This is a genomic window from Yersinia sp. IP36721 (genome assembly GCF_003634395.1).
Classification (GTDB): domain Bacteria; phylum Pseudomonadota; class Gammaproteobacteria; order Enterobacterales; family Enterobacteriaceae; genus Yersinia; species Yersinia entomophaga.
The window spans coordinates 57,672-115,152 of sequence record NZ_QCZL01000011.1 but is presented as its reverse complement, the minus strand read 5'-3'; the positions used below and the strand labels follow the sequence as shown (position 1 = coordinate 115,152).

Here is a 57,481-nt window from a genome sequence, read left to right as displayed (position 1 = left end):
CGGTCATTAATGCTGGTTAATGCGGTATGAAGGAATTCTTCTCTGGCTGAAAGCACGTAAGCGAACTGATTCAACGCATTATCGTGAAGCTTTTTAGCCAGTTCGCTCAACATTAATTCGCGGAACGGCGCGAGCGTCGTTTCAGTTAGCAAGTAATCCTCCAGAACCGTTGCTTCATCGGCTCCCAGCGCAAACAATACCAACCCGGAACCAACGCCAGTGCGGTCTTTTCCTACGGCACAGTGCTGCACTACGCCAGTACCTTCAGAATTACGCAATAAATGAACTAACTGTCGGTAAGCCGAGTTGTTAAAAGGCAAGCGGCGATAAAGCTCCAGCATAAATGAACGAGCATCAAACTCGGCTAGCGTTTCGTTACTGAGCTTATCCAGATTGGCGTTGACGTCGGTACTGAGAGGGTTCGCGGGGAAATGATGGTATGTGGCTCCTTGCCAAAGGATATCGGGTTTAGCCTGAACTTCATCGGCATCACGGTAATCCAGTATATGGCCAACGGCACGCTTATGCAGAAAAGTACGGTCTTTTTCACTCAACCGATCTAATGAACCGGAGCGAAACAGTAATCCTCGCTTAACTCTGCGGCCATCGGCTGCCAGGTAACCGCCAAAATCACGGAAGTTAATACCGCCATCAAGCGGAACCAGTGAGGGATGCTGTGTAAAAGGGGTAGTCATAATATCCTCTTATTATATCGTCCATTATAAGAGGTAAAACCTTACCAGATTATCAGTGGAAGGAAAGAACGGGCCACCAGAGGCAGCCCGACACGCGATTACAACAAGCGACGAGCTGCTTCAACCACGATTTTTACCGCATGACTTTCGGTTTTTTGCATAGTCTCTGCGTTAGGAATTTCTTGCTGGGTACGGTTTACGATAACACCGGCAACCATACCGGCGCGCAGGCCTTGGCTGGCGCACATAGTCAACAGCGTAGCGGATTCCATCTCATAGTTCATCACGCCCATAGCCTGCCATTCTTCCATCGAGCCACGGAAACGGCTCACTACGCGACCAGAGAAAGTATCGTAACGTTCCTGACCCGGATAGAAAGTATCGGACGAGGCGGTGACACCAATATGCGTGGTCGCGCCAATGGATTTAGCCGCTTCAACCAAGGCGGTAGTACAAGCGAAATCAGCAACCGCAGGGAACTCCATCGGTGCGAAATGCAGACTGGCACCGTCCAAACGCACTGCGCCTGTGGTTACCAGAACGTCACCGACGTTGATGTTAGGCTGAATAGCACCGGTAGTGCCGATGCGCAGGAAGGTACGTACGCCCAACTGAGCCAATTCTTCCACGGCGATAGAGGTTGACGGGCCGCCGATACCGGTTGAACAAACGATAACTGCCTTACCGTCCAATTCTGCACGCCATGAGGTAAATTCACGATGAGAAGCCAGATGTACTGGGTTATCCATTAATTTTGCAATTTTCTCAACACGTTGTGGATCACCCGGAACGATGGCCAAAGTAGCCCCTTTCAGATCGTCCTTCGTGAGGCCAAGGTGGAAAACATCGGATTTAGACATGTGAGACTCCTCTTTCATGAGAAATATTGTAGGGAGGAACAAAGAACTACTTTACTCAATATCACCGAATTATTTCGTGATAGCAGTCACTTTGATAGAAGAAATAGAATGTATAAGAACAAGTAAAGTGTGACAAAAATCACAAAATAACACCGTTCAGGTTATTTTTTGTGCTTTAAAAGCCCTAAATAAGAGTAACAGCATCCAGATTCACTCAACGGCCGAAAACAGAGTGTGTGTCAGCTCACCTTTTCACCGTTCGAGCACACATTTAATCCGTTACGACATCGCCTTTCCGCCATTAATTGCAAATATTACCTATAGTTAAATCCGGAAAACTCATTCGCTAACTTCAGGGAGACCATTATGAAGACTGACCCACTCATTACTCTCAGGCAAACAGCCGGAAAGTTCACGCCGGCCGTTAATCCGTTGGCCTCCTCCGTTATTCATACCGATAAAAAAGGCATTCAGGCCGGTGATACTACAATCCCGTCGCAGGGTGATTTGCTGCCAGCTTATCTCGCTAAACCGGCACAACATAATGGCCCTTGCCCGGTGGTGATTGTAGTGCATGAAATCTTCGGCGTGCATGAACACATTCGGGATATTTGCCGCCGCTTAGCGAAACAGGGCTATTTGGCCATCGCTCCCGAGCTGTATTTCCGCCAAGGTGATGCCAGCGAATACAATGATATGAGGCCGTTAGTCAGCCAGTTGGTCAATAAGATCCCCGACCGACAAGTATTAGTGGATTTGGATCATACGGTTAACTGGGCCTCCCGCCACGGTGGGGATATCAGTAAGTTAGCGATAACCGGTTTTTGCTGGGGAGGGCGTATCGCCTGGCTTTATGCGGCGCATAATCCTCAGTTGAAAACGGCAGTAGCCTGGTATGGGAAACTTATTGGGGATAAAAGCCTTAATAGCCCGAAACATCCCGTTGATATTGCGATCAACCTTTCCGCTCCAGTACTGGGCCTGTACGGCGGGCAGGATTCAGGAATTTCACAAGATCAGATAGAAACCATGCGTCATGCACTACGTGCCGCCAATGCCGACGCTGAAATTATTGTTTACCCGGAAGCGGGCCACGCCTTTAACGCCGATTATCGGCCTAACTACAATGCGGAAGCCGCTCAGGATGCCTGGCAGCGAATGTTGGACTGGTTTGCTCGCCACGGCGTCAATGCCCATAAACCGGTCGATGATGCCTCTTAAACGTTTCAATCCATATCTTTCACCAACATTCCCACTTCGGCATAAACCTCCCCCAGCAGCAAGGTAGGGGGAGGTTTTTATCTATCAGTCGCACAAAATTCTGCACGCATCAATTTGATACTTCCATTCTCCAATAGCGGTTTCACCGTCAGTACCTATCAGCTATAAAAAAGGGCGCTAACAAAGTTGAGAAGCGGAGATATGTGCCGAATGGGTCGGAACAGCGTGAGCCGTCGGCCCCCCTCTCGGTGCAGTCGCCCCACCAGCTTCGGGGTAACTGCATAGGCTTGCCATCAACAGCAAGGCCGCCACTGCGCCTTTGATTCAGTGATAAATAATCAGGCTTGCTCTTCACGCAGCCGCTGGGCCGCCAAGACCATGTTGGCCAGTGACTGACGGGTTTCTGGCCAACCACGAGTTTTCAGGCCACAATCCGGGTTAACCCACAGGCGTTCAGCCGGGATTCGCTGGGCCGCTTTACGTAGCAAGGCTTCAATCCATTCCACGCTAGGCACGTTCGGCGAGTGAATATCATAAACGCCGGGTCCAATCTCATTTGGATAGTCAAAGTCTTCAAATGACTCAAGCAGTTCCATATCTGAGCGGGAGGTTTCGATGGTAATCACATCCGCATCCAACGCAGCGATAGAATCCATGATGTCGTTGAACTCGCAGTAACACATATGGGTATGGATTTGAGTATCATCCTGCGCCACGGCGGCATTCAGCTTGAATGCATCCACTGCCCAGTCCAGATAGGCCTGCCATTCAGCCCGACGCAGGGGTAAACCTTCACGCAGCGCGGGTTCATCAATCTGGATAATACCGATACCGGCTTTTTCCAAATCTTCCACTTCATCACGCAGCGCCAACGCAATTTGCTTGGCGATGGTTTCACGGCTCACATCCTCCCGCGGGAATGACCAGCATAGGATAGTGACCGGCCCGGTTAACATGCCTTTCACCGGCTTGTCAGTCAGGGATTGCGCATATTGGGCCCATTCAACGGTAATCGCTTCTGGGCGGCTGATATCACCGATAATGACCGGTGGTTTTACACAGCGGGAACCGTAGCTCTGTACCCAACCGTTTTGCGTAAAGACGAAACCATCCAAATGTTCACCAAAGTATTCAACCATGTCGTTGCGTTCAGCTTCACCGTGAACCAACACATCCAGCCCCAGCCGCTCCTGCTCGGCAATCGCCTGTTTGATATGCTCGCTGATACCGGTGCGATAATTTTTGCCATCCAGGCGACCTTGTTTGAAGTCCAGACGCAAGCCACGAATTTCAGTGGTTTGCGGGAAAGACCCTATGGTGGTGGTCGGCCAGGCCGGTAAATTAAAGCGTTTACGCTGCGCTTCGGCACGCTGTGGGTACGGGTTTTGGCGCTCGCTGTCTTTCGGCGTTATAGCCGCCAGACGTTGTTCCACGTGTGGATTATGAACCCGACGAGAAGACTGACGAGCGCGAATTGGAGCGCTGTAATTCGCTAATTTTACTAGTTTTTCTTCGTCTGGCGCATTCAGCGCTTTGGTTAACAGAGACAATTCTGCACATTTTTGCAGCGCAAAAGCAAACCAGTTTTTCACTTCTGCATCCAAACGGGTTTCTTCACTGAGATCGATTGGGCTATGTAATAACGAACAAGAAGTCCCCAGCCATAGTTGACGACTGCCGACCAACGGCTGCAAACGTTCGAACCATGTGCTCAGATCGGCACGCCACACATTACGACCATTAATCACACCGAGCGACAGCAGCCAATCTTTGGGTAGTTTCTCATTCAGCGTAGCGATATCGTCTTTACCAGCCACTACGTCTACATGCAGCCCCTGAACCGGCAGAGCGCGAATAGTATCCAGATTGTGGCCGATGCTATCGAAATAGGTGGTTAGTAATAGTTTAACCTGCCCTTGTAGCGACTGGTAAGCCGGTTGGTAAGCATCCCGCCATTCTTTAGGCAGCTCCAGTACCAGCGCCGGCTCGTCGATTTGTACCCACTCGATGCCACGTTTAGCCAGCTCGGCCAAAACTTGCTGATACACCGGTAAGATATCTTTCAGTAAGGTTAAACGGTCAAATTGCTCACCTTTGACTTTACCCAGCCACAGATAGGTTATCGGGCCAAGCAGTACCGGCTTGATTTTGTGTCCGAGCGCCAGCGCTTCGTCGACTTCATCCAGCAATTGCGTCCAACCAAGCTTGAATTCCTGCCCTTGCTGGAACTCGGGCACCATGTAGTGGTAGTTGGTATTGAACCATTTGGTCATTTCTGCCGCCGCTGCCGGTTTACCGGTTGGCGCACGACCACGACCAATGCGGAATAATGTATCCAGATCGATACTCCCATCAGCATTCTGGTGGCGTGCCGGAACGTTACCCAGCAACAAACTCGTGGTTAACACATGGTCGTACCAGGCGAAATCGCCCACCGGAACCAGATCCACGCCGGCTTGCTGCTGTTGCTGCCAATGACGAGCCCGCAATTCGCGCCCCACATTGAGCAATTCTTCCTGCGTGATGTTGCCTGCCCAGTAACTTTCTTGTGCTTTTTTTAGTTCACGTTTCAGACCAACGCGTGGAAAACCCAGTGTGTGATTTAAAATTGCCATCGTCATACTCTCCATTTAGCCATCCAGATGTTTACACATCCATAATCAGCAGGTACTGTATTAACCACAAGCGCAATTTTTTCACTGTCACTGTGAAGGACTCTCATGATCGAACTGAAACACTTACGCACACTGCAAGCCCTGCGTAATACCGGATCGCTGGCTGCGGCAGCTACACAACTTCATCAAACCCAATCTGCCCTGTCACATCAGTTCAGTGATTTGGAGCAGCGTCTGGGGTTCCGTTTGTTTGTACGTAAAAGCCAGCCTCTGCGTTTCACTACTCAGGGAGAAATTCTCTTGCAGTTGGCCGAGCAAGTCTTGCCGCAAATCAAACAGGCACTGCAAACCTGCAAAGAACCCCATCAAACGGCCCTGCGGATCGCTATTGAATGCCATAGTTGTATTCAGTGGCTAACTCCAGCTTTGGACAATTTTCACCAGAACTGGCCGCAGGTCGCGATGGATTTCAAATCAGGGGTCACTTTTGATCCGCAGCCCGCGCTACAACAAGGTGAACTTGATCTGGTACTGACGTCTGACATTCTGCCCCGCAGCGGTTTGCATTACTCGCCAATGTTTGATTTTGAAGTCCGTCTGGTGCTGTCGCCGGATCATCCGCTGGCAGCGAAAGCGCGCATTGAACCAGAAGATTTAACCGATGAAACTCTGATGATTTATCCGGTTCAGCGCCAACGCCTGGATATTTGGCGTCATTTCCTACAGCCAGCAGGCGTTAGCCCCGCGCTAAAAAATGTCGATAACACCTTGTTATTGATCCAAATGGTGTCCGCACGTATGGGTATTGCCGCTTTGCCGCATTGGGTGGTGGAGAGTTTTGAACGTCAGGGTTTAGTCGTAACGAAAACACTGGGGGAAGGTCTATGGAGCCGACTGTACGCCGCTGTCCGTGACGGAGAGCAGCGCCAGCCGGTAACGGAAGCATTTATTCGTTCGGCGCGTCAGCACGCTTGCGCTCATCTACCTTTTGTAAAGAATGCGGAGCGACCCAACGCCGGTGTACCCACAGAGAGGCCATTATCACCGTCCCACCAATAATAAAGCTCGGCCAATGCGGTTTTTCCTGCCAGATAGCCAGGTTGACCAATAGGCCAGCAGGAACATGGACATTATTCATAATGCCGAGGGTGCCCGCATCAACCTGCGTGGCACCGTAGTTCCACATAAAATAACCCAGTGCGGAAGCTCCAACGCCCAGCCAAATCAAAACGCCCCACTGCAACTCGGTGGTTGGGAGTTTATTTGCGTTACCAAAGGCGAACCAAGCGACGACTGCGACCAACAAGGCTCCCAGATAAAACCAGGAAAAAGCGGTGTGCTGCGGAATCGGATGCACTTCCATCAGGCGTTTGTAGCCAACCTGTCCAATAGCAAAACAAACATTCGCCGCCTGAACTAAAGCCAATCCCAGCCAGAAATGCTCGCTCAGATGGTCATAACGAATGATAGCCGCGCCCACTACCGCTAATAAAGCACTGAGTGCATAACCCCAGCGTAGCCGCTGACCGCGGAGAAGATCATAAATCAGAGTGACATACAGCGGCGTCATCACGGTAAACAGCAGGAACTCCGGCACGCTGAGATACAAATAAGCACGGAAGCTGAACAGGTACATAATACCTAACTGAATAGCGCCAACGGCCATATACAGCGCAATCACTCTGCCCTGAATATTCTTCCAGCGAATAAACGGCAGGAAAACCACGGCGGCTAAACCAACGCGCATCAGCACGGAGAACCAGCTATCGACCTGACCCGCCAGATATTCGCCGATTAAGCTGAAAGAAAATGCCCACAAGATAGTGGTAATAACCAATAACAACACGATAGGTTAAGCTCATCGAAGAAATAAAAACCAATTGTATCGGAAGCGAGAGCTGAATTTTGCACCAACATGGTTGACGTATGCATAATTATTGTTCGATTGATTGTCTTTCGCAGATTCTGGCAACCAGAAATAAGGAATTTAAGATGAGACAAATACATTTTCTGCTGGGCGCTCTACTTCTGCCCACCGTAGTATTGGCACAAAACAGCCTGACGCCAACGCCTTTGGAGCAGCAACAGCGCGTATTAAATCAACAAAGTGAACTGCACCAACAGCAGCGAACTTTGATAAATCAACAGCAAGAACAGCGCCGCTTGCAGCAGCAATATCAATATTCGCAGGATCAGCGCCGTTTGTTACAGCCAACACCGGTGGCTCCGATTGCTCCCCCCGCCGATCCTTTCAAGCGAACGACGCCAACGGTACCGAGTATTCAGCCGGTAAAACCTGCCCAATAACGCTCAGATTCTCACGCCCATTAGTGTTAAAATCAGCGGCGTAGTTATTGCAGCCAACGCGGTAGACATCACTAAACTGGCAGCGGCCGGGCCGGTCAATGCGTTAAATTGTCGCGACATCAGATACACGTTGACTCCGGTCGCCATCGAGCCAAGCAATACCACCACCTGAGTTTCCAGCGGTGGTAAGCCCATGGCCCATGCTAGAACCCACACCGCCAATGGCTGAACGATCAGCTTCAGAAAACACATCGCACTGCTGATACGCCAGCCATCGCTGACACGGTATTCCGCCAATCCCATACCCAGTACCACCAATGACAGCGGCGGCGCAACCTGCCCCAACATACTGACCGGCTGATCGATCATCGGCGGCAATTTCCATCCTGTCAGACTGAATAAAGTGCCGGAGATAATGCCAATAATCAGCGGGTTGGTTAAAACACTGCGCGCGGTCTTGGCAAAGCCTTGCACCGTCAGCGAACCGTTACGCGCCCATTCCACCGACACCGTGACTAACGTCCATAAAATCAGACCGTTAAACACTAAAACCAACGCCACCGCTGGAATAGATTCTTCCCCCAGCATCAAAGTGGCTATGGGTAAACCCAGCATCACGTTATTGGAAAATATGCCGCCCAAAGCGAATACCGAGCCGGAAACACCGTCCAACTTGAATACCCGCCGGCCAATGATTCGCCCAAGAATAAACACCAACAGACAACTGCCGAAAAAGGCGATTAGCAGGCGCGCGTCTACCGCAGGCCGATCGGCAAAATTACTCATCATCCGGAATAGCATGGCCGGTAAAGCGAGGGAAAAAACGAAGCGCGTCAGGCCATCGGTAATGTTTGACGTCCATTTTCCGATTCTGACCAACCCATATCCCAGAACCAACAATACAAATAACGGCATAGACAACAAGATCTGATGCCAGAGGGAAAAGATAAAGGCGGGCATGAATAATATTCCTGTCGCGGGTTAGGGTCAGCCCGCCTGATAACGGAGGCTGACCTAATACCAACAGGAGTCTGACGGGTCAGCGTTCGGCAAAATCCACTGCGATCAAATCTATACGGTCGGTGCAGATACAGTCAACGCCCCAATCTAACAATACCCGCGCCCGCTCCGGCTTATTCACCGTATACACCAAAATATGCAATCCGGCGGCTTTCAATAGCGCCACGCGCTCCGCCGTCAGCTGTTTATGATTAATATGCAAAGATACGCAGTTCAGACGCCGCGTCAGCTCAAACCAGTTTTCATCCCATTCGTCCAGTAACAGCCCGCGCGGCAGTTCTGGGGCCGCTTCCTGCGCCGCTTCCAGCGCGGTAACAGAAAAAGAGGAAAGCAACGGAGGAATAGCCTGACCTTCCCACAACAACCGAGCCGCCAGCGCAACGACGCGGCCAGTGTAAGCTTCTACGCCGGTGGTGGGTTTTATTTCGATATTCGCCGCCATACCGTGCTCAGCGCAGCGCGCCGCCACTTCAGACAGCAAAGGCAGCCGCTCATCCTTAAACGCTGAGCTAAACCAATTACCGGCATCGAGTTGAACCAATTTATCCCAGGGCAAATCCCCCGCAACGCCCCAGCCGTTGCTGGTGCGCTCCAGCGTATCGTCATGGAGTAAAAATATCTGGCCGTCCTGAGAAAGTTTGGCGTCAAACTCAATCATTTTGTGGCCATGGCGCGCGCCGACGTCAATGGCCGCCAGCGTATTCTCTGGAGCCAGTGAACCACCGCCGCGATGAGCAACAATGGGAGGATAAGGCCAGTTTATATTCATCATTCCATCCGTAATCCGCTTTCGGTATCAAAAAAATGCAGCGCTTGCGCGGGCAGCGTGACATATAAGGTACTGCCCACATCTGGCATATTCTCATGGGAAAGACGAGCAATCACACCCTGTCCATCCCAGCGTCCATGAGCCAGATTATCCGCCCCTAGCAATTCCAGCGTTAGCAAGTTTAGCGCTACTCCGCCCTGCTCTAACGTACTGAGTTGAATATGCTCTGGTCGGATACCCAAGGTCAACCGCCGATCCGCCCATTCCGGTTTAGCATGCTCAAGCGGGATACAAGTTCCGTCGTTCAGTAAAAACTGCTCGCCGTTGGCGCTAACGCTGCCCGCTAACAAATTCATCGCCGGAGAACCAATAAAACTGGCGACAAACAGGCTGGCCGGCCGCTTATACACTTCGCTCGGCGTACCGATTTGTTCCGCTACGCCTTTATTCATCACAATGACCCGCTCGGCCAACGTCATAGCCTCTACCTGATCGTGAGTGACATATAAACTGGTGGTTTTTAATCGACGATGCAATTGCTGTAGCTCCAGACGCATTTGTACCCGCAGCTTGGCATCCAGATTCGACAATGGCTCATCGAAAAGAAAAACCGCAGGTTCCCGCACGATAGCTCGCCCCATCGCCACGCGCTGGCGCTGTCCGCCGGATAATTCGCGGGGTTTGCGTTGCAACAGCGGTTCCAACTCCAGGATTCGCGCCGCTTCGTCTACCCGCTGGCGTATTTGCTCTTTGCCAAATCCGCGGATTTTCAGGCCGTAAGCCATATTGTCGTAGACGCTCATATGGGGATAAAGAGCATAGTTTTGGAATACCATAGCGATACCGCGATCTTTGGGTTCCAGATTAGTCACCCGACGATTATCAATATAAATATCGCCGCTGGTGGTCGCTTCCAGCCCGGCAACCATTCGTAGCAAAGTGGATTTTCCGCAGCCGGAAGGGCCAACCATCACGATAAATTCGCCGTCGGCGACGTCTAGATCGATGGTTTTGATCACCGGCGTCACACCGTCATAGGATTTACTTACTGCCTGAAGCTTTAAACATGCCATATCAGATCACTTCTCACTGTCTACCAGACCGCGCACAAACCAGCGCTGCATCAGAAGAACCACCGCAACCGGTGGAATTAACGTCAGAATCATGGCCGCCATCACCTGATTCCATTGGGTCGGCGCGCCCGAACTGGAGATCATGCTGCGGATACCGGCTACGGCAGTGCCCATCGAGGCATCGCTGGTAATCAATATCGGCCACAGGTACTGATTCCAGCCGTAGATAAAGGTAATAACGAACAGCGCCGCCAGATTGGTTTTTGACAGCGGCAATACGATGTCCCAGAAAAATCGCATCGCACCGGCGCCATCAATGCGCGCCGCTTCCAGCAGTTCATCCGGCAAAGTCATAAAGAATTGGCGAAACAGGAAGGTGGCCGTCGCGGAAGCCATTAGCGGCAGCGTTAATCCGGTGTAACTGTCCAACATATTCAGGTTGGCGATCACCTGAATAGTCGGAAAGATTCGCACTTCCACCGGCAGCATTAGGGTGAGAAAAATCAGCCAGAAAAACAGATTGCGCAGCGGGAAACGGAAATAAACGATGGCGTAGGCGGAGAGAATCGACACCGTAATTTTCCCAACGGTAATGGCAAATGCCATCACAAAACTGTTAAACAGCATCAGCCCAAAGGGAGTGCCGTTGCTGCCCACGCCCCCGTGCCAGATATTGCTGATGTTTTGCCACAAATGAGAGCCAGGAACCAGCGTTATCGGCACCTGAAACACCTGTTGGTCATCCAGAGAAGCGGCAACAAAAGCGACATACAGCGGGAATAAAATCAGCAGCACGCCAATAATCAGCATCACATGGCAGAAAATATCCAGCCCTCGGCGGTTCTCAATCATTGGTAACGCACCTTACGTTCAACAAAGCGGAACTGAATCACCGTTAAACCTATCACCAATAGCATTAACACTACGGATTGAGCGGCGGAGCTGGAGAGATCCAACCCGGCGAAACCTTCGCGATAGATTTTATAAATCAATGTAGTCGTGGACTGCACTGGGCCACCGCCGGTAGCGGCATCAATAACGGGGAATGTATCGAAAAAGGCATATACCAGATTGACCACCAGCAGGAAAAAACTCACAGGGGAAATCAACGGCAGCACAATATTAAAGAAGCGCCTAACCGGCCCTGCGCCATCAATCGCCGCGGCCTCAACCAGTGAACGAGGAATGGACTGTAATGCCGCAAGGAAAAACAAAAAGTTATAGCTGATTTGCTTCCAAACTGAGGCCAGTACCACTAAAAACATCGCCTGACCGCTATTTTGGGCATGATTCCAGCTGTAGCCCAACAGCCCAAGAAAGTGAGTAATCAACCCAAGTCCGGGGCTAAACAGGAAAATCCACAGCACCGCAGCGACCGCAGGAGCAACCGCGTAAGGCAAAATAAGCAGCGTTTGATAAATACGGCTGCCGCGCAGGACGTAATCCACCAAAGCGGCAAAAAACAGCGAAACGGCCAGACCGATTCCAGCCACTAATCCACTGAAAATCAGAGTGGTATAGAAAGAGGCCAGATAGTATTCGTCCTGAAATAGCTGGCTAAAATTGCTTAGCCCGACAAACTCACTGGAAAGTCCGAAAGGATCGAGAGACTGAACCGAATACCACAGCGCTTCTACCGCGGGCCACAGGAAGAAAATGGCGGTAATCAATAACTGCGGCAGTACCAACAAATAAGGTAGCCAACTACAGGAAAAACCGGGGCGGGACGTACTCATAACCGATTAACTCTTTGCAATGTTGAACTCTTCACACCACGCTCGCGGATAACCCTATGCAGCTATCCGCGAGGCGGTGTTCTCCGGTTTATCACCGAAGAATTAAATTACTTATTGGCTTGTTCGAAGCGGCGTAGCAGCACGTCACCGCGTTTTACCGCGTTGTCTAACGCTTCCTGCGGCGTCTTCTTACCTGTCCATACGCTTTCCAGTTCCTCATCAACCAGGGTACGGATTTGCGGCATGTTGCCCAGACGCAGACCTTTGGTATAAGGCAACGGCGGCTTGTTCAACATTTGGCGTGTGGCAACGTCTGCCCCCGAATTCTTATCGTAGAAGCCCTGTTGTCTGGTCAGTTCGTAGGCGGCGGTGGTAATCGGCAGATAGCCGGTTTTCTGATGCCATTCTGCGGCAATTTCCGGCTGTACCAGGAATTGCAGGAATTCGGCTACGCCTTTGTAAGTTTCTGGATTTTTGCCATTCATGACCCACAAACTGGCTCCGCCGATAATGGCGTTCTGCGGCGCATTTTTAGCATCGGCGTCGTAAGGCATCATGCCCACACCGTAATTGAATTTTGCGTAGTGACGAATATCCGCCAGCGAACCGGAGGAGGCAGTAGTCATAGCGCAGTCGCCGTTATAGAACTTGGCGGTAGATTCATCTTTACGGCCAAAATAGGTGAAATCACCTTTCTTATTCATATCAGACAGCAGCTGGATATGTTTGACCTGTAGGGATTTGTTGAACTCAAGAACCGCATCCATGCCGTCAAAACCGTTATTTTTGCTGGCGATCGGCTGACCGTGCCAAGCGCTGAAGTTTTCAATCTGGATCCAGCCTTGCCAGCCGCTGGCGTAACCGCAGGTCATACCGGCTGCGCGTAATTTCTCAGTATCTGCCGCCAGTTCCTGCCAGGTTTTTGGCGGCTGATCCGGGTTCAGACCGGCTTTTTTAAACGCATCTTTGTTGTAATACAGCACCGGCGTTGAGCTGTTAAACGGCTGGGATAATAAGTGGCCGGTTTTAGCGTCAGTGTAATAACCCGCGACCGTAGGAACGAACACCGACTCATCAAAATTCACACCGGACTCTTTAAATACTTCAAAGACCGGTTTTATCGCTTTACTGGCCATCATGGTAGCGGTGCCGACTTCATAAACCTGCAAAATTGCTGGCGCCTTACCCGAACGGTATGCGGCAATCCCCGCGGCAAGATTCTGCTCGTAATTACCTTTATACACAGGGACAATTTTATAGTCGGGATGAGCCTGATTAAAACGCTGGGCTAGAGAATCAACCTCTTTACCTAGCTCCCCTTCCATAGAGTGCCAAAAAGGTATTTCTGTCGCTGCGAGCGCATTGGCACTCAATGCCAAAGTGAGCGCAGCGCCAATAGCGGTTTTACGGAGAGTCTGATAGAACATGTCTAGCCCCTGAATCAATAAGTATGGCCCGCGCGTATAATGAATAAAGGGTCACGCGTGAGCGAAATAAATCAGTTTTTGTTCGAAAGCAAACATGACATCGATTAGTGACAGAAAAATAATATTTTTATGACAATGAAGCGACAAAGAAATGACAAAATAAAAACAATTATCGACAAATAAACAAATTAGCCAGCAGTAATATATTTAAATGAAAGTAACGGCACGTCATTAATTGAAAATAATTAAATAATAAAAATCTATGTATAATAAATTCGAAATCAAACCAAAAAATGAAAATAAAAAATAAGATAAAGAAACAATATGTCGCCTTGAGGAAAAGATATTAATCATGCTAGTGTTTGTCCCGCACAGAGTTAACGGCTTTCATTTAAATCATCAATAAAACACCGTTATAAACTCTGCATAAGGAAATTCAATGTTATATTATAATACAAGGAATTAATAATGAAAAAATTAACCCTATCCGCCTTAATGTTTGCTGCTTTAACCAGTTTCACTGCCTATGCCGATTACACTCAACAGAATATAGATATAGATGCAGAAATCACCGATTTCGTGTCTTTAGTTGATTCACGCAATGCAAAGCTGAGTAGCATAACGTTAACTCGCAATCTAAACGACTATAACAACCCCGTTTATTCATCAACTCAAACTGTTCAGCTTAGAAGTGCAAACCCAGCCGATACCGGGGTTAGCATTTATCTGGAAAGCGAGCCAACGTTAATAGCTAACGAGGGTGCCCAAGATGAAAAAAGATTTACAGATCTCAGGGTAAACCTCGATGGTCTTGAATTAGAAGTAGGTGTGGGGCAGGCAACTATATTTAAAAAGGATGTCGATCTTGACCTGATCGTTAACGCAACGGTTCCTCAGAATGCTGCAACAGGTGAAAGATATACCGGCGTTATCCCGCTAATGCTGGAATCTGCTGCTTAACCGACGGTTAATTAGTCTCTAGTGTTAATATTAAATAGCGGAGATTTCTTCTCCGCTATTTAAAAATGAAATGGAAATTATCACCATGAATAATGGAATGGAATCCAATGGTATTAATCGCCAGTCGGATATTCAGTGGGATTATTTTATTTAATCTTATGACGATGCCTTTTTATGCTTGTAGCAAAGTGCTGATCGAACATTTACCGCCGCCGGGATTTACAGCTATAGATGAAGATTCATCGAAAAGTTTATTGGGCTTGGTGAATGGGAAACATCTACCTGCGCCGCTTCATTACTCATCTCAATCAAAAGAGATTTCTTTCGATAAAGAAATTTTCTTAAATAACGGTATCAGCCATGAAACCATTTCAGTATTAGATAAATTGCTCCCACAGATTGCCTATAATGAATGTAAATCAGGGTGCGATTATTTATTATCCGGTTATCGGGTTACATTGGATAAAGTAAACAATCTATTAATAATTAGAGATAAATCCCTTGATTATTTGATGCCCTCAACCACTTGGGGAATGGTTCATAACCAATCACTGAATTTACGTGTGGCAGACAATCATTATCGCGCCATATCGGCCAATGGTCAGGGTTATATCGGCCTTCCCTTTCAATCCTTTGGATACCTGAGCTGGTTTTATAATAAAACCGCCAATGTACAACAAATGTGGCATCAGGGTGAAACACACAAAGGGATCGGGCAAAGCTGGTATTTGCAAAAAAATTTCTCTTCGCTGTATTTACGCGCTGGCCGAAAGAATCATCTGGATAACGGTGCGGCCAGAGTCCAAACCCTGATCTCGCCTGGACTCGATCGGTTTGTCACTTTCGGAAGCCAAAGTTATATGGCGGAGAAAACCACTTCCGCAGGAACATTGATTTTGTACGCCGCTCAGCCGGGAGATTTCGATATTTACCGTGACGATCAGTTTATCCGCCGCTTCCCCGCTCAGTTAGGGCGTAATGAAATCAGCTACAACCAATTACCGTCAGGCTATTACAACGCCGATATTCGTTTAATCGATCGTTCTGGCCGCGAAATTAGCCGGGAAACTATGCCGATCGCCAATATCAGTTTTGGTGGTAATAGCGGTTGGTTTGCCACTTTCGGTCAATCTCAACCCACAAAATTTAAAGAAAAAAATCCCCCAACGGCTTATCTGTTACAGCTGGGGCGCAGCTTTCTCACTCCGTGGTTTAATTCTAATCTCAGCTTGTTGATGGATAACGATAAACACTGGGCTGTAGACGGCAATATCTCGCGGCCAATGTTTCTGTGGAGTATGGATATCGCTCCGACGCTAGGCCTGATGAGCGGCGAGCAGGGTTTTGGTGGCTACCTACGGCTGAGCGGTGGTAATAAAACGCTGGGACGCTGGTCAATTTCCCGCTATCAAACACCGGATGTTTCCCGCTATACCTCAATGGGAAGCAGCAGCGCATTTTCTTATGGTCGCCATTTTGGCCCAACGGCTCTGAGCTACAATTTTAATCAATCGGCGAATCGCTCTCAGCATCGCCTGCAAAGTGATTGGCACTGGCAACGACCTCAGTATCGTATTAATTTTTCGATAGGCGCCAAGAAAGAGTGGCGAAATAACCGCGCCAATGACTACGGCCTGTTTTTCAACGCCAGATTAATGCTCCAGCAACATAATATTCGCCTGACCAGTATTTATGCCAATAAGCAGTTAACCAACGGTATTGATTATGATCATTACCGCCAAAATGATGACGGCGGCTCCGGTTTAAGCCTCAATAGTACCCTGAGTGGCAAAAACCATAGTATGAGCAGCACAGTATCCCGGCAGGGCTCCCGAGGTAATTTGTCCATCGATGTGGGAGCGAACAATCAAACCATGTTCGGCGGCCTTCGTTACAGCGGTATGTTCGCGGCCAATACTCAGGGGATTGCTTTGGGGCCAGCCGGCTCCGGTGGCGGAGCCATGCTGGTCACCACGCCGGAAATTGGCGCGCCTTATAGCTTTAGAGTTCAAGGTCAACCGGTCACCGGCGGCAGTACGACCGCTATACCCGTGCCGCTTTATAACCACCAGAGCTTTGCCGACATTCAAACCAGCCGCAGTGATATGGATATGCATATTAATCTGCCGGTCAACATAATGCATGCTCATCCGGGGCAGGTTTTCTCGGCCAAAGCCGATATTCAACTCACTCTGCTATACAACGGTTTCTTTAGAACCCAGGAAAACCAGCCGGTCTCCGGCACCATTGTCGAAACCGGCGATGAGGTTCATCCCAACGGCCTGTTCTCTATTTCTTCTGGAAAAGTATTGAAATACATCAAGGTGAAAAATGAAACCGGCAGTTTTCTGTGTGATTTAAGCCAACAACGTAACCATTACTATCTTTGCCACCCAAACTAGCCATTGGTTTCATAATTATGGCCGGCTTCATGAATAAGGAAATAACGATGCCTCGATATTTATCACTCTCCCTACTCTTGCTTTTATCTGCTAGCAATAATCTGGCCTTTGCTAATCTCATCGCAGACCCAACGCGCGTGACTGTTGAAGGAATACAGAAATCACAGAAGATCCGGGTCTTTAACAGTGGTGATAATCCACTGTTCTTGGAGGTTTCTTTGGTCAAAGTGGAGAACCCCGGCGAGGCTAAAGAAATAAAAACGCCGATTGGGGAAATTAAACATCCAGAGATGATTTTTAATCCAACCCGCGTCACCCTGGCTCCCAATCAGGAACGCGAGGTTTCCATTATCCCGCTCAAGAGCCCTCAGCAGGAAACGCTTTATCGGCTGTATCTCAAACCGGTACACAACCTGAAAGCTGCCAGCCATTCGACAGAGCCAGCAAAAGATATCAGTGCTCCAATGGTTATCAGCGTGGGTTATGGCGTATTGATACACCACGTACCGGAAAAAGCGGCACAGTTGAAGGGGGAGGAGCCTTACATATGCGTTAAGGGTAACGTCCAACTCATAGCAAAAGGCAATATTCACCGCAAATTCACCGACCTAAACGATGCGTCGGCACCAAATGACAGGGGGGCTAAAAAAGAAATCATAAGCAGTAAGAATATCTATCCTGGTGTTCCTTATCTTACTCCAGTGAGAAAACTATCAGGAAAGGTGGATGGCGAGACAATTAACTATGACTGCGAATGACAGCATTCTGACCTTACTATTATCGTCAATATTAATAGCCTTACCGTTCGAAACGATCAGCGCCATTGATTTACGCCCGCACATTGTAAAAGTAGAGGCTGAGGAGACTCACATTGAGGTAATCAATACCGGGGAAAGCACCCAATACGTAGCCATTGAATTATATCGCCTGAATAACCCCGGTGTTCCGCCAGAGCAAGAGTCTTTAACTCCGCTAGGCATGGTCGCCCAACCATTATTATTCGCCGCACCAATGAAATTAACGCTGGGAGCCAATCAGAGTGGAAAAATTACGCTAAAAGCGCTCGGAAAACCGAATAAAGAGCAGGTTTATCGATTGAGCGTCATACCTAAGCAGAATCTGAAAACGCAGGGTGAATCTGGCTCAGTGATTGGCGTGCAAATCGCGTATATGGGGCTGATTCGACACCTGCCCCAAAAACCAGAATCACGCTGGCATCACCGCTGCGACGCAGAAGGCGTGACATTGTATAACCGGGGAAATATCCGCCAGCACTGGCAAAATTTATCGCCCAATACCGATTTTAATCTCTATCCCAACCAACAGCGGCAGCTCAAGGGACGTGAAGTAACGGCAACAGTCGATGGGCAATCCGTTACGCTTCCCTGCAAACGTAGCGGAGAATAGGAGGTTTTATGAAGATTCACCCTGTTCAATTCGCATTATTATTTTTTACGATGTCATTTCCGGCGATAGCTGCCAATCCTATTCCCATTGGGGATATTGATGTCAGCGTGGAAATAACCGAACAACCAAAAATCATTATTGAGAAATGCAACGGGGAGCGGCTCAACAATATAAGTTTAAAGCGCTCTCTGAAGCCGGAAAAAAGAATCTATCACGCGCAAACCTGTGTTGCTGTAAAAGTCCGGCGTGTGAAAGGAGGGGGAGGATTCAGAGTCTGGCAACAGCAGCCACTTATTTTACAGAAATCCCAAAATAAGGACGGTGCAAATAAAGCATTCTCACCGGCAGAAGTTCGCTGGGGCGATTACTCAGCATCCTTACAAATCATTCCCGATGAAAAATCCCCCCCACTTATCTTTTACCCGACCAATAGGTTCGGGGGATGGAATACCGATACTTATACCTTAGATATTTCGGCCAAACCGCCCGTCGGAAGTCATACCGCAGGATTATATCAAGGGGTTTTAAGTTTGATTTTTGAGACGGAATCATAATATTCCTACTAAATATGCATACATCAGACAGGGAAGAATGATGAAAAAAACTGCGAATTATCGAAAATTTTGCTGCTGCGTAGGCGCGCTGGCTTTTACTTCGACAGCGGCTGTGGCTCAAATTGCCACAACAGTAACGCCGCTTTCCCATAGTTATACCAATTGTCGGATGGCGCTCAGTCTAAATAACAGATTTATTAAGATCAGTTTTCACGCCTTTGTTCATGACGTTAAATTAAAAGAAATTCTACGCGACAGGTTTAATCTAAACGAGGACATACCCATCCCAGACCAACCGGAAGCTACGGTACTAAATTTATTTTTTTTCGACGAGGAAGGTCATAAAGACTTAGTGCAATACAACATTTCAGAAAGTAGCTTAAACGGCGAACAACCCACCAGATTTGAAGACCACAACAAACTTGTCTTTACGCACGATGTGCCGTTCCAGCAACAAATGAAGATTACGCTCGAAACCCCCACCAAAGATCTAAAGTATTTGGCCGTTAATGCAACTTTGGGTTACCAGTATTCCGTCGGTGATAAAATCTATCGGTTAATTGATGAGAATGCCGTTACCTTTGGGCGCGATGGAAATACCTGCGACACAGTTAATATCCAAACGGTACAAGCTCCAGCGGCATTATATGTCGATCCTCAGTTCAAGCTGAATTCCGCCGTCTGGCAACTCAAGCCTATTGATTTATATCGGCTCAACTCACATAAAAAAAATGGGCTAACGGCTCAAATGATTTATCCCATAAGAAGTATTCTTTGCCTGAATTATCCGCCATTAGGAATAGATAATCCGAGCTATACCATAACGGCTACCGGCAAAAATCCCACGCAGTCGAATAACCATTTTAGCCTGATGAAAGACTCCGATAAGCAGATCCACTATGCGGTTGAGCTAGAGGATAACACTGGCTCCAGCTTTACACTGCCCGGTTCCTACACCATAAATCTCAAACAACAAACTCCAACGGGAGGCGGCTGGAGGAAAAAAATCTGCTGGTCACCAAGAATCACGCTATTCCCGACTGACAGTACCGAACAGGGCCTTTATTCCGATACATTGTCTTTTACTATTACGCCGCACTCTTGACCGACGAGCGTCTAAACTGAGCGAAAAAGGCTCGATAAAACCGAGCCTTCGAAGGAATTATCCCCCCAGATAAGCCGAACGTACCGCTTCATTGGCTAATAAAGCTGCACCGGTATCTTCCAGTACGATGCGCCCGTTTTCCAACACATAGCCTCTATCCGCCAGCTTTAAAGCCTGATTCGCGTTCTGCTCTACCAGGAAGATAGTCATGCCTTCCTCACGAAGTTGCTGAATAGTATCGAAGATCTGCAAAATAATAATCGGCGCCAATCCCAGAGAAGGTTCATCCAGCAATAACAACTTAGGCTGACTCATTAAGGCGCGCCCGATAGCCAGCATTTGCTGCTCGCCACCGGACATCGTTCCGGAGCGCTGGATTCGCCTTTCGTGCAAGCGCGGAAATAAATCATAAACACGCTCAATACGTTGCTGATACTGCTCGCGGTTGGCAAAGAAGCCGCCCATCGCCAAATTTTCCTCCACCGTCATGCGAGAAAATACCCGCCGTCCTTCAGGTACGATAGCGATAGCCTCACGCATTATTCGTGCGGTTTGCCAATCGGTAATCTCCCGGTCGAGGAAATGAATAGTGCCTTCCGTGGCGCGAGGTTCGCCGCACAGCGTGCCCAACAGAGTGGTTTTCCCTGCCCCATTTGCGCCAATCAGCGTGACAATCTCACCCTGTTGAATATGCAGACTTACCTGATGCAAAGCCTGAATTTTGCCGTAGTGGGCTGAAACCTGATTCAATGACAACATATTAAGCCTCACCCACTTTATTCACCCAAATAGGCCCGGATGACATCCGGATTATTGCGAATTTCCGCCGGAGTACCCTGCGCCAACGGCGTTCCCTGATTCACCACGTAAATGCGATCGGAAATGCCCATCACCAGCTTCATATCATGTTCAATCAACAGCACCGAAACCTGATGATGATCCCGCAGTTCCATAATCAGTTGATTGAGCTCGTCAGTTTCTTTTGGATTCAAGCCAGCCGCTGGCTCATCCAGCATTAGCAGTTCCGGCCGCGTGACCATACAGCGAGCAATTTCGAGACGCCGCTGCTGACCATAAGCCAGATTTCCTGCCTGCCGATTAGCGAACGCCAGTAAACCAACTCGTTCCAGCCATGTCGCGGCACGAGACAGCGCGTCTGCTTCCGCCCGACGAAACGCCGGTGTTTTCAGCAATCCGGCAAATACGCCACTTTTTAGGTGCTGATGTTGTGCCACCAGCAGGTTTTCAATCACCGTCATTTCACGGAACAAACGCACGTGCTGGAAGGTACGAATCACCCCCATTCGGGCGATAGCCTGACCCGGTAAACCTTCGAGATGACGATCACGTAGTTGGATGCTGCCACCGGTTGGACGATAAAAACCAGTCAAGCAGTTGAAAATTGTAGTTTTTCCGGCGCCGTTTGGTCCAATCAGCGAAACAATTTCACCTTCATTTAGCGTTAGCCTAACGTTATTGACCGCCAGCAGCCCGCCAAAACGCATCGACAGCCCTTCTACCCTTAACAAAGGTTGCGCATTCATGCCTGCTCCCCCTGTTTTTCTTTCGCATCAGCTACTTTTAATTTCAGCTCTGGGCGTTTCATTGGTAACAATCCCTGTGGACGCCAAATCATCATTAACACCATCAACGCCCCCAGTAACAACATGCTGTAGGCATTCAAATCACGCATTAACTCTCGCGATACCACCAGCAGAATCGCCGCCAGAATGACTGCAAATTGCGAGCCCATACCGCCTAATACCACGATGGCGAGTACAAAAGCCGATTCGACAAAGGTAAAGGACTCTGGACTGACAAAGCCCTGACGAGCGGCAAACAGCGTTCCCGCAAAACCGGCGAAGGCTGCACTGATGGTAAAGGCGGTCAGCTTGATTTTGGTTGGGCTTAAACCCAATGAGCGACAGGCAATTTCATCTTCACGTAGCGCTTCCCACGCCCGCCCTAACGGCATACGTAACAAGCGGTTGATGATAAATAGCGTCAGTATTACCAGCAGCAGCGCTACCAGATACAGGAAAATAATACGGTCACCGGGGTCGTAAGCCAGACCGAAGAAATTATGGAAGGTATCCCAACCGCCATCTTTGGTCGTACGACTGAATTCCAGACCAAACAGAGTCGGTTTAGGGATCTGGCCGATGCCGTTAGGGCCGCCAGTGATTTCAGTATTATTCAACAGCAAAATACGAACGATTTCGCCGAAACCCAACGTGACTATGGCCAGATAATCACCCCGCAGCCGTAATACTGGGAAACCGAGCAAAAAGCCGAACGCGGCCGCCACCAGTCCTGCCAGCGGCAGACTTTCCCAAAATCCCAGACCGTAATAATGATTTAGTAGCGCGTAGGTATATGCGCCAATCGCGTAGAACCCGCCGTACCCCAGCACCAGTAAGCCAGACAAACCAACCACCACGTTCAAACCCAGGCCCAACATGATGTAAATCAGCGTTAGAGTGGCGATATCAACCGTTCCGCGCGATACCAGAAATGGCCAGACCACCGCCGCTACGATAATCAGCGCAGCCAACAGCTTTTGTCTGGTGGTTGTCGCATCAAAGCTCGGTAAAACCCAGCTTGGGCCAGAGATCTTCTTCATGCCTTGTTGCATTAACGGCCGAAATAACTGGAAGAAAAACACCACGGCACAACCAATGGCGATCCACATCCAGCGCACTTCACCCGCGCCGTGCACCACCAAACGCGTGCCGTCCAGCGCCAATTGTAGCCCCATCAGAAACGAGGCCAGCACCAGCATCACGAAAGTAGAGATAATCGCGTTGACGAAGTTAAGTTGCTTCATACTTTCTCAACCTCCGGACGGCCCAGAATTCCTGTCGGCATTACCAGCAATACGGCAATCAGCAGCGCAAATGAAACTGCGTCTTTATATTCTGTACTCAAATAAGCTGAGGTGAGCGCTTCAGCTACGCCGAGGATTAACCCGCCAATCATCGCTCCGGGGATACTCCCAATCCCCCCCAATACCGCCGCAGTAAAGGCCTTCATTCCCGCCATAAAACCGATGTAGGGGTTAATTACGCCGTAGAATTGTCCTAATAACACGCCAGCCACCGCCGCCATCACCGCGCCGATGACAAAGGTCAGGGAGATAACCCTATCGGTATTAATACCCAGCAGGCTGGCCATTTTCAGATCTTCCGCACAGGCTCGACAGGCCCGCCCCATACGGGAATAACGAATAAAAAGCGTCAGCGCCAGCATGGCGAGGAAAGTCACAATCCAGATGGTAAGCTGCATCGTGCTTATCGTTGCAGCAAAACCGTTGCTTTCAGCCAGCGTCCACTGACCAGTGACCAGACTAGGCAGAGCCAAATCTCGCGATCCTTGAGTCAGGCTGACATAGTTTTGCAAAAAGATAGACATCCCGATTGCCGAGATCAGAGCGATCAAGCGCTTAGAGCTGCGTACCGGCTTGTAGGCTACCCGTTCAATGCTCCAGCCATAGGCGCTGGCGATCACAATGGCCACAACAAAAGCCGAACCGATCAACAGCCAACTGGCGTCAATCCCAACCATCATTAGGGCGGCTATAACGATAAAAGAGACGTAACTACCGATCATATACACTTCGCCGTGGGCAAAGTTGATCATGCCGATAATGCCGTACACCATGGTGTAACCAATCGCGATCAGCGCATAAGTGCTGCCCAAGGTGACACCGTTAAACATCTGCTGCAAAAAGTAGAGAAACTGTTCTGACATAGCCTAACCCTTAATTCTCTTGCCTGGCCGCCCTTCCCACCCGCTCCATACCAATGATGGCAGGAAACATCCCCCGGAGACGGGGGATACATTGCGGGTAAAGGGGCCTGATTGCCATCACAGGCAACCTCACTGCTGAATATTTCGTGAGTGGTTATTTGACGGCGGTAGAAGAACCGTCGGCATGCCATTCAAAAATGCCGAATTCGAAACCTTTCAGGTCGCCTTTTTCATCCCAGCTTAGCGGCCCCATCACGGTTTCAACCGGCTTACCGGTTTTCAGATCTTTCACCAAATCGGCTGGCTCCTGGCTACCGCTACGTTCCATTGCTGTGGTTAGCGATTGCAATGCCGCGTAGGTAGTCCAGACGAATGGGCCGGTTGAGTCCAGTTTCTTGGCTTTCAGCGCATCGACGATAGGTTGGTTGGCAGGAACCTGATCGTAACGTTTAGGCAGCGTTACCAACATGCCTTCAGAGGCGGCGCCAGCGATATTGGAAAGCGAGGAGTTACCTACGCCTTCTGGCCCCATAAAGCGGGTGGCCAGGTTAGCCTGCTTGGCCTGACGTAAAATTTGCCCCATTTCCGGGTAGTAACCGCCGAAGTAAACGAAGTCGACGTTTTCTTTCTTCAAGCGAGCCACCAGCGTTGAGAAATCCTTATCACCCGCGGTCACGCCTTCAAACAGCACGACGTCAGTGCCCTGTTTTTTCAGGCTGTCGCGAACTGAGCGTGCCAAACCTTCACCGTATTGCTGTTTGTCATGTACTACGGCAATACGTTTTGGCTTAATAGTTTCGAGGATGTATTTCGCAGCGGTTGGCCCTTGGTCAGAATCCAGACCGGTGGTACGCAGAACCATTTTATAACCACGGGTGGTCAAATCTGCGTTAGTAGCCGCTGGGGTGATCATAATCACGCCTTCATCTTCATAAATATCTGAAGCAGGCTGTGTGGAAGAAGAACAAAGGTGGCCGATAACATAGCGAATACCATCGTTAATCACTTTGTTTGCCACGGCGACCGCTTGTTTCGGGTCACAGGCATCATCATATTCTACGCCAACCAGCTTATCGCCGTTGATCCCACCTTTGGCATTAATATCCGCAATAGCCTGACGAGCGCCGGTAAATTCCATATCGCCATATTGTGCCACCGGGCCAGACATCGCACCGACGATAGCCACCTTAATATCCTTCGCTAACACCGAATGGCTCATTGCCATAACCATACAGCCCGCCAGCAACGCCTTACTTTTTGTCAATTTCATCCGCGCATTCCCCATCTGTCATTGTGAACGTACTGTTGTGTTTGCCGGGCCAATTCATCGCTACTTTTAGTTTTTATCCATAAGTAATAATGATTTAGTCTTTTATATGGCAATATTTTCTAATAAGACTTTATTTTTCAGACCATTAAACAGGAGTTTTATGCTGCAAATCAACTAAGACAAGCAGAAACAAGCGGTGCAAACAAGATAAAATAAGGTGCTATTTGTAGGGTATTTGCACAATCGATAGTGGGTTGTGCTGGTTATCATTCCATTTACTAATTTTTAACTCGGAAAATGCGCGGCGTGAAAAACATTTTCCGCCGTTCACGTACAGAAAAACTTACACATGCGCTTCCTCTCAGATCCAGTACACTATCCCTCTACTTTTTATTCGGAATATCCCCGATGAAATTGACCATTGAGCGCTTAACTCAGCTATCACATCAAGATCTTATCGATCTGGCAAAAATCTGGCCAAAACAGCAACCCGCCGACTGGCAGAGCTGGATTGATGCAGATCGGCCGCTATTTGCCGCACGTTTTAACCAAAGATTGCTGGGAGCAGTGAAAGTCCGGCTGAGTGCAGAGCGGGCGGAGCTAGAAGATTTACTGGTACGGGAAGTGACCCGTCGTCGCGGCGTGGGATTGTATCTGGTAGAAGAAACCCTGCGTCAACTGCCAGCCGTTCAGCACTGGCAGTTGAGTTATGGCGAGGTCCCTGGTGTTGGACGCTCTGAAATGGAACAATTTATGCTCGCCTGTGGTTTTCATTCTGGCGAGCAGGGCTGGCAGCGTTAAAGCCGCTGGCCCATCCGCCATACGGCGGCCACGTTGCGTGCAGTAACGCGCAGATTTTCCTGCGCTTCCGCTAACGCCTCGGGTAAAGTCACAATACGGTTTACCACGGAGAATACCGCATCTAAACCGTATTGATGTACTACCTGATAGTCCTGAGTCATACCTCCCGCCAGAGCAATAGTCGGAATTCCTAGCGCTTTGGCGGTCCGAGCCACGCCAATTGGCGTTTTACCGTGAATTGTCTGGCTATCAATCCGGCCTTCCCCGGTAATCACCAGATCGGCACCATTCATGGCCTCTGCTAACCCTAATGCCTGAATAACAATCTCAATACCGGGTTTAAGCTGTGCGTTGAGCAAACCAAACAAAGCCGCGCCCATACCACCTGCGGCACCGGCTCCTGCCGTTTCGATCACTGAACGTCCCGTCAATGCGTCAATGTGCTCACCGTAGTGGCGCAACGCGCCGTCCAGCGTGCTGACCATCTCAGGCGTTGCCCCTTTCTGGGGGCCAAATACAGCAGAAGCGCCCTTCGCTCCACACAGCGGGTTATCGACATCACAGGCTACGATGATCTCGGTCTGAGCCAACCGCTCATCCAACGCCGATAAATCAATATGATGCAATCGACTTAGCGCCGCGCCGCCGCCGGGCAGCGCTTCGCCCTGAGCATCGAGAAAATACGCGCCCAGCGCCTGCATCATGCCAGCGCCACCATCGTTGGTTGCACTGCCGCCAATTCCCAGAATGATTTTACGCGCGCCTTTATCTAACGCAGACAGAATGAGCTGGCCGGTGCCAAAACTACTGGTGTGCAGCGGATTGCGCTGTTCCTGCCGCACCAGATGCAAACCGGAGGCCGCCGCCATTTCAATCACCGCCGTTTCACCGTCGCCCAGCCAGCCGTAAAAAGCCTGCACCGGCTGACTCAGCGGCCCGCTGACTTCAACCTGAATAATATCGCCACCGGTCGCCGCGACCATTGATTCAACGGTGCCTTCTCCACCGTCGGCCATGGGTAATTTAACGTAATCTGCCTGCGGGTAAATCTCGCGAAAACCTTGTTCGATAGCTTCAGCAACCTGCATTGCCGTCAGGCTTTCTTTAAATGAATCGGGCGCAATAACAATTTTCATCAAATACCTCGTTAACCCGCCAAGTTAAATACGCCGAACATCAGCGTGGAAACCAGTGCAATGGTGAAGCCCACCAACGTTTCGTATGGCAACAGTTTCAAACGCTCATGCACCTGCATATTGACGCTGCCGCCGGTTGCATGGAAGAAACTGCCGTGTGGCATGTGATCCAGTACCGTCGCGCCAGCATGTACCATGGCTGCGCCAGCCAGTGCCGTTACGCCAAGATCCAACAATGTTGAACTGAATACCGCCGAAGCCACCGCGGTGCCCGCCGTGGTTGACGCCGTTGCCATCGACATCAGCGCCCCGGAAATCGGCGCTAACAGATAAGCAGGCATACCTGATGCCGTTAATCCTTCGATCAGTACGTCTTTTAGGCCGGAATGAGCAATAATGCCCGCCAAAGTACCGGTTCCCAGCAGCATAATGGCAACCGGTGCCATGCGACTCAAACCGGAAATCATATAGCGGTTCGATTCGCGCCAGCGCCCCATGATCACCGCGCCAACCAAACCACCCAGAGGCAAAGCCAGCAACGGATCGATGGTAACACCCGCAATTGGGCGCAAAGCCAACAGCGCGATAGCCACTAATGGAGCCGAAATCGCAGCGGTAAAGGACGGAAGCTGGTTGGTTTCATGCACAATCAGCTCATCGGCGTTAACCTTGCTGCCTTTGTGTTTCAGATGCTTAGCTAAATAATAGGCCACAACCAGGCCAAACAAACCGGGGATAATGCCGGCGGCCATCAGAGAGGTCAGTGGCACATGGAAACTGTCTGCGGCCGCAATGGTATTTGGGTTCGGAGACATCACGTTACCCGCCTTACCGCCGCCAATCATCGCCAGCAGAATAGCCATTTTGGAAATATCGGCTCGATGAGCAATCGCCAGAGCAATAGGCGCAACGGTAATCACCGCTACATCAATAAATACGCCTACGGCGGTTAACAGCATAGTCGCTACCGCCAAAGCCAACAGCGCGCGCTTCTCACCCACTTTGCGCACAATTGTTTCTGCGATGGTATTTGCCGCGCCGGATTCAATTAACACTCCGGCAAGCACACCGGCCGCCAAAATACGCAGCACCGCATTGGTAATGCCCTGAGCGCCGCTGATCATCAGGCTGACGGTTTGAATCAGATCCGCACCACCGACTAACCCACCGGCGAGCGCGCCAGCCATCATGCCGTAAACTGGCGGAACTTTACGTAATATCAGCACGATGGAGACAATAAGTGCCACCAGCGCGCCTAAAGCTGAAACCGTTGTCATGTTCTGCTCCCAGTGTACTTTCTAATTTTATTTTTCAGGGTAAGGAGCCGGCATTATGTAAACTTCACCGGAGAAAGGCATGGTAGGATTGACCAGAAAATAACTAGGATAAACGAGATGTAATTGTAGAAAGCCACAAATCAGCCGTAGATTTGCAGACCGATATACAAGCGCAACAAAGAAGGTAACTGATTGATTTTTAAACCCGTTATTTCTTCTATTTTTTGCAGGCGATAGCGTAGGGTATTCACATGAATATGTAGCAGCCGGGCTGATTGAGACAGATCACAATTCTGATCAAAATACTGTTGCAGCGTCTGTCTTAGTACACCTTTACCATCCGCAGCGCAAAGCTGCGCCCAACTGGTGCCCAATTCCTCTGCCTGCCAAGTCCCCGCAAACTCCCCTAACAACGCCGGTAAAGAGTAATCGTTGTAATACAGCGTCTTATGCCTTAACCCCAGCCGTTCAGCCATTCCCTGCGCCGCACGAGCGGTGAGATAAGAGCGACGAATACCTTCAACGCCGGGGAATTGGCCACCGACAAAAATGCGCACATCGAAACGCGCCTGAAGCTGAGTCACAAAGGGCTGAAGCTGCTTATTTAAAGGACGCGACGGCTTATCTCCAGCAGCCAACGCCAGCGGTTTGAGCATCACTAATTGGTTAAAACCATTCATGCTAACCAGATGGTCACGACCAGTCGCATCCAGCACATCAATAAGCTGGCGCAGAGATTCATGATCTGGCTGATTCAGTTGGATAATCAGAGCGATGCGCGGCAAGGTTAAATTCAGCCCCAAATAGGCCGCCATTGAACCTATTGATGTGTCTTGCTGATACTCAGCCAATAATTGGCTGACTAACTCTTCCCGATAGCGTTTTTCCCACTGGGTTTGTTCCAGCAAGGCGGCCTGTTCCAGAATCAGCTCTGCAGCCATTCGCACTAACTCGGCATAAGCGCGAACCTGCGCCGGTTCACCAGAAATGCCAATGACGCCCACCAACTGCTGGTGAAAAATAATCGGCAGGTTAATTCCGGGTTTGACTCCCTTCAACTTGGCAGCAGTAGCACAATCAATTTCTACCACTCGATTTTCCATTAAAGCCAGCACCGCCCCCTCATGGCGCTGATTAAGGCGCAGCGGATCTCCAGAGGCAATAATAATTCCCTTATCATTCATGACATTAACCGAGTACTGGATGATACTCATGGCGCGCTGAACAATCTGCCGGGCGGTGGTTTCTTCAAGATGGTTTTGACGCATGGGCTTCCTGTCTGGAAACGCTGGAGAATTAAGGGAAAACAAGTATTACGATAGTGTACGGAAATCCAAACGCCGTTACCGATAGGCGTCTCAAAAAACCGAATATTGAAATGAACGGATGGCAGTTAAAAGCTAATTCGGAAGAAAATCATATAAAAAATATTGATGAAAACCAGAAAAGCAAAAGGGCGATAAATAATTATCGCCCTTTTCTGTCTTTACGCGGATTTACGCGGATGTTGCTCTTAGGCTTCGATAGCCATGCGTAACTTTTTCATCGCGTTCTTTTCAAGCTGACGAACGCGTTCTGCAGAAACGCCGTACTTATCGGCCAACTCCTGCAAAGTAGATTTGTTGTCATCATCCAGCCAACGGGCACGAATAATATGCTGGCTACGCTCGTCCAGACCTTCCAACGCATAGGTCAGTTTGTCCGCTGCGTGGCTTTCCCAGTTATCTTCTTCAATACCATCGGCAAAATCAGAAGTTTTATCCTGCAAATACAGAACGGGAGCCATAGACTGACCGTCGCGTACTTCATCGTCCGGAGTTGGGTCAAAAGTCATATCCTGCGCGGACATGCGAGATTCCATTTCACGAACGTCTTTGCTGGTCACACCCAGCTCTTTGGCAACCATTTCAACTTCTTCCTGATTAAACCAACCTAAACGCTGTTTGGTTTTACGCAGGTTAAAGAACAGCTTACGCTGTGCTTTGGTGGTTGCGACTTTGACAATACGCCAGTTGCGCAGAACATATTCATGAATTTCTGCTTTGATCCAGTGTACCGCGAAGGACACCAGACGCACCCCAACTTCCGGGTTGAACCGACGAACTGCTTTCATCAAGCCAATATTACCTTCCTGAATCAGGTCAGCCTGTGGCAGACCGTAGCCAGAATAGTTACGGGCAACATGAGCAACAAAGCGCAGGTGAGACAGGATTAGCTGTTTAGCCGCCTCCAGATCGCCCTGGTAATGCAGCCGTTCAGCCAACTCACGCTCTTCCTCTGCTGTCAGCATAGGATAGGTATTGGCAGCCCGAATATAGGCTTCCAGACTACCTTGCGGTACTAAGGCTAAAGTTTGCATTTCTTTGGTCATTTAAACCCTCTCATAGCATGTGCAGATCGTGCATAAACTCTCGGCGCGCATATTTTAGCATCCGGATAACCAGATTCAAGCACCGGGCACCTTATCATTTCACTGTGCTCTTCGACCGACTAACGCCACAAAAGTTCAATATAGATCACAGTTTCAACGCAGGATCCTAGCCGATAACCTGTGGATCTTACCAGTAGTTATTGCCTGGAAATTTGTAGAAATGGCGGTAGTCACGATGATTATGCTTCCCCTGCTTAATCGGAAACCGCAGGGGAAGAGTATAGCAAGAATTGCTTATTGCGGTGTAAATCGGCGTAAATGTTGAACAGTTGCCAGCCAGGCGGCGATCCAGCCGATCATGGCAGAAATCAGCACCAGCAGCAGGGATTCATCCCAGCTCAGTCCGTGCAGAGAGAAACTGGTACCGAATACCGTCGCTACCTGCGCCACTACCGAACCCAACTTCCACACCAGTGCTTCCGACAGAATTAGCGATAGAACTGCACCACCCAGACCTAGCATCGCGCCACCGTTCAGGAATGGCCGCAGAATAAAGCCATCTGTGGCACCAATCAGTTTCATCACATTGATAGTGTCGCGACGACTGAAAATGCTCAATCGCACGCTGTTACCGATAACCAGGAACACCGCAACGACCATCAACACGCCGATCATCGCCGCCACTTGCCCAACCAGGCCGGTCAACGCCGCCAGTCTTGCAAACCAGCTATCGTCCATACGAACTTCTGCCACACCTTCAACCTTGGTGACACGATCCCGCAGGGTATCCAGCGTTTCAGAGCTTTGGAAACTCATTTTCGGCGTGATGATCGCCACCGCTGGCAGCGGATTCTCTTCCAGCATATCCAGCGCACCGCCGAAACCTGACCAGTTGCGGAACTCACCCATCGCTTCTTCCCGCGACAGATAATTCACTTTTTCCACGCCGGCTTCTGCTTTCAATGCGGTCACCACATTTTCCGCAGCGTTATCGTCAAGAGACTTATCCAGATACACAGTGAGCTGTGGCGTCGGGTACCACTGTTCAGCGGCGGTGCTGACGTTCTTCCAAACGATATAGCATACACTCGGCAACGTCAGAGAAATGGCGATCACCATGACCGTCAGCAGGGTAGCCAGAGGCTGGCGCATCATATCGGCCAACGCATTGACCCACGAATAACGCCACTGTTCGCGCCAGCCGCCTTTCAACGCTTTGGTTTTTGCTTTCTTTGCATTATTCGCCATGACGCGCTCCTGACATTCTTCCCTGACTGAGCGTTAGAATCGGGTAACGACGCCGCGCAATCAGCGAAGTATCGTGGGTGGCCATCAAAACGGTCACGCCAACACGGTTAAACTCTTCAAACAGGCGCAAAATACCTTCCGACAGGGCTTCATCGAGGTTACCGGTAGGCTCATCCGCCAGCAATACCGCCGGCTTATTCACTACCGCACGGGCAATACCAACCCGCTGCTGTTCCCCGCCAGAAAGCTGGATCGGGAAGTTTTTCGCTTTATCCAATAAGCCGACTTTATCCAACGCCGCCGATACCCGACGACGGATATCTTCGGTACTGGCACCGGCAATAATCAACGGCATCGCGACATTGTCATACACGGTTCGATCCAGCAGCAAATGGTGATCCTGAAAGATCATCCCGATCTGGCGACGCAGAAAAGGAACCTCGCGGTTTTTCAACCGGCTGATATCGTGACCGCCAAACCAAATGTGGCCGGCACTAGGCCGTTCGATGCCACAAATCAGTTTGAGCAGCGTACTTTTCCCAGCGCCGGAGTGGCCGGTCAAAAACGCCATTTCCGCCGGGCGTAGATGAAAATCTACCCCTTGCAGCGCTTGTCGGCCGCCCAGATAAGCTTTACTGACCTGTTCAAAGCGAATCATCCGTATTAATCCTCTCGGGCAAAAAGAGCCTCAATAAAATCGTCAGCCTTAAATGGCCGCAAATCTTCAATACCTTCTCCAACGCCGATATAGCGGATCGGAATACCAAACTGATCGGCAATGGCGAAAATCACCCCGCCCTTGGCGGTACCATCCAGTTTAGTCAGGGTTATCCCCGTCAGGCCAACCGCTTCGTTAAACAGTTTGGCCTGGCTTACCGCATTTTGTCCGGTGCTGGCATCCAGCGTCAGCATAACCTCATGAGGGGCATCGCCGTCCAGCTTTTTCATTACCCGGACAATCTTCTTCAGCTCTTCCATCAGGTGAGCTTTATTCTGCAAACGCCCGGCGGTGTCCGCCAATAGCACATCGACGCCACGGGCTTTAGCTGCTTGAATCGCATCAAAAATAACTGAGGCGGAATCCGCGCCGGTATGCTGAGCGACCACGGCAATTTTGTTGCGCTCGCCCCAAACCTGTAGCTGCTCAACGGCGGCAGCGCGGAAAGTGTCCCCAGCAGCCAGCATGACTGATTTGCCTTCGGCCTGGAACTGACGTGCCAGTTTACCGATAGTGGTTGTTTTACCTACGCCGTTCACCCCAACCATCAGAATTACGTACGGGTTCTTACCGCTGACATCCAAAGGTTTGTCGACTTTAGCCAGAATTTCGGACATTTCCTCCTTCATCTTGCCGTAGAGTGCTTCGGCGTCTTTCAACTGCTTACGACTGGCGTGAGCGGTTAAGGATTCGATGATTTTACGCGTAGTTTCGACGCCAACGTCGGCGATCAGGAGCTGTTCTTCCAATTCTTCAAACAGATCGTCGTCGATTTTCTTACCGCTGAATAACCCCATAAAACCAGAACCCAGGTTTTGTTTGGTTTTCAGCAAGCTACGTTTTAAGCGAGCAAAGAAGCCTTCTTTCGTTGGCCTTTCCTGTTCTTGAGCCACAGGTGCCACTACAGGTTCAAGCTCGATTTCGTCCACCAATTCAGACTCAGCAAGCGCAGTAGTCACTTCTGGCTCTGGCTCTGGCTCTGGCTCTGGCTCTGGCTCTGGCTCTGGCAGAATAACTTCAATATCTTCCACCGTTTCGACAGAAATATCAGCCTCTGCTTCAACCAGAGCAGACTCAGGCTCGAATACCTGCGGTTGATGCTGCTCCGTCAAGAACTGAGCCACAGCTTCAGCAACCAGCGGCTCTGCTGCCGGTATCACTTCTTCTGCCAATATCTCTACGGATTCCGGTTGTTCGGTCACCGCAGCGCTAACCGGTTCGATAACCGCCGTCGTCTCGATCTCGTTGAATTCAGCCGGCTCTACGTATTGAGTGGGAACAATCTCAGGCTCAATTGGCGTTTCTTCCACCAACGGCACTACATCGATAGCCGGGGCTATTTCTGCCGCCGCTTCCGCGTTGATTTCGCTGTCCCATTCCCCCACCTCCGTTGGAACAACGGATTCCGCTGCCGGAGTAGGTTCGTCAGCCGTTACAAGCTCATGCTCAGAAGCCGCGGGCAGGCTTTCATCAACCACTGGCTCAGCGACTGGCTGCTCAATTTTTTGTTCTTCTTTCTGTTCTTCACTCTGACGGCCAAGACCCAGCCAGGAAAAAAACCCACGTTTTTTTTCTTTTGCCATTTGCGACTACACTCCTCGCGGTTAAATCATGGCTTACATAAATAAGATAATAGCTCGCCAGTCTATCACTTTCCCCCGAGCAGCAACACGCGCACGATGCTGCTTTCCGTTGTGAATTCAATCAACAAAGCATTAACGTTTCCCCTCACTGCGCACATCGGTAGAATAGCGGCTATATCTTCTATTCAGCGCCGTCAAAATGGCCACATTTCAAGCAGCGAGCTATGGCAAAAAAACCACAACAACAATCCTTCGGGCAGATTCGTATTATTGGCGGAAAGTGGCGTGGCCGGAAGTTACCGGTTCCCGATAGCCCAGGCTTACGACCAACGACCGATCGAGTGCGGGAAACCCTGTTTAACTGGCTGGCACCGATGATTCAGGGCGCTCGCTGCCTAGATTGTTTTGCCGGCAGCGGCGCTCTTGGTCTGGAAGCGCTGTCTCGCTATGCTGGAGAAACCGTGTTGCTGGAATACGAGCGCAATGTGGCACGCCAGCTCACTAGTAATCTGGCTTTGCTAAACGCAGAAAATGGGCAAGTGGTGAATACCAACGCCCTGCAATGGTTGGCGCAACCGGGTAAACCTTTCGATTTGGTGTTTCTCGATCCGCCGTTCCGTAAAGGTTTGCTGGCAGAAACCGTCAACCTGCTAGAGCAGCAAGGCTGGCTGACCGATGAAGCCTGGATTTACGTAGAGGCCGAAGCGGAAAGCGCGGCCGCAGACGTACCGGCCAATTGGCAATTACACCGTGAAAAGGTCGCGGGGCAAGTCGCCTATCGCCTGTATATTCGTCACCATGCTGCGTCTGACGCAGCGCAGGAGCCAGAGAATGTTGATTAATTTCGGTCGTTTACTGATGCTGGGCGTATGGGCTTTTCTGATCCTGAACCTGATCCAGCCATTCCCTAGTCCGTTGAAATATTTTGTGAATGTCGCGATGATTTTTATGGTGCTGATGCATGGTTTACAGCTCACGCTGCTGAAATCAACTCAGCCTAAGGATCAACCGATTAGCGGCTGGCAGCAGGTCAAAATCTTTATCTTTGGTGTTTTTGAACTGTTGGCGTGGCAGAAAAAACAGCCGCCAATGCCGAAAAAGTAATTTCCATCCCTACGTACTTTTCCAAGCCAAAGCTATTTGGCTGGCTGAACGGCGGTAAAATCAATATAGCGGGTGCCTTGTAAACGCAGGGTGCCCTGCATACCGATATTAATTTGTTGATATTCCTGACGAGGCAAAACAATATTAATTTCACTGCCGCTCAGGAGCGGGCGAAAAGTCACTTCATAGCGTTTATCTTCCGCCACAATTTCTTCCCGCTGACGTGAACGACGATTCGGCGCTAAAACCTCACGTTTATTACTAACCTCAACCTGCAGGCTACGTATTGGAGCTTTATCATTCTCTGCATCCAGCCGGCGTTTTTGCCAATACTGGCGCGTGGCTAAAATAACAATCAGTGCCACAACCACAATAAAAATCAGCGGTGGTTTGCTCATGAATTACACCTAATAAATAAAGCTGTCGCCGTTATCAGATTCAGGGCTTATTGCCCGGTAAATAAGGGAAGTTCATCACGTTGGCTCCCAAATCAGAGATACGCGCGCTACCTTTTTCGGTCACGACATCAATACGGATGACGGAATGAAGTGGAATATAGCTACGGTTGACGCCAGAAAATTCGGTTTTCAGTTTTTCTGTCGACGGATCAACCAATAACGCCGATTGGCTATCAAATACAAAATCAGCAATCTCGATAAACCCGAACAAAGAGCTGGGCGTTATTTCACGGACATAGAGTTGATAATTCTTACCATTGTTCATGAACTGAATGCGGTAAAGAGTTTGATCGTTCGCCATGGTGTTACCTATCGCTATCCTTCGATAATCAAGCTTTCAGGGGAAGAGAACCGGTTATTAACATACCATGAAGGGCTTAAAGACGCATCCGTGCGGTTAGCGGGTTTATTCTGTCGTTCGACTGTAAATCAGGCTTGCCAGCGATTGCTTAGCCCTCCACCGGTTTACACCATTCACCGTGATCCATCCAATCTTCATCAGAGTCCCCTTTAATCCACACTTCATTGCCATACTGATGAATTAATAACGCCGGCTTATTTTGATCGATATTCTTCAGGTATTTATTATAGACGGGATGGCGGTTATTTAAGATATCGGCTTTGCCGTAATGTATCTTGCCGGGATATTTTCGATTATCGACAAAAGTGACATAGAAATTATCATTGCGCAGCTCAATTATGGCCCGCCCATTCTTGACCAACTTGCAATTATAAGTAAAGCCGGGAAATTCCGCACTATAGGCAACAGAACAGACTGAAAGAGTCATTACCATGATAAGTAACAATTTTTCTTTTTTCATTTTTAATTTCTGGCAAATAGCGTTCATATTAAAGTGGCAGAAATAAACTGACAGCTATGGCAGAGTATTATTATTCTCTACCGCTTATATAAGCTCATAAGCCTGCGCCAATTCTCGTATATTACCGGGTTCAATACTGTTACCCATTAAACACGGGGAATATTAATAGCATCTGCTCAGGCTATTTTCTATACTTTTATTAACGAAAGGTTACTTTGATGTAACAATAAATGCTTTAATTAAGTTAATATATTTATTTAAAATAATTATCACGCTTACTTTAGCGTCTGTTTTTCACACACTCAAGTACGAATTTTGACCTACGAATTCACGCCGTTGCATCACATATAAAATCGCATGCAAAAATCATTAGTAATCGAATAGCCCCTGTTGTTCATCCTGACGATCCCCTACACTGAAAAGAGACATTGGCTGATAATTATCGTTACCGAGCGGCTATTTTTTGCAGAAACTTTAGAGAAGAAGGATAAAAAATGAGTTGGCCATTCCTCGCTGTATTTTTTTCTGGTTGGTTGTTTGTTGATGCCAGCTACCGTGGGCCACGCTGGCAACGGTGGGTCTTCAAACCCGTAACCCTGTTACTGCTGGTTCTACTCGCCTGGCAAGCTCCGGTACTTGGGCCAGCCGGCTATCTGATCGTTCTCGGGCTGCTAGCCACCATGGCTGCCGACGCTTTGCTATTGCTACCCAGTGAGCGCTTACTTTATGCCATTGGCGCATTCTTCCTTTCTCACCTGCTGTATACCATCAGTTTCGCGACACAGATGACAGTCAGTATTTTCTGGCCGCTGCCGTTGGTGCTGATCATCATAGGTGCACTGTTACTGGCAACAATCTGGACCCGGTTGGAAGAAATGCGCTGGCCGATCGCAACCTATGTCGCCATGACGCTATTGATGGTGTGGGTTGCCGGTGAACAATACTTCTTACGGAGCACCGATTTTGGCTTTTCGCTGCTGATCGGCACTTCTTTGCTGCTGTTAGCCAATATTATCTGGCTGATCAATCGCTACCGTTTTTCTTTCAAAGCCGCTGATGCACTGGTCGCAGGCTGCTATTTTGTTGGTCACTTCCTGATTGTCCGCTCGCTCTATCTGTAAATATCTACGCCCCACGGACGGGGCGTACTGGTTTCTTCTTTCTCCTTTCTGCACAAATTCACCCGCGCAGCAAGTCCCAGTGGTTGATAAATCGAACTCTATTTAGCAATAATTCTCATCCTTCTATTGACTCTGGAGTTAGCTCCAAGGTGTAGAGTCCTCTCATCAACGGGGAATTAACTGTTCCGGGGGCACTATGCATTCACATCGCGACCACCAACATTCAGATGAAGTTCATGACCACAACAACGAAGGTCACGCACATATTCATACAGCCGATACACATTGCTGTAGTGCAACAAATACAGCGGTCGAAGAGGTATCTCAAGCTAGTAAACACTCACATTCTTCCAACTGTTGCAGCAGTGCCAAGCCTGATACGTCAGGGAATGATAGCGAATTAGAAGGGCTACCCAGCACGGGCGGTCAGCGTTATAGCTGGCATATAAAGGGGATGGATTGCCCAAGTTGCGCGCGTAAGATTGAAAATGCCGTAGGCGGTATCTCCGGCGTGGAACAAGCCAAGGTGCTGTTTGCTACGGAAAAGCTGGTGGTAGATGCCAAAACTGACGTCAGCCAACAGGTACAAAACGCCGTCGCCAAAGCGGGATTTAGCCTGCTGGACAGCCCCAAATCAGGGCAAAAAATGGCGGCCAATGAAAATAAGTTTCGCGAATATTTACCAATAATCGTACTGACGCTTTTGATGTTAGCCAGTTGGGGAATTTCATTAGTTAGCGAAGAAAGTGGCCGCATCGCCTTTATCGTCACAACCGTGGTGGGATTAATTCCTATCGCCGGTAAGGCACTGAAACTGATTCGTTCCGGCACGCCTTTTGCCATTGAAACCTTGATGAGCGTGGCAGCCATTGGCGCGTTATTTATCGGCGCAACGGCAGAGGCCGCCATGGTATTGCTGTTGTTTATGTTAGGCGAACTATTAGAGTCTTACGCCGCCAATCGTGCACGACGAGGCGTTTCAGCCCTGATGGCGCTAGTACCGGAAGACGCTTTGCTACTCAAAAATGGGCAACGGAGTCTGGTTCCTGTCAGCAGTTTACGGCCAGGAGACGTAATTGAAATCGCGCCAGGAGCGCGTCTGCCAGCCGATGCAGAGCTGGTTACACCTTTTGCCAGCTTTGATGAGAGTGCTTTAACCGGCGAGTCGATTCCGGTTGAACGACAACAAGGTGAAAAAGTGGCGGCAGGCAGCCTTTCCATCGACAGATCCGCCGAAATGCGCGTAATTTCCGAGCCGGGTAATAACGCCATTGACCGCATTTTACAGTTAATTGAAGAAGCGGAAGAACGCCGCGCGCCGATTGAACGCTTTATCGATCGCTTTAGCCGCATTTACACTCCATTAATTATGCTGCTGTCCGTTTTGGTGATTTTGATTCCACCTATGTTCTACGGCCAGCCTTGGGAACCTTGGATTTATCGAGGTCTAACCCTGCTATTAATCGGCTGCCCTTGTGCTTTGGTTATCTCCACGCCTGCGGCCATTACTTCCGCACTGGCGGCGGCAACTCGTCGCGGCGCGTTGATTAAAGGCGGAGCAGCATTGGAGCAACTTGGCATCATTCAAACCGTTGCCTTCGATAAAACCGGCACGCTGACCGAAGGTAAGCCTCAGGTGACCGACGTACTGCCGGTCAATGGCGTGACTGAAAATCGCCTGTTAACGCTAACCGCCGCCGTAGAAGCCGGTTCCCACCATCCTTTAGCTACGGCAATTTTACAGCGCGCCGCGCAGGAATCGACTTCGCTACCTCCCGCAGAGGAACGTCGGGCGTTGGCAGGTATTGGCGTCGAAGGGGTCGTTAACGGCATAAAAATATTGGTGAGTTCTCCGGGCAAACTGGCTCCACAATCGCTAGATAACCACTGGCAAACACAATTGGATCAGTTGGAAAGCAGCGGCAAAACCGCAGTTGCGGTGCTGGAAGAGGGGCGCTTTATTGGTCTGCTGGCGCTGCGGGATACTCTGCGCACAGATGCAAAACAGGCGATTAATGCGTTGAAAAATCTGGGTATTCAGGGCGTGATGCTGACCGGTGACAATCCGAGAGCCGCAGCGGCAATTGCCAATGAACTAGGCATCGACTATCGAGCTGGATTATTACCCGCGGATAAAGTAGAGGCGATCACCGCGCTGAATAAGGCTAAACCCACGGTCATGGTCGGTGATGGCATAAACGACGCGCCCGCGATGAAGGCCGCCAGTATTGGCGTCGCTATGGGGAGCGGAACCGATGTGGCGCTGGAAACCGCCGATGCAGCGTTGACCCACAACCGGCTGACCGGATTAGCGGAAATCATCGTGCTATCACGTGCCGCTCGCGCCAATATTCGGCAAAACATCGCTATTGCGCTGGGATTGAAGGGAATTTTCCTGATTACTACTTTGCTGGGATTAACCGGTCTGTGGCTGGCAGTGTTGGCCGATTCGGGCGCAACGGCTCTCGTTACCGCCAACGCCTTGAGATTACTGAGAAAACGCGAAATTTAACCGGGTAGAATTTTATCCGAATATTGTTCACTCCCAAGGCTCTGCACGAGCCTTGGTTTTTTTCCTGACTAAGCCTTAATGCCCTTACGCACCAGATAACGATAAGGGGCAGTCTCCACTTCCTGTGCCACCAGTTCATGATCCATAAAGCGGCAAAATCCGGGAATATCGCGGGTTGTGGCAGGATCGTCGGCGATAATCAACAAAGTCTGTCCTTCTTCCATATGGCGAACCGTTTTCCGCACCATCATTACCGGTTCCGGGCAACGTAGGCCCAGCGTATCAAGGGTTTTATCCGGATGGGCAAAAAGATCTGTCATTGGTTTTCTCTTATCAGCGATTGAGCAAATTTTAATCTCGGCGGGAAGTGCCCGATGAAGGGCAGCTAGTTTACTCCGCCCATTTTGCGGTGCAAGCTACGCTAACGTTTGCGCTAAAATTAACCATTGCATTCGTTGCGCAAACAAGTATTATGCCGCCGCGCCGTAGAAACTGCGGGCACATTTTGTTTGGGTTCCCTCACCCCAATAACCAAAAAGGTCACATCTATGTTTTCGTTTACGCCCCAACAGCGGATGACCGCTTTGGTATGGCTTTCGCTATTCCATATTGTCATCATCACATCCAGTAACTATCTGGTGCAATTACCGATCGCTATCTTCGGTTTTCACACCACATGGGGAGCTTTTACCTTTCCCTTTATCTTTTTAGCTACCGATCTGACCGTGAGGATTTTTGGTGCGCCTTTAGCTCGCCGCATTATTCTCTCAGTGATGTTACCTGCATTGGTAATTTCCTATCTGGTTTCAGCCCTGTTCTTTCAGGGAAGCTGGCAGGGATTCCCCGCGCTCACTAGCTTTAACGTGATGGTAGCCCGTATCGCCGTAGCCAGCTTTATGGCCTACGTATTAGGGCAGATTCTGGATGTACAGGTATTTAACCGCCTGCGTCAGCGCAGCGCCTGGTGGGTTGCACCTACGGCAGCGATGTTCTTCGGCAATATCAGCGATACGCTGGCCTTCTTCTTTATTGCCTTCTATAAGAGCAGCGATCCCTTTATGGCGGCCAATTGGGTCGAAATCGCCTTGGTAGATTATACCTTTAAGCTACTGATCTGCCTCCTATTCTTTCTTCCTGCCTATGGTGTAATGCTGAATATGCTGCTGAAATATTTCGCCAGTAGAACGGCGTCGCAGCCAGCGGTACAAATCGGCTAATCTACCACCTGCCGGTTAATGGCGGCCCGCCTACGGCCGCCAGATTCTTCTGGAATTCCGTGTAATACCTGCCTACTCACAATTCTTTACCGAGGAGCCTGTTGCTTTTATCCGCTGAATAAGGTGCGATACGGGTCATTCAGTCAAGGTTAAAGACTCTCATCCAGAAGGAATTCCCATGAATAAGATGACCAAACTTTTCGCCGTTGGTTTATTGGTTACCGGGCTAAGCGCCTGCGATGTCAAAAACGACAACAACGTTGGCCAGCCGGTGAGTTTATTGGAGGGTAATATCGCCCTGGTTCTGCCCACCGAATTTACCGATCAAAGCGATAAAATCAGCAGCCCTTCCAGTAATAAACGCGTTTATGCGACCAAAAACGGTGAAAAAGCCGTAGTGATCATTTTGAATGAAAAAGACACCGCCGGTTTGGATGTATTGGCTCAGCGTTTGATCGAACAGCAAAAAGGTCGCGATGCCAATCTGCAAATCGTCACCAATAAAACCATTCAGGTTGACGGCAAGCCGTTGCAGCAACTGGATAGCATTATCACCAGCGGCGGCCAGAAGGCTTATTCATCGGTCGTTATGGGTAACGTCGATAACAACAGCATGACGCTGCAAATTACCGTTCCAGCCGAAAATCAACAGCAGGCGCAGACCGAAACTGAATCCATTATCAGCACCCTGAAGCTGAAATGAATGCAGATAATCCCGCAGCGGAGTTGTAACGCTCCCTGCGGGGTTTTCTCACCAAATTTGAGCGCCACTGCGGCGCTCTGATTGTTTACGCTAACGCGCGAGCCAGTAGCGTAATCGGATGCTCACATTTCTTGCTGGTCGACATTTCAATCTGCCATTTACAGGTTTCACAATCCGTAATCACCAAATCTACCCCGCTCTCCTCAATCTGACGAAATAACGAAGCGCCAATGCCTTGCGAAGTGGCGTAATTCTCAGATTTAAACCCATAAGTACCGGCAATTCCACAGCATTGAGAATCCAGCGTAATCAGTTCGACGCCGGGAATTCGACGCAGCAACGCCAGTGTATAAGCAGTCCAGCCCATTTTCTCCATATGACACGGCGTATGGTAAGCAATGCGCAGCGGCAGGCGTTTCAGCGGTAATTCCCGCCCCTGATCCAGTAAACGGTAAAGATAACGAGTTGCCAGTTCAACGCGATCGCGCACCGGCGTGGTATCCACATCCAATAAATGAGGATATTCATCTCGTAGAGTAAAAGTACAGCTGGAAGAAGTGGCAACCACCGGAATATCCCGCGTGATGACCGCATCTGTCAGCGATTCCAGATTAACTTTAGCCTGCTTTTTAGCCTGATCGATAAAGCCGTTGGCAATCAAAGGGACGCCGCAGCACTTTTCTCGTTTGAGCAACTGCACGCCGATATTCATTGCATTGAAAACGCTGATTAAATCTTTCCCCAGCTGCGGATGATTGTAATTAACAAAGCAGCCGTGGAAAAACGCCACCTGTTCGGCATATTGTTGCTGTTTAGCCGCCTGCTGACGATACCAGCGGCGGAAAGTACCAAAAGAGTATTTAGGCAATTCACGGCGATGATCGATTTTCAGGGCTTTATCCAGCAAGTGACGCACTGGTTTTAATCCAGTGATAGCATTCACTACCGGTGCAAATGGCGTCGACAAAGAGCCCATTAAATCGGTATGGCTTAAAATAGCGTCACGCAGTTTTGGTTTATTACTGCTGTAACTGGCTTTAGCACGTTGAATAATGTCGCCGATTTTAACGTCGGAAGGACAAGCCACTTCACAACGTTTACAGTTGGTACAATATTTCAGCGCTTCGTCATACAGCATCGGATCTTTTAATCGCAGACGTTCGCCATCAGGCCCTGCCTGCTTTGGCCCCGGATAAAGCGGATTGACCTTGGCTACCGGGCAATAAGTGGTGCATACCGTACATTTAATGCAGCTTTCGAAGCTGTTATCCCGCGGCAAACTCATAGTTTAACCTCCGTGGCATCGGTAATCTGCTGAGCAGCGAACAAAGCACTGGTTAATGACACACCGGCACCGCAGCCTTGCTGTAGGGGGTCATAGCCGCCCAACACCGCTCCAATCGCATAAAGATTTTCCAAAGGCTCGCCGCCGCGCATAGCGCGTAACTGCTTATCGGTCTGCACGCCGAACTGTAGGTAAGGCTGAGCATCAAACATGTCGCTGCGACTCCAGTCCGCCCGATTACTCAGAGAAAGCATATCCAGCCCTAAAATGGGTTCGTAAACCCGATCGAATCCGGCAATCAATCCGTTGCTAAAGAAACTGCCGCTCGCCAGTACGACATGAGGCGCTCGTAGCGGAATATCTCCGTGGTTACGGCTATACAAGCCGGTGACACGATTACCCTCGAGTTCAGCTCGTAGTACCGAATCTCCCGGCATGACTAACCCACCAAGATGTTGAAAACGTTGGCGTAATTCCTGGTGCAGACGCATACCCAATAACGATGGAGGCAGAGTCGGCAATAGCATAATCGGCTTGCCGACCGCCAGTCGCAGGGCTTCCAACTGTACCGGATTATCCAGACCGATACAGGCGGGCAATAAAATCGCCTGAGCGTGCGTAGACAAGCGGCTCAATTCTTCAGCCAAGGGAGGCAGGCTTTCCGCCAAATCCAAAACGCGGGCGATATTCACCGCGCGAAATTCACTAGGATTATCACGCAGCCGATCTAATGCCGGCAAATGCATATAGCTGGACGTCGCCGCGACGCCCTGCGCCTGTAAGGAATCCGCCACCATCTGCGGCTGAAAATCGAGGAATCCTTCAATACCGATAACGGCAATTCGCTCCCAAGGTAAAGTTCCGTTCAACGGTGTAGTGGGAATTTCTGCAGGACTGAGCCACGTTGGGCGTTGACTGCCCAGCGGCGTAATGCGCATGTGGTTTTCCGCCGCACTACCGACAAAAGAAAGGTGGCAACGCTCCAGTAATTTCTGCGCTTCATCCACCAGTTCGATGACCACCGCCCCCATTTTGCTGTAAGGATGCTCAGGTGCCTGTGCCGCCAAGGCTTCTAATGCCGTAAGAGGCTGGCGCACTTCGCTGCCATCAGGCAACTGAGCCAAAAGATCGAGAGAACCGGATGAAAAATGCAGCGCACTTTGCCCGGCGCTGACGATGGCGCAAGACTTTCCCTGCTCCGCCAGACGAATACCGCAGGTTAGCCCCGCCAGCCCGCCGCCAATGATAATGGCATCAAATTTCATCGCTTTTCTCCTGCGCCGATGGAATCGCGGCAGTCTGGTGACCCAGCCCGCACAGTCCTTGATATACCCAACTGGTAAATTCACTTTCCCGCAGCGCATCGCCCCAGGCAATTGGACGGACGCCTTTCCAGCGCTCGTTGAGGAATTGGGTCAGTTGCTCGCGAGATTGCTGTGGCGTGGTGACATTAAAACGATTTAGTAAGCCAGCGGCACGACAGGCGCAGAGTTCACCCTGACAGGTTCCCATCCCGACGCGAGTGCGTCTTCGTAAATCCAATAAATTGTTTACCGTGAGCGATTCGACGGCATAACGCACTTCACCTGCGGTCACAGCTTCGCATTCGCATACCAGGCTATTATCCAGCCGATTACCGTCCAATAATTGAGTGGCTCTATCTCCGTGACGATAAACCGCAGAGCCGCGAATACTGGCTGGCAGAGAAACAACCTTACGTAAAGTCTGTTCTGCGGACTGGCGAGAACCGGGCAGCGGCTCTTGTGCCGTGGTGCAACTGGCCTGATGCCCCAGTTTTTCACACACTTTATCCGTCGCCCATTCTGCCATTAACCGGTAAGTCATTAATTTGCCACCAGTAATGGTGATAAAACCCTCCAGCCCATCGCGGCTGGCGTGATCCAGCAAAACAATACCGCGGCTAACGTTACGGCCGCTCGGATCGTCGTCGCTGGCGACCAGAGGACGAACGCCAGCATAGGCGCGTAAAATGCGGGTTGCCGCCAGTTTCGGCGACAGTTTCGATCCTTCCCGAATCAAAATATCCACTTCCTGTGGCGTGACGATCATGTTGTCTATCTGGTCATAATCGATATGCGTTGAGGTCGTACCGATCAGTGAAATAGTGTCTCCCGGCACTAAAATATCGGCGTCGGCCGGTTTGCGGCAACGGTTAATCACCATGTTATTAATGCGGTGCCCCAAAATCAGTAACGCGCCTTTCGCAGGGAACATTCGCACTCGCAGATCGGCATACTCGGCAATGTGTTGCCCCCAAATGCCTGCGGCGTTAACCACGATTCGGGCATGAATTTTATACTGGCGCTGGTTTTTGTGATCGAAAACGCTCACGCCGGTCACTCGGTCACCCTGACGGATAAGACCAATAACTTCATGATATGTCAGTACATTAGCGCCATGTTCGCGAGCGTCCAGCATATTGGCGGCGGCGAGACGGAAAGGGTCAACGGTGCCGTCAGGTACTTTAACTGCACCAATCATGGCCGGATTGGCCGCCGGTTCCATTCGCAGCGCCAACGCCGGATCGATCGCTTCCGCGTCAATACCCGCCAACTGGCAGCGGGTGATAAATTGCTGCTGATATTCGAGAGAATCTTCTGGCAGCGTGATAAACAAGCCATTGGTTGGTTCAATACAGTGGCGGGCAATACGTTTGAGGATACGATTCTCTTCAATACATTCTTTGGCTGATTCGCCGTCGGTTACCGCATAGCGCGCGCCGCTGTGCAGCAAGCCGTGATTCCTGCCAGTCGCACCGGTAGCGATGTCGTGTCGCTCCAGTAAAATACAGCCTAACCCACGGCGGGCGCAGTCTCTAGCTATGCCCGCACCGGTGGCGCCGCCGCCAATGATGATGACATCCGTTTCGCTGTAAGGAGAACTGTTCGTCATGAAAGACCCCACTCTATAGACAACCGCCTGGCGGTCAATTTTACATCTATTGAGACACAATAATTAGGGTCATTGTTTGATAAGGAACAAAAACGAACCAAAAACGAAAACCAAATGATGGATAAAAACCATGATTGTGATCAAAGTCACACAGGAGCACCCACTTTTTATTTCAAATCGTTAACCAATCGCTCAAAATCGCACCCGCTTACATAAAACTGTAACAATTGCGCCATCCCTCACAGATAAACAACGCGTTTTTATCTAGCATTGCGCTCGTTATAGAACATAAACGATAACCAGGTTGGCAGTTCAACCACCCGCTAGACACCAGGCTATGCTGGGATCAAAAAGTACGTATAACGCCATTGGAGGCACTCATGTTGAGTATATTTAAGCCTGCGGCTCACCAAGCCCGGCTGTCAGAAGATCGGATTGATCCGACTTATCGCCGATTACGCTGGCAAATATTTATGGGCATCTTCTTCGGTTACGCTGCCTATTATTTGGTTCGCAAAAACTTTACATTGGCCATGCCGTATTTGATCGAGCAGGGCTTCTCCCGTGGGGATTTGGGTTTTGCCTTATCCGGTATTTCCATTGCTTACGGTTTCTCTAAATTTATCATGGGTTCGGTTTCCGACCGCTCAAACCCACGCGTGTTTCTCTCCGCCGGTTTGATTCTGGCCGCCGCCGTGATGCTGTTTATGGGCTTTGTCCCTTGGGCTACCTCCAGCATTGCCGTGATGTTCGTTCTACTCTTCCTGTGCGGTTGGTTCCAGGGAATGGGCTGGCCTCCGTGCGGTCGAACCATGGTTCACTGGTGGTCGAAGAAAGAGCGTGGCAGCATCGTATCCGTTTGGAACTGCGCCCATAACGTCGGTGGTGGTCTGCCGCCATTGCTGTTCCTGCTGGGAATGGCCTGGTTTAACGACTGGAAAGCCGCGTTATATATGCCTGCTTTCGGTGCCATTTTAGTGGCGTTGATCGTTTTCGGTCTGATGCGCGATACCCCTCAATCCTGCGGTTTACCACCGATTGAAGAGTACAAAAACGACTATCCAGACGATTACTCGAAAGAAGCAGAAGAAGAACTGACGGCTAAACAGATCTTCATGCAATACATTCTGCCGAATAAATTGCTGTGGTATATCGCCATTGCCAACGTATTCGTATACCTGCTGCGTTACGGCATTCTGGACTGGTCACCAACCTACCTGAAAGAAGTGAAACACTTCGCTCTGGATAAATCCTCATGGGCCTATTTCTTGTATGAATATGCCGGGATTCCAGGAACGCTGCTGTGCGGCTGGATGTCCGATAAAGTGTTTAAAGGTAACCGCGGTGCAACCGGCGTGTTCTTTATGATACTGGTCACTATTGCCACCATCATTTACTGGCTGAACCCGGTCGGCAACCCAGGCATTGATATGGCCTGTATGATCACCATCGGCTTCCTGATTTATGGCCCAGTAATGCTGATTGGTCTGCATGCGCTGGAACTGGCACCGAAGAAAGCGGCAGGCACTGCGGCGGGCTTCACCGGTCTGTTCGGTTATCTGGGCGGATCGGTTGCAGCTAGCGCCATCGTTGGTTATACCGTTGACTTCTTCGGTTGGGACGGCGGCTTTATGGTGATGATTGGCGGCAGCATTCTGGCGGTTCTATTACTGATCGTCGTTATGTTCAGCGAGAAAAAACATCACGAAGAGATGGCAAAAAACCGCGCTAACTAAGGCTCGGTAGTCAATCTCAGCGTTTCAGGCCGTGCCGTTATCTTTGGCGACACGGCCTTTTTTGTACCCTAAAACCAAAAGTGGAGTAGGTAAACCATGCAAACTCACGTTAAAGCCTTGGTAGCTGGCATTATTCTGGCCTCATCAATGGCCGGAGTAGCTCAGGCCGCAGAGAAAATTGTCATCGCACATCGCGGTGCCAGCGGCTATTTGCCAGAACATACCTTACCGTCGAAAGCGATGGCTTATGCTCAGGGAGCCGATTACTTAGAACAAGATTTAGTGATGACTAAAGATAATGAGTTGGTGGTTTTACACGACCATTATCTGGATCGAGTTACCGATGTTGCGGAGCGCTTCCCAGATCGGGCGCGTAAAGATGGACGTTACTACGCCATTGATTTTACTCTGCCAGAAATCAAATTCCTGAAATTCACCGAAGGTTTTGATATCAAAGACGGCAAAAAGGTACAAAGCTACCCGGGCCGGTTCCCAATGGGTAAATCCGATTTCCGTGTGCATACCTTCCAGGAAGAGATCGAGTTCATTCAAGGATTGAATCACTCAACCGGTAAGAATATCGGTATCTATCCAGAAATTAAGGCGCCGTGGTTCCACCGTCAGGAAGGAAAAGATATCTCTGCCAAGGTGCTGGACGTGCTAAAAGAGTACGGTTACACCACCAAAGGAGACAAAGTTTATCTGCAATGCTTTGATGCCAATGAACTAAAGCGAATTAAGAACGAGCTGGAACCGCAAAAAGGCATGGATTTGAAACTGATTCAGTTGGTGGCCTATACGGATTGGAATGAAACCTATGAACAACAGCCAAACGGTAAGTGGGTAAATTATAGCTATGATTGGATGTTCAAACCGGGCGCGATGAAGCAGGTCGCACAGTACGCTGACGGTATTGGGCCGGATTATCATATGCTAGTGGCAGCCGAATCTACGCCGGGCAAGATTGTGCTAACTGAGATGGTTAAGGATGCCCACGCCAGCAATATGATGGTGCATCCATACACGATTCGCGCCGATGCGTTGCCGAAATATGCCACCGACGTCAATCAGCTGTACGACATTATCTACAATCAGGCGCAGGTTGACGGTGTGTTTACTGATTTCCCAGATAAAGGCGTTCAGTTCCTGCAAAAGCAGGGGCAGCATAAGTAACCAAAATATCAGGGCGCATTTTTATGCGCCCTGTCCATCAAAAATAAGCCACTTGCTCTTTTGCTTGAAAGATCTGAGCTAAATAGCCCTTAAACTGTTCGGTAATCTGTTCTGCCGCATCATTCATATCTATATAGGTGGTTGCCAGCACTAGCCCATCAGCGACAGAAAATATCACTTTATTGCCGTAGTTATAGGACAAAAGTTGTAGCAAACAATCGTATTGCTGAGGCACTGGAGCAAACGGGCAAATCAATTCTGCGTTATCATCCTCAGTATCAATATAAACAATAAATTCGTCATTTATATTAATATAATTATCTTCTCCATGAGGAGTGGTGGCAAAATATTGAAGTAGTAATTGCGAGCTTTCATCCATGACTGTACCTATTTATTATAAGGAGCTAATCCACGAAGTTGCTTAACCAGGTCTGTATCATCGACCCGTTTTACGGCAACATTTTTGATTTTATCAAAAGCTTTACTCCCTTCGGTATGCATATTAGCGGCTTGAATTTGAAGGTTACTGCTATTTAATGCGACCATTTTATAAAGTGCTTTCCCATCAACCGATAATTCCCTACTAGGAGAGAGCGAATGGTTAAAATGTAATGATGCCAACTCACGCTTAACTTCTATATCAAGTAAAGCCGTGCGATCTTTACCACTTTTACAATTCCAACAAGGCGTCACACCAATAGCATTGGAAAGTAACACTATTCGCCTGACAAATTTATAGGGATCAATTTTATTAGAGTAAGATTTATCATGCCACATTTCCATTAACTGCCTCGACAGTTCTCTAACCAATTTTATATTATTATCATCCGGTTTATTTTTCGTATTAATAAGATAATCGCCCACCCAGCCGCCTGGTTTAGAGATGTCCAGCTCATCACCTAGCATTAATTTTATAGAGGGTTCATTGTATTGATTTGAAACCTCCCAAGACTTATTCTTTGGAATACCAAATCCATTAGGGAATATAGGTAGAAAGGCCATTGAATTAACGCCAAAGTTAAATGCGGCCAACTGTAAATTCATTTTAATTTCTTGTTGCTTCCCACTCGCGTCGCGTATATATAAAACTAATGGCTTGGATTCTGACAATGTTTTCCAAGCGCCCATCTGTATCGTTAACTGAGTCCCTTCCGTGTCCTTCAAAAAATCCTGCGCCGTCAGTAAGCTAGTAGAAGTTAACCGCAAATCAATTGTCTCTCCATTCAGAGCCTTTTGCAGCTTTTCTGGATGCTGGAACAATGCGGCAAGAACGACTTCGCGTCCGCGTTCAAGCGCTATCGATTGACTGTCTTCCTTGCTAATTTTCACGCTATGCGGACCAAGAGAGGCATGACGAATCCCCTCGAGCAAAATCTCTGGCCGCCCGTTCTTCTGTAACGAAAACTTAGACACCCACAAATTAACTGCGTGCTGAGAATTACCGCTATCAGCAGAACAAACGCCACCATTTTTATAACTAGTGGGGAATATGTCATCCTCTCCCTGCTCAAGTTTCAATTGACCGGCAGGTATTGACTCACTAATAAATTTGCATCCCAAATAGTCAAACTGAGACTTTTGTATATTCCACTCTGCCGTATTCAATAATCTGATACTGGCTTGCTTAAATTCCCGCTTAGCATTCTCTTTGGCTAACTTAGCGTTCATTCCTTGTTCTTTATAAAATTGAGTGAGAACATCCATAACTTCTTTCTTACAGTGTTTAATACTGTCGTATTCAGCATTGCTAATGGGCTGGTTTTCTAATGAAGTAGGATTTTTTAAATTATTCTTTTTAAATTCCAAATCCATTGTGGCTTCTAACTTTCCATAAAAACCATTGGAATCATCATCTTTCAAAACATCCAGAGCCACTTTGATATAATCTAATTTTAATTGGCGAGTGTCTTTAGCATAATTCAATATATGATCTGAAAATGAACTTTCTTTTGATTTATCTCTGGCATGTTTTTTTATCGTCATGCTTTTTTGTTCAAATTTATCTATCGCTTTATCTTTCGCCTGTAGGTCACCCTCACCGTTTCTTATATAATGTTGACAAAGAATATCCACAATTTCATTCTCGTGCTGTGTAACACTAATATCATTAGTAATATCAGTCGATAGTTCGAACGATGGTTCTATATCTCCTAATTCTTTTGAAATGGTATTTATCTTTTTGATAAAAGGCATTTTTTCGAGAGAATAGCCAGTGGCGGATTTATCATTATCCGGGATCAACACCTCAAGAGCTATATCCGCATATCTCAACTTTAGCTGTCTGATTGAACTCCTTATTGTATCAACCGACTCTGATTTCTTCTGATGGATATAGCTAACACCAGCAATATTTTCTGGCTTACGCGGAGGTGAAGAACCAAACCCTAATATTTTCTTGTTCTCACTCTTTTCAACTTTATCATATGAATGATTAGATTTAGTTACATTATTATTTATCGCAAAGTCGTTTGACATAGGACCTCCACACATCAATAAATGCAAAACAAACTATATTGCAGTTAATAATGTTTTTTTGGTTCGAGTGGAGGATATAACAAAACAATTTTATAAGTACTGAGAAGGGAAAGAAATTCAGGGCGATAGAACATCGCCCCGTTTGAGCGTTAGGCTAAAAACATTTTACGCAGATAGTGCGGTACTGCGTCGTCAGCGTTTGAACCTATCACTTCCAGATCCGGTAAAATATCTTTCAGACGTTGGTGAGCATCACGCATGATGCAACCCTTACCGGCCATCGACAGCATTTCCAAATCATTCATTCCATCACCAAAAGCGATGCATTCTTTCAGTGAATAACCGATAATTTTGGATACCTGCTCCAATGCATGGCCTTTAGACACACCGCCGCCCATCACTTCCAGACAGGTTGGGAAGGAAAAACTGACGTTCACGCGATCGCCCCAACGAGCATTGATGGCTTCCTCCAAAATCAGCAGCTTATCGTGATCTTCGCAGGTGAAATAAACCTTGCACACGCCTTCGGTCGGCAGTAATGCAGGTTCGAATAGCTGATAGGTGAACACCGATTCACGGAAAAACTCTTCCTGCTCCGGACTTTCGCGATTCATATACCAATCGTCATTTAAATAAACGTTGGTCAGAATATCCGGATTATCGTGCTCCATGCTGTATAGATCGCGGGCGATATCACCATCCAGATTATGGCTAAAAATCAGCTCTCCGGCGGTGTTATGTACGCGCGCACCGTTAGAGGTAATCATAAAGGCACTGATCTCCAGACTATCGCGAATCTGTGACACATCAATATGATGGCGACCTGTAGCAAACACGAAATGCACGTCACGTTCGGTCAGTAGCTTCAATGTCTCTTTAGCGTAAGGAGTCAAAATGTGGTCAGGGGACAGCAGGGTGCCGTCTAAATCGGAAGCGACAACATGATACATAGCGGTATGTTCTAACCTCTGGTGGAGTTGGCGTCAGCGTCGACGCTCAGTTGATGATGTTGCGCAAAAAAACGCAATATGGCGCTTAACGCCTCTACACGCAGCTTGTCCCGCTCGAACAGGATCTCATGGCGTGCTCCTTTGATAACTCTGGGAGCGCCCCCGTCACAGGGATGCCCAGCCTGAGCCATTACCTGACAAAAAGCGTCCTGAGCCGGGTTTGATACCACCCGATCTTCACTGGCCTGCAACAATAATATTGGCGTGGTGATTTTATCTGCCTCGGCGATTATCTGCTCGCTGGCACGCAGGCTTTCCCTCACCCAGTGATAGGTAGGGCCGCCAACGCGTATTTCTGGCGTATCCGCGTAGTGACGTAGGCAGCGGCGATAGCGCTCGCGACTGTGGGTCAGCATATTCACTACATAAGGCAATGGCCGCCACTGACCGGTGCCAATCGCGTAGTAATCCCGCATGTTCTGGCGCTTTTCGGCCCAATCGACAATGCGGTGCGCCAGCCATTTCGGCATAGGTAGATGAATACCCAACATCGGTGCACAAAGCGCCGCAGCATCAAACGCCGTCGGTTCCCGGGCCAGATAGCGTAGCAGAATCGCACTGCCCATCGAGTGAGCCAGCGCAAAACGTTCCAGATAATGGCTATTACTGATTTCCCGCTCGACCCACTGAGCAAAATCTTCCACATAGTCATCAAAATTAACGACGTGGCCACGATTAGGATCTTCTAGCATTCGGCCAGAACGCCCTTGACCACGATGATCCAGCACCATGACGTCATAACCTTGCTGAAACAGATCGTAGGCAACTTCCGGATATTTTACGTAGCTTTCAATGCGACCCGGAACCAACATCACCACTTTGTTGTGATGAGGGGAACGGAAGCGAACATAGCGGATAGGTACATTATCGACGCCAGAAAACTCGTCTTCTTCCCGCTGCTGCCAGAAATCCAGCAAAGGCCCGTTAGCAAAGGCGGCAAATCGCGCTTCACGGGTTAACCAGTTTTCAGTTTTTTTCTCTAACGGCATAGGGTTGTTAATTGCATCCTTAAACCGGCGTCCTGTGGTTTTTCCGAGCTATAGCAGATCTAAAAACAATAGCGTATTGTGGCATAAATTTACTCATTCAGGGAATTTTGCCGATGACCTTCGACTGGTGGCTAACCTATCTGGTGACAACCTTTATCCTCAGCCTGTCGCCGGGTTCTGGTGCCATTAACACCATGAGCACCACCATCAGCCACGGTAAACGCGGTGTTGTCGCATCCATTGCCGGCTTGCAGCTTGGCCTGGCGCTGCATATCGTTTTGGTCGGCATTGGTCTGGGCGCTCTCATTTCCCAATCCCTGCTGGCTTTCGAAATACTGAAATGGCTGGGAGCGGCCTATCTGATTTGGCTGGGTATTGTACAGTGGCGAGCGGCTGGCGCTGTGGATCTTCATGCGCTTGCCACTAGTCTGCCTCGGAGAAAACTGTTCAAAAGAGCGATTTTCGTCAATCTGACCAACCCGAAGAGCATTGTTTTTCTGGCCGCGCTGTTTCCACAGTTTGTATTGCCTCATCAGCCGCAGGCGGCACAATATCTGATTCTGGGCGCGACTACGTTGATAGTGGATATCATCGTGATGATTGGGTACGCCGCGCTGGCTACGCGAATTGCTGGTTGGATTAAGGCCCCGCACCAGATGAAGTTGCTTAACCGTATTTTCGGCGGTTTATTTATGCTGATAGGCGCATTGTTGGCGACAGCCAAAAAAGTGTAGCCGAGAAGTGAATATCTGGCCGGAATACTAGTGATCCGGCCAGTAAGGGTTATTTCGAAAATATCAGATGCAATCCGAAACCAACAAATAATACGCCCGCCAAACCATCAATCCATTTCGACAAACGCTGGTAACCGCGGCGCATCACCGGCAGGGCAAATACACAGGCAACAACGCTGAACCAGATAAAGGTTTCTGCAACGATCAGGATAAACAATCCCCAACGTGCGCCAGCGCTGACGTCATCTCCGACAAACAGCGAGAATACGCTGCCAAAATAGATCACCGCTTTCGGGTTAGATAAGTTGGTCAGAAAGCCGCGCAGGAAAGTACGGCCGCGGACTGGCAGCGTCATTTCTACCTCGCCTTCCCCCAGCTCGCCTTTGGCCCTGGCTGATTTCAGCAATTGCCAGCCCATCCAGCACAGATAAAGCCCACCGCCGACCATAATAACCTGATGCAGCCACGCCATTTTTTGCAGAATTAAATGCAGCCCCATCAAGGCCACGCCTGCCCAAACCACAATTCCCAGAGATATTCCTACCACGCCCATCATTGCTTCGCGACGGGAACGGCTGGCGGCAGTTTGAGAAACGAAAAAGAAGTCAGGGCCGGGGCTCATCAAGGCAATAAGGTGAACCAACGCCACGGTAAGAAAAAGCATCAACATGAAGATAATCCGACAGGAAATGAGAGAAGAAAAACCACTGTATCACGAGGACGGCAGCCCAACCAGACTGCCGTTTATGCTTTATATTCAACGCTGGCAGGCGCTATTCATCGTTATCCACATGATCGCGAATCATCGCCATAAATGGCGCGCCGAAACGTTCCAGTTTACGCTGCCCTACGCCGTTGACGCTGAGCAATTCGCTGGCCTTAATCGGCATCTGCTCCGCCATTTCCAGCAGCGTCGCATCGTTAAAGACGACATAAGGCGGAATGTTTTCTTCGTCAGCAATGGACTTACGCAGTTTGCGCAATTTGGCAAACAGTTTGCGATCGTAATTGCCACCGTAGGACTTCTGATTAGCGCTGCTGCGCGGTTTCAGGCTTTGAATGCGCGGCACCGCCAGTTGCAGCGGAATTTCGGCACGCAAAATAGGTCTGGCGGCCTCGGTTAATTGCAGGGCGGAAAACTGCGCGATATTCTGGCTGAGTAAGCCTAAATGGATTAACTGGCGCAGAACGCTCACCCAATGCTCATGGGTTTGATCCCGGCCAATGCCGTACACCGACAGTTTATCGTGCCCCATTTCGCGAATACGCTGATTATTCGCTCCACGCAGCACTTCCACGATATAGCCCAAACCAAAGCGTTGCCCAACGCGATACACGCAGGATAAGGCTTTTTGAGCGTCACCCAGCGCGTCATAACGTTTCGGCGGGTCAAGGCAGATATCACAGTTGCCGCAGGCCTGTTGTTTCCCTTCGCCAAAATAATTTAGCAATACCAAACGGCGGCAGGTTTGCGCTTCGGCAAAAGCCCCCATGGCATTCAGTTTATGACGTTCGACGTCCTGCTGAGCACCGGCAGGCTTTTCTTCCAGACAGCGGCGCAACCACGCCATATCCGCCGGATCATAAAGTAAAATCGCTTCCGCAGGCAGGCCATCACGCCCGGCGCGCCCCGTTTCCTGATAATAAGATTCGATAGTCCGCGGAATATCAAAATGCACCACAAAACGGACGTTTGGCTTGTTGATACCCATCCCAAAAGCCACGGTGGCAACCACCACCTGTAAATCATCGCGCTGAAACGCTTCCTGAACCTGGGCCCGTCGTTCGTTATCCAGACCGGCGTGATACGCGGCCACGCTCAGGCCGCGGCTTTGTAGACGCGCAGTGGTATCTTCAACTTTAGCCCGACTATTGCAGTAAATAATGCCGCTTTTACCACGTTGATCCTGCACAAAGCGCCAGAGCTGATCCAGCGGCTTGAACTTCTCAACCAAGGTATAGCGAATATTGGGCCGATCGAAACTGCTGACCTGAATCAGCGGCTGATTAAGATCCAGCAACCGAACAATATCGCCGCGCGTGGCTTCGTCCGCCGTGGCGGTGAGAGCAATAACTGGCAACGCGGGAAAACGACGTTTGAGCTGACCCAGAGCGCGATATTCCGGGCGGAAATCGTGTCCCCATTGGGAAATACAGTGAGCCTCATCAACCGCCAGCAGCGCCGGACGCCAATGCTCAAGCTGTTCGAGGAAGTTTTCCATCACTAAGCGCTCGGGAGCGATATACAGCAGTTTAATCTGACCACTGCGGCAACCTTCCATCACGGCCAGTTGCTGCTCGCGAGTTTGTGATGAATTGAGACAACCCGCGGCGACGCCGTAGGCCTGAAGTTGGTCAACCTGATCTTTCATCAGTGAAATCAGCGGAGAAACCACCAGCGTCAAGCCATCCATCACCAGCGCCGGGATCTGATAACACAAGGATTTTCCGCCGCCCGTCGGCATCACCACCAGACAGTCCTGCCCGGCGAGCGTTGCATTGATGATTTCTTGTTGCCCTGGCCGGAATTGTTGGTAGCCGAAAGTCTCTCGCAAGACCTGCGCTGCCAGCTGTTCCTTATTTATCACTGCCGCGGTAGACACTCGTTTCCCCAACTCTTGGATCTGAACAGGCCGGTTAACCGGCCTGTATGTGATTCTGCACTCACGCCAAACGGCGTTACATGACGTCGTTCAACATGATACCCACACCGACACGGGTTTGCCTAAAGTTATAGTCAATCATTGACTCACCGTAGCCGCTGAACACCTGTGTGTAGAAGCGAACATGCTTGGTGATGGGGTAACTCCAGCCCATTTCAGCCGCGCCGTAGCCGGAATTCCAGTTATAGCGCCCTTCCATGCTAAATACACTATCGCCCCAGGCATAACCGACTTTCAGGCGGTAGTAACCCAAATATTTAGT

The 57,481-nt window shown here is 49.4% G+C and carries 55 protein-coding genes (2 of these 55 only partly in view); 19 read left to right on the top strand and 36 right to left on the bottom strand.

Annotation, left to right across the window (positions count from 1 at the left end; translation table 11 throughout):
• Positions 1–695, bottom strand: partial view of a tyrosine-protein phosphatase gene (locus DBA33_RS11305; protein WP_064514302.1) — the 5' portion only. It extends 88 nt beyond the left edge of the window; only the first 695 of its 783 coding nucleotides appear in the window; it begins with the start codon at positions 693–695; its stop codon lies off the left edge, out of view.
• Positions 696–793: 98 nt separating this feature from the next.
• Complete coding sequence (gene udp / locus DBA33_RS11300) at positions 794–1,555, bottom strand: uridine phosphorylase (protein ID WP_049600980.1); 762 nt, start codon at positions 1,553–1,555, stop codon at positions 794–796.
• A 366-nt stretch (positions 1,556–1,921) separates the two neighbouring features.
• Here udp and DBA33_RS11295 point away from each other — a divergent pair, with 366 nt between their 5' ends.
• Positions 1,922–2,776, top strand: coding sequence for a dienelactone hydrolase family protein (locus tag DBA33_RS11295; RefSeq protein ID WP_064514304.1), 855 nt, complete (start codon positions 1,922–1,924; stop codon positions 2,774–2,776).
• Positions 2,777–3,114: 338 nt separating this feature from the next.
• On the opposite strand, the gene metE is transcribed toward DBA33_RS11295, so the two are convergent.
• Positions 3,115–5,391 carry a 5-methyltetrahydropteroyltriglutamate--homocysteine S-methyltransferase gene (gene metE, locus DBA33_RS11290; RefSeq protein WP_120806492.1) on the bottom strand — a complete coding sequence of 759 codons (2,277 nt, stop codon included), beginning with the start codon at positions 5,389–5,391 and terminating at the stop codon, positions 3,115–3,117.
• 105 nt (positions 5,392–5,496) lie between these two features.
• Between metE and metR the strand changes: the two genes are divergently transcribed.
• A complete protein-coding gene (gene metR, locus DBA33_RS11285) occupies positions 5,497–6,450 on the top strand; it encodes an HTH-type transcriptional regulator MetR (RefSeq protein WP_071889777.1) in 954 nt (317 codons plus the stop codon).
• Here metR and DBA33_RS11280 read toward each other — a convergent pair.
• Positions 6,338–7,237: a carboxylate/amino acid/amine transporter gene (locus DBA33_RS11280; RefSeq protein ID WP_064514310.1), complete on the bottom strand. Its 900-nt coding sequence runs from the start codon at positions 7,235–7,237 to the stop codon at positions 6,338–6,340. The genes metR and DBA33_RS11280 overlap by 113 nt on opposite strands.
• A gap of 146 nt (positions 7,238–7,383) precedes the next feature.
• Between DBA33_RS11280 and DBA33_RS11275 the strand changes: the two genes are divergently transcribed.
• A complete protein-coding gene (locus DBA33_RS11275; RefSeq protein WP_064514312.1) occupies positions 7,384–7,698 on the top strand; it encodes a hypothetical protein in 315 nt (104 codons plus the stop codon).
• Positions 7,699–7,701: 3 nt separating this feature from the next.
• Here DBA33_RS11275 and DBA33_RS11270 read toward each other — a convergent pair whose 3' ends face one another.
• From DBA33_RS11270 to ugpB, 6 genes are all read right to left on the bottom strand, one after another.
• The gene (locus tag DBA33_RS11270; protein ID WP_064514314.1) at positions 7,702–8,658 is read right to left on the bottom strand and encodes an AEC family transporter; all 957 of its coding nucleotides are present in this window, start codon (positions 8,656–8,658) and stop codon (positions 7,702–7,704) included.
• A gap of 79 nt (positions 8,659–8,737) precedes the next feature.
• A complete protein-coding gene (ugpQ, locus tag DBA33_RS11265; RefSeq protein ID WP_120806490.1) occupies positions 8,738–9,487 on the bottom strand; it encodes a glycerophosphodiester phosphodiesterase in 750 nt (249 codons plus the stop codon).
• A complete protein-coding gene (locus DBA33_RS11260) occupies positions 9,487–10,560 on the bottom strand; it encodes a sn-glycerol-3-phosphate import ATP-binding protein UgpC (protein ID WP_064514318.1) in 1,074 nt (357 codons plus the stop codon). Before DBA33_RS11260 ends, ugpQ begins: the two co-directional genes overlap by 1 nt.
• A gap of 6 nt (positions 10,561–10,566) precedes the next feature.
• A complete protein-coding gene (ugpE, locus tag DBA33_RS11255) occupies positions 10,567–11,412 on the bottom strand; it encodes a sn-glycerol-3-phosphate ABC transporter permease UgpE (RefSeq protein WP_064514319.1) in 846 nt (281 codons plus the stop codon).
• Positions 11,409–12,296, bottom strand: coding sequence for a sn-glycerol-3-phosphate ABC transporter permease UgpA (ugpA, locus tag DBA33_RS11250; protein WP_064514321.1), 888 nt, complete (start codon positions 12,294–12,296; stop codon positions 11,409–11,411). The genes ugpE and ugpA overlap by 4 nt, the downstream gene beginning before the upstream one ends.
• A 107-nt stretch (positions 12,297–12,403) precedes the next feature.
• Positions 12,404–13,723, bottom strand: a complete 1,320-nt coding sequence (gene ugpB / locus DBA33_RS11245) for a sn-glycerol-3-phosphate ABC transporter substrate-binding protein UgpB (protein WP_064514323.1) — start codon at positions 13,721–13,723, stop codon at positions 12,404–12,406.
• A 468-nt stretch (positions 13,724–14,191) separates the two neighbouring features.
• On the opposite strand from ugpB, the gene DBA33_RS11240 reads away from it, so the two are divergent.
• The 6 genes from DBA33_RS11240 (at position 14,192) to DBA33_RS11215 (ending at position 20,151) form a co-directional block, all read left to right on the top strand.
• Complete coding sequence (locus tag DBA33_RS11240) at positions 14,192–14,683, top strand: CS1 type fimbrial major subunit (RefSeq protein WP_120806488.1); 492 nt, start codon at positions 14,192–14,194, stop codon at positions 14,681–14,683.
• Between the two features lie 107 nt (positions 14,684–14,790).
• Complete coding sequence (locus DBA33_RS11235) at positions 14,791–17,085, top strand: TcfC E-set like domain-containing protein (protein ID WP_235601014.1); 2,295 nt, start codon at positions 14,791–14,793, stop codon at positions 17,083–17,085.
• 47 nt (positions 17,086–17,132) lie between these two features.
• Positions 17,133–17,843, top strand: coding sequence for a fimbria/pilus periplasmic chaperone (locus tag DBA33_RS11230; protein ID WP_064514329.1), 711 nt, complete (start codon positions 17,133–17,135; stop codon positions 17,841–17,843).
• Positions 17,812–18,492, top strand: a complete 681-nt coding sequence (locus tag DBA33_RS11225; RefSeq protein ID WP_240442700.1) for a hypothetical protein — start codon at positions 17,812–17,814, stop codon at positions 18,490–18,492. The genes DBA33_RS11230 and DBA33_RS11225 overlap by 32 nt, the downstream gene beginning before the upstream one ends.
• An 8-nt stretch (positions 18,493–18,500) precedes the next feature.
• Positions 18,501–19,046: a fimbrial protein gene (locus DBA33_RS11220; RefSeq protein WP_120806484.1), complete on the top strand. Its 546-nt coding sequence runs from the start codon at positions 18,501–18,503 to the stop codon at positions 19,044–19,046.
• A 37-nt stretch (positions 19,047–19,083) separates the two neighbouring features.
• Entirely contained in the window at positions 19,084–20,151 is a 1,068-nt protein-coding gene (locus DBA33_RS11215) for a hypothetical protein (RefSeq protein ID WP_128821856.1), read from the top strand.
• Positions 20,152–20,208: 57 nt separating this feature from the next.
• On the opposite strand, the gene livF is transcribed toward DBA33_RS11215, so the two are convergent.
• From livF to DBA33_RS11190, 5 genes are all read right to left on the bottom strand, one after another.
• On the bottom strand, positions 20,209–20,922 hold the full coding sequence (livF, locus tag DBA33_RS11210; protein ID WP_179207943.1) for a high-affinity branched-chain amino acid ABC transporter ATP-binding protein LivF: 714 nt from the start codon (positions 20,920–20,922) through the stop codon (positions 20,209–20,211).
• Positions 20,923–20,927: 5 nt separating this feature from the next.
• Positions 20,928–21,695, bottom strand: coding sequence for a high-affinity branched-chain amino acid ABC transporter ATP-binding protein LivG (gene livG, locus DBA33_RS11205; RefSeq protein WP_064514336.1), 768 nt, complete (start codon positions 21,693–21,695; stop codon positions 20,928–20,930).
• Positions 21,692–22,978, bottom strand: coding sequence for a high-affinity branched-chain amino acid ABC transporter permease LivM (locus DBA33_RS11200; RefSeq protein ID WP_064514337.1), 1,287 nt, complete (start codon positions 22,976–22,978; stop codon positions 21,692–21,694). The genes livG and DBA33_RS11200 overlap by 4 nt, the downstream gene beginning before the upstream one ends.
• On the bottom strand, positions 22,975–23,901 hold the full coding sequence (gene livH / locus DBA33_RS11195) for a high-affinity branched-chain amino acid ABC transporter permease LivH (RefSeq protein ID WP_049600927.1): 927 nt from the start codon (positions 23,899–23,901) through the stop codon (positions 22,975–22,977). Before livH ends, DBA33_RS11200 begins: the two co-directional genes overlap by 4 nt.
• Positions 23,902–24,055: 154 nt before the next feature.
• Entirely contained in the window at positions 24,056–25,171 is a 1,116-nt protein-coding gene (locus tag DBA33_RS11190; RefSeq protein WP_064514339.1) for a branched-chain amino acid ABC transporter substrate-binding protein, read from the bottom strand.
• A 408-nt stretch (positions 25,172–25,579) separates the two neighbouring features.
• On the opposite strand from DBA33_RS11190, the gene panM reads away from it, so the two are divergent.
• Entirely contained in the window at positions 25,580–25,972 is a 393-nt protein-coding gene (gene panM / locus DBA33_RS11185) for an aspartate 1-decarboxylase autocleavage activator PanM (RefSeq protein ID WP_064514341.1), read from the top strand.
• Here the strand turns inward: panM and DBA33_RS11180 are convergent.
• The 7 genes from DBA33_RS11180 to ftsY form a co-directional block, all read right to left on the bottom strand.
• Positions 25,969–27,108: a glycerate kinase gene (locus DBA33_RS11180; RefSeq protein ID WP_064514343.1), complete on the bottom strand. Its 1,140-nt coding sequence runs from the start codon at positions 27,106–27,108 to the stop codon at positions 25,969–25,971. The two genes, panM and DBA33_RS11180, sit on opposite strands and share 4 nt — an antisense overlap.
• A gap of 11 nt (positions 27,109–27,119) precedes the next feature.
• Positions 27,120–28,385 (bottom strand): GntP family permease, encoded by a 1,266-nt coding sequence (locus DBA33_RS11175; protein WP_064514345.1) that lies wholly within the window; start codon positions 28,383–28,385, stop codon positions 27,120–27,122.
• A gap of 140 nt (positions 28,386–28,525) precedes the next feature.
• Positions 28,526–29,653: a sugar diacid recognition domain-containing protein gene (locus tag DBA33_RS11170; RefSeq protein WP_064514347.1), complete on the bottom strand. Its 1,128-nt coding sequence runs from the start codon at positions 29,651–29,653 to the stop codon at positions 28,526–28,528.
• Positions 29,654–29,898: 245 nt separating this feature from the next.
• Complete coding sequence (gene rpoH / locus DBA33_RS11160; protein WP_064514351.1) at positions 29,899–30,756, bottom strand: RNA polymerase sigma factor RpoH; 858 nt, start codon at positions 30,754–30,756, stop codon at positions 29,899–29,901.
• Between the two features lie 294 nt (positions 30,757–31,050).
• A complete protein-coding gene (gene ftsX / locus DBA33_RS11155) occupies positions 31,051–32,004 on the bottom strand; it encodes a permease-like cell division protein FtsX (protein WP_120806480.1) in 954 nt (317 codons plus the stop codon).
• Positions 31,994–32,662: a cell division ATP-binding protein FtsE gene (ftsE, locus tag DBA33_RS11150; protein ID WP_049600906.1), complete on the bottom strand. Its 669-nt coding sequence runs from the start codon at positions 32,660–32,662 to the stop codon at positions 31,994–31,996. Before ftsE ends, ftsX begins: the two co-directional genes overlap by 11 nt.
• 5 nt (positions 32,663–32,667) lie before the next feature.
• Positions 32,668–34,305 carry a signal recognition particle-docking protein FtsY gene (gene ftsY, locus DBA33_RS11145; protein ID WP_120806478.1) on the bottom strand — a complete coding sequence of 546 codons (1,638 nt, stop codon included), beginning with the start codon at positions 34,303–34,305 and terminating at the stop codon, positions 32,668–32,670.
• A 224-nt stretch (positions 34,306–34,529) separates the two neighbouring features.
• Between ftsY and rsmD the strand changes: the two genes are divergently transcribed.
• Positions 34,530–35,147: a 16S rRNA (guanine(966)-N(2))-methyltransferase gene (rsmD, locus tag DBA33_RS11140; RefSeq protein ID WP_064514356.1), complete on the top strand. Its 618-nt coding sequence runs from the start codon at positions 34,530–34,532 to the stop codon at positions 35,145–35,147.
• The gene (locus tag DBA33_RS11135; protein WP_064514358.1) at positions 35,137–35,409 is read left to right on the top strand and encodes a DUF1145 family protein; all 273 of its coding nucleotides are present in this window, start codon (positions 35,137–35,139) and stop codon (positions 35,407–35,409) included. Before rsmD ends, DBA33_RS11135 begins: the two co-directional genes overlap by 11 nt.
• Before the next feature lie 32 nt (positions 35,410–35,441).
• Here the strand turns inward: DBA33_RS11135 and DBA33_RS11130 are convergent, their stop codons facing one another.
• The 3 genes from DBA33_RS11130 to DBA33_RS11120 form a co-directional block, all read right to left on the bottom strand.
• Positions 35,442–35,807, bottom strand: a complete 366-nt coding sequence (locus DBA33_RS11130) for a DUF2500 domain-containing protein (protein ID WP_120806476.1) — start codon at positions 35,805–35,807, stop codon at positions 35,442–35,444.
• Positions 35,808–35,847: 40 nt separating this feature from the next.
• Positions 35,848–36,168, bottom strand: coding sequence for a DUF1820 family protein (locus DBA33_RS11125; RefSeq protein ID WP_064514362.1), 321 nt, complete (start codon positions 36,166–36,168; stop codon positions 35,848–35,850).
• Between the two features lie 148 nt (positions 36,169–36,316).
• Complete coding sequence (locus DBA33_RS11120; protein WP_120806475.1) at positions 36,317–36,688, bottom strand: hypothetical protein; 372 nt, start codon at positions 36,686–36,688, stop codon at positions 36,317–36,319.
• A 494-nt stretch (positions 36,689–37,182) separates the two neighbouring features.
• Here DBA33_RS11120 and DBA33_RS11115 point away from each other — a divergent pair, with 494 nt between their 5' ends.
• Complete coding sequence (locus DBA33_RS11115; RefSeq protein WP_064514366.1) at positions 37,183–37,809, top strand: lysoplasmalogenase; 627 nt, start codon at positions 37,183–37,185, stop codon at positions 37,807–37,809.
• A gap of 196 nt (positions 37,810–38,005) precedes the next feature.
• On the top strand, positions 38,006–40,321 hold the full coding sequence (locus tag DBA33_RS11110) for a zinc/cadmium/mercury/lead-transporting ATPase (protein ID WP_064514368.1): 2,316 nt from the start codon (positions 38,006–38,008) through the stop codon (positions 40,319–40,321).
• A gap of 68 nt (positions 40,322–40,389) precedes the next feature.
• Here the strand turns inward: DBA33_RS11110 and tusA are convergent, their stop codons facing one another.
• A complete protein-coding gene (tusA, locus tag DBA33_RS11105) occupies positions 40,390–40,641 on the bottom strand; it encodes a sulfurtransferase TusA (RefSeq protein WP_064514370.1) in 252 nt (83 codons plus the stop codon).
• A 228-nt stretch (positions 40,642–40,869) separates the two neighbouring features.
• On the opposite strand from tusA, the gene DBA33_RS11100 reads away from it, so the two are divergent.
• Both DBA33_RS11100 and DBA33_RS11095 read left to right on the top strand, forming a co-directional pair.
• Positions 40,870–41,538: a 7-cyano-7-deazaguanine/7-aminomethyl-7-deazaguanine transporter gene (locus DBA33_RS11100; protein ID WP_064514372.1), complete on the top strand. Its 669-nt coding sequence runs from the start codon at positions 40,870–40,872 to the stop codon at positions 41,536–41,538.
• A 178-nt stretch (positions 41,539–41,716) separates the two neighbouring features.
• On the top strand, positions 41,717–42,241 hold the full coding sequence (locus DBA33_RS11095) for a DcrB family lipoprotein (protein ID WP_064514374.1): 525 nt from the start codon (positions 41,717–41,719) through the stop codon (positions 42,239–42,241).
• A gap of 85 nt (positions 42,242–42,326) precedes the next feature.
• Here DBA33_RS11095 and glpC read toward each other — a convergent pair whose 3' ends face one another.
• From glpC to glpA, 3 genes are read right to left on the bottom strand one after another with little or no spacing between them, the layout of a single operon-like run.
• On the bottom strand, positions 42,327–43,526 hold the full coding sequence (glpC, locus tag DBA33_RS11090) for an anaerobic glycerol-3-phosphate dehydrogenase subunit GlpC (protein ID WP_064514376.1): 1,200 nt from the start codon (positions 43,524–43,526) through the stop codon (positions 42,327–42,329).
• Entirely contained in the window at positions 43,523–44,791 is a 1,269-nt protein-coding gene (glpB, locus tag DBA33_RS11085; protein WP_064514377.1) for a glycerol-3-phosphate dehydrogenase subunit GlpB, read from the bottom strand. The genes glpC and glpB overlap by 4 nt, the downstream gene beginning before the upstream one ends.
• Positions 44,781–46,439 carry an anaerobic glycerol-3-phosphate dehydrogenase subunit A gene (gene glpA, locus DBA33_RS11080; protein WP_120806473.1) on the bottom strand — a complete coding sequence of 553 codons (1,659 nt, stop codon included), beginning with the start codon at positions 46,437–46,439 and terminating at the stop codon, positions 44,781–44,783. Before glpA ends, glpB begins: the two co-directional genes overlap by 11 nt.
• A 380-nt stretch (positions 46,440–46,819) precedes the next feature.
• Between glpA and glpT the strand changes: the two genes are divergently transcribed.
• Together glpT and glpQ are read left to right on the top strand one after the other, a co-directional pair.
• Positions 46,820–48,175 carry a glycerol-3-phosphate transporter gene (glpT, locus tag DBA33_RS11075; RefSeq protein WP_064514381.1) on the top strand — a complete coding sequence of 452 codons (1,356 nt, stop codon included), beginning with the start codon at positions 46,820–46,822 and terminating at the stop codon, positions 48,173–48,175.
• Between the two features lie 96 nt (positions 48,176–48,271).
• Positions 48,272–49,348, top strand: a complete 1,077-nt coding sequence (gene glpQ, locus DBA33_RS11070) for a glycerophosphodiester phosphodiesterase (RefSeq protein WP_120806471.1) — start codon at positions 48,272–48,274, stop codon at positions 49,346–49,348.
• A gap of 37 nt (positions 49,349–49,385) precedes the next feature.
• Here glpQ and DBA33_RS11065 read toward each other — a convergent pair whose 3' ends face one another.
• The 4 genes from DBA33_RS11065 to pldB all read right to left on the bottom strand — a co-directional run bounded on the left by DBA33_RS11065 (position 49,386) and on the right by pldB (position 53,822).
• Complete coding sequence (locus DBA33_RS11065; RefSeq protein ID WP_064514386.1) at positions 49,386–49,727, bottom strand: hypothetical protein; 342 nt, start codon at positions 49,725–49,727, stop codon at positions 49,386–49,388.
• A gap of 8 nt (positions 49,728–49,735) precedes the next feature.
• A complete protein-coding gene (locus DBA33_RS11060) occupies positions 49,736–51,823 on the bottom strand; it encodes an inositol phosphate phosphatase SopB (protein ID WP_064514388.1) in 2,088 nt (695 codons plus the stop codon).
• Between the two features lie 149 nt (positions 51,824–51,972).
• Positions 51,973–52,773, bottom strand: a complete 801-nt coding sequence (gene yigL, locus DBA33_RS11055) for a sugar/pyridoxal phosphate phosphatase YigL (RefSeq protein ID WP_064514390.1) — start codon at positions 52,771–52,773, stop codon at positions 51,973–51,975.
• 11 nt (positions 52,774–52,784) lie between these two features.
• The gene (pldB, locus tag DBA33_RS11050; protein WP_064514393.1) at positions 52,785–53,822 is read right to left on the bottom strand and encodes a lysophospholipase L2; all 1,038 of its coding nucleotides are present in this window, start codon (positions 53,820–53,822) and stop codon (positions 52,785–52,787) included.
• A gap of 113 nt (positions 53,823–53,935) precedes the next feature.
• Here pldB and rhtB point away from each other — a divergent pair, with 113 nt between their 5' ends.
• Complete coding sequence (gene rhtB, locus DBA33_RS11045; RefSeq protein ID WP_064514395.1) at positions 53,936–54,556, top strand: homoserine/homoserine lactone efflux protein; 621 nt, start codon at positions 53,936–53,938, stop codon at positions 54,554–54,556.
• Between the two features lie 49 nt (positions 54,557–54,605).
• Here the strand turns inward: rhtB and rhtC are convergent, their stop codons facing one another.
• The 3 genes from rhtC to pldA form a co-directional block, all read right to left on the bottom strand.
• Positions 54,606–55,226, bottom strand: coding sequence for a threonine export protein RhtC (gene rhtC, locus DBA33_RS11040; protein WP_064514397.1), 621 nt, complete (start codon positions 55,224–55,226; stop codon positions 54,606–54,608).
• Between the two features lie 103 nt (positions 55,227–55,329).
• A complete protein-coding gene (recQ, locus tag DBA33_RS11035) occupies positions 55,330–57,159 on the bottom strand; it encodes an ATP-dependent DNA helicase RecQ (RefSeq protein WP_064514399.1) in 1,830 nt (609 codons plus the stop codon).
• A 76-nt stretch (positions 57,160–57,235) separates the two neighbouring features.
• Positions 57,236–57,481, bottom strand: partial view of a phospholipase A gene (gene pldA / locus DBA33_RS11030; RefSeq protein ID WP_071889780.1) — the end only. 633 nt of this gene lie beyond the right edge of the window; only the last 246 of its 879 coding nucleotides appear in the window; its start codon lies beyond the right edge, outside the window; it ends in the stop codon at positions 57,236–57,238.

Excerpts from the sequence above, each read along its gene's own strand:
- rpoH (WP_064514351.1), bottom strand. The coding sequence starts at position 30,756 with ATGACCAAAGAAATGCAAACTTTAGCCTTAGTACCGCAAGGTAGTCTG.
- glpQ (WP_120806471.1), top strand. The coding sequence starts at position 48,272 with ATGCAAACTCACGTTAAAGCCTTGGTAGCTGGCATTATTCTGGCCTCA.
- ugpQ (WP_120806490.1), bottom strand. The coding sequence starts at position 9,487 with ATGAATATAAACTGGCCTTATCCTCCCATTGTTGCTCATCGCGGCGGT.
- metE (WP_120806492.1), bottom strand. The coding sequence starts at position 5,391 with ATGGCAATTTTAAATCACACACTGGGTTTTCCACGCGTTGGTCTGAAA.
- DBA33_RS11100 (WP_064514372.1), top strand. The coding sequence starts at position 40,870 with ATGTTTTCGTTTACGCCCCAACAGCGGATGACCGCTTTGGTATGGCTT.
- DBA33_RS11295 (WP_064514304.1), top strand. The coding sequence starts at position 1,922 with ATGAAGACTGACCCACTCATTACTCTCAGGCAAACAGCCGGAAAGTTC.
- livH (WP_049600927.1), bottom strand. The coding sequence starts at position 23,901 with ATGTCAGAACAGTTTCTCTACTTTTTGCAGCAGATGTTTAACGGTGTC.
- DBA33_RS11190 (WP_064514339.1), bottom strand. The coding sequence starts at position 25,171 with ATGAAATTGACAAAAAGTAAGGCGTTGCTGGCGGGCTGTATGGTTATG.
- glpC (WP_064514376.1), bottom strand. The coding sequence starts at position 43,526 with ATGAGTTTGCCGCGGGATAACAGCTTCGAAAGCTGCATTAAATGTACG.
- DBA33_RS11130 (WP_120806476.1), bottom strand. The coding sequence starts at position 35,807 with ATGAGCAAACCACCGCTGATTTTTATTGTGGTTGTGGCACTGATTGTT.
- DBA33_RS11095 (WP_064514374.1), top strand. The coding sequence starts at position 41,717 with ATGAATAAGATGACCAAACTTTTCGCCGTTGGTTTATTGGTTACCGGG.
- DBA33_RS11170 (WP_064514347.1), bottom strand. The coding sequence starts at position 29,653 with ATGCGTCAAAACCATCTTGAAGAAACCACCGCCCGGCAGATTGTTCAG.
- DBA33_RS11235 (WP_235601014.1), top strand. The coding sequence starts at position 14,791 with ATGGTATTAATCGCCAGTCGGATATTCAGTGGGATTATTTTATTTAAT.
- DBA33_RS11060 (WP_064514388.1), bottom strand. The coding sequence starts at position 51,823 with ATGTCAAACGACTTTGCGATAAATAATAATGTAACTAAATCTAATCAT.
- ftsX (WP_120806480.1), bottom strand. The coding sequence starts at position 32,004 with ATGGCGAATAATGCAAAGAAAGCAAAAACCAAAGCGTTGAAAGGCGGC.
- rhtB (WP_064514395.1), top strand. The coding sequence starts at position 53,936 with ATGACCTTCGACTGGTGGCTAACCTATCTGGTGACAACCTTTATCCTC.
- DBA33_RS11175 (WP_064514345.1), bottom strand. The coding sequence starts at position 28,385 with ATGACAACGGTTTCAGCTTTAGGCGCGCTGGTGGCACTTATTGTCTCC.
- DBA33_RS11270 (WP_064514314.1), bottom strand. The coding sequence starts at position 8,658 with ATGCCCGCCTTTATCTTTTCCCTCTGGCATCAGATCTTGTTGTCTATG.
- udp (WP_049600980.1), bottom strand. The coding sequence starts at position 1,555 with ATGTCTAAATCCGATGTTTTCCACCTTGGCCTCACGAAGGACGATCTG.
- yigL (WP_064514390.1), bottom strand. The coding sequence starts at position 52,773 with ATGTATCATGTTGTCGCTTCCGATTTAGACGGCACCCTGCTGTCCCCT.
- DBA33_RS11260 (WP_064514318.1), bottom strand. The coding sequence starts at position 10,560 with ATGGCATGTTTAAAGCTTCAGGCAGTAAGTAAATCCTATGACGGTGTG.
- ftsE (WP_049600906.1), bottom strand. The coding sequence starts at position 32,662 with ATGATTCGCTTTGAACAGGTCAGTAAAGCTTATCTGGGCGGCCGACAA.
- ugpE (WP_064514319.1), bottom strand. The coding sequence starts at position 11,412 with ATGATTGAGAACCGCCGAGGGCTGGATATTTTCTGCCATGTGATGCTG.
- DBA33_RS11135 (WP_064514358.1), top strand. The coding sequence starts at position 35,137 with ATGTTGATTAATTTCGGTCGTTTACTGATGCTGGGCGTATGGGCTTTT.
- glpT (WP_064514381.1), top strand. The coding sequence starts at position 46,820 with ATGTTGAGTATATTTAAGCCTGCGGCTCACCAAGCCCGGCTGTCAGAA.
- ftsY (WP_120806478.1), bottom strand. The coding sequence starts at position 34,305 with ATGGCAAAAGAAAAAAAACGTGGGTTTTTTTCCTGGCTGGGTCTTGGC.
- DBA33_RS11065 (WP_064514386.1), bottom strand. The coding sequence starts at position 49,727 with ATGGATGAAAGCTCGCAATTACTACTTCAATATTTTGCCACCACTCCT.
- rsmD (WP_064514356.1), top strand. The coding sequence starts at position 34,530 with ATGGCAAAAAAACCACAACAACAATCCTTCGGGCAGATTCGTATTATT.
- panM (WP_064514341.1), top strand. The coding sequence starts at position 25,580 with ATGAAATTGACCATTGAGCGCTTAACTCAGCTATCACATCAAGATCTT.
- DBA33_RS11115 (WP_064514366.1), top strand. The coding sequence starts at position 37,183 with ATGAGTTGGCCATTCCTCGCTGTATTTTTTTCTGGTTGGTTGTTTGTT.
- DBA33_RS11215 (WP_128821856.1), top strand. The coding sequence starts at position 19,084 with ATGATGAAAAAAACTGCGAATTATCGAAAATTTTGCTGCTGCGTAGGC.
- DBA33_RS11230 (WP_064514329.1), top strand. The coding sequence starts at position 17,133 with ATGCCTCGATATTTATCACTCTCCCTACTCTTGCTTTTATCTGCTAGC.
- metR (WP_071889777.1), top strand. The coding sequence starts at position 5,497 with ATGATCGAACTGAAACACTTACGCACACTGCAAGCCCTGCGTAATACC.
- glpB (WP_064514377.1), bottom strand. The coding sequence starts at position 44,791 with ATGAAATTTGATGCCATTATCATTGGCGGCGGGCTGGCGGGGCTAACC.
- glpA (WP_120806473.1), bottom strand. The coding sequence starts at position 46,439 with ATGACGAACAGTTCTCCTTACAGCGAAACGGATGTCATCATCATTGGC.
- DBA33_RS11200 (WP_064514337.1), bottom strand. The coding sequence starts at position 22,978 with ATGAAGCAACTTAACTTCGTCAACGCGATTATCTCTACTTTCGTGATG.
- DBA33_RS11120 (WP_120806475.1), bottom strand. The coding sequence starts at position 36,688 with ATGAAAAAAGAAAAATTGTTACTTATCATGGTAATGACTCTTTCAGTC.
- rhtC (WP_064514397.1), bottom strand. The coding sequence starts at position 55,226 with ATGTTGATGCTTTTTCTTACCGTGGCGTTGGTTCACCTTATTGCCTTG.
- DBA33_RS11110 (WP_064514368.1), top strand. The coding sequence starts at position 38,006 with ATGCATTCACATCGCGACCACCAACATTCAGATGAAGTTCATGACCAC.
- DBA33_RS11125 (WP_064514362.1), bottom strand. The coding sequence starts at position 36,168 with ATGGCGAACGATCAAACTCTTTACCGCATTCAGTTCATGAACAATGGT.
- DBA33_RS11225 (WP_240442700.1), top strand. The coding sequence starts at position 17,812 with ATGGCGAGACAATTAACTATGACTGCGAATGACAGCATTCTGACCTTA.
- pldB (WP_064514393.1), bottom strand. The coding sequence starts at position 53,822 with ATGCCGTTAGAGAAAAAAACTGAAAACTGGTTAACCCGTGAAGCGCGA.
- DBA33_RS11220 (WP_120806484.1), top strand. The coding sequence starts at position 18,501 with ATGAAGATTCACCCTGTTCAATTCGCATTATTATTTTTTACGATGTCA.
- livG (WP_064514336.1), bottom strand. The coding sequence starts at position 21,695 with ATGAATGCGCAACCTTTGTTAAGGGTAGAAGGGCTGTCGATGCGTTTT.
- ugpA (WP_064514321.1), bottom strand. The coding sequence starts at position 12,296 with ATGAGTACGTCCCGCCCCGGTTTTTCCTGTAGTTGGCTACCTTATTTG.
- DBA33_RS11180 (WP_064514343.1), bottom strand. The coding sequence starts at position 27,108 with ATGAAAATTGTTATTGCGCCCGATTCATTTAAAGAAAGCCTGACGGCA.
- ugpB (WP_064514323.1), bottom strand. The coding sequence starts at position 13,723 with ATGTTCTATCAGACTCTCCGTAAAACCGCTATTGGCGCTGCGCTCACT.
- tusA (WP_064514370.1), bottom strand. The coding sequence starts at position 40,641 with ATGACAGATCTTTTTGCCCATCCGGATAAAACCCTTGATACGCTGGGC.
- DBA33_RS11275 (WP_064514312.1), top strand. The coding sequence starts at position 7,384 with ATGAGACAAATACATTTTCTGCTGGGCGCTCTACTTCTGCCCACCGTA.
- DBA33_RS11240 (WP_120806488.1), top strand. The coding sequence starts at position 14,192 with ATGAAAAAATTAACCCTATCCGCCTTAATGTTTGCTGCTTTAACCAGT.